Consider the following 57671-nt stretch of genomic DNA (forward strand, 5'->3'; position numbering starts at 1 on the left):
AGTTCTCAAGGAACGGACGCTTCCTTCGTACTCACCCTCGCGGGCTTTCCTCCGGGCGCTTCCCTTCGGTCTTGCGTCTCCGACTCTATCAGATCCTTTTTCCGATCCGATTTCCTCGGCGCTTTCCAGGTTCCCGCTTTTGACTCGCGGTTTCCTTTCCGGCGGTTCCGACTTTATCAGGCTTTTCCCGCCTCTCTGACCACCCTCCTGCAGGCATGCAGAAGATCACCCAGAGATTAGGTTCTGACAAGTTGGATGCTGCTCGGTCGAGCGCGCTCGTTCACGTCGCTCACCCTCAGGCAGGGATACGACAGTACACGGGGGCGCGGAGCGCGTGCAAATCGATTAGGCTAGTGGTCTAGACCACGGATCGGGATCAGGCGTGCGAATCGGCACTTACCGTGACATACCCTGCTGCACAGTGCGCCGTCCCGGTCCCACAGTGACGGTTCCGTATATATCTCCACCTCCGGGAGGCTTCCCATGACCACCGTGACGTCCCCTCTGGCAGGACGCGCCATCGGACTGGCCGCCGTGCCGGATCCGGTTTTCTCCGGGGCCATGGTCGGCCCGGGGACTGCGATCGACCCGGTGCGTGAGCCCTCCGAGGCTGTCTCGCCCGTGGACGGAGTCATCGTCTCCCTCCACCCCCATGCCTTCGTGGTGGTGGACGCCGAGGGACATGGTGTGCTCACCCACCTCGGCATCGACACCGTGCAACTCAACGGCGAGGGCTTCGAGCTCCTTGTGAACAAGGGCGACACCGTCACGCGCGGACAGGGGATCGTGCGCTGGAATCCGGCGGCGGTGGAGGAGGCCGGCAAGTCCGCGGTGTGCCCGATCGTGGCGCTGGAGGCCACGTCCGACGCCCTCGCCGGGCTCCGTGAGGACGGCGACGTGAAGACCGGCGACGTTCTCTTTTCCTGGCACTGACGCCGAAGCCGCCGTATGACGGCACGTAGGACGACCATCGCGGCGGGACCCGCCGCACTATCGGAGACGGGTGAGATGGAGACAACGCTGCGAGGCGTCGGTGTGAGCCACGGTGTGGCGATCGGCGAGGTCCGGCACATGGGAACGGCGGTACTCGAACCGCCCGCCAAGCAGATTCCGGCGGAGGAGGCGGAGCGTGAGCAGGGGCGCGCCCGCAAGGCCGTGGAAGCCGTGGCAGCCGATCTGATGGCGCGCGGCAATCTGGCGGGGGGCGAAGCCCAGGCCGTGCTCGAGGCACAGGCCATGATGGCCCAGGACCCCGAGCTGATGGCGGACGTGGAGCGGCGTATCGCTGTCGGGAGCACGGCCGAGCGTGCCGTGTACGACGCGCTCGCCGCCTACCGTGAGCTTCTGGCGGGGGCCGGCGAGTACCTCGCCGGTCGTGTGGCCGACCTCGACGACGTGCGGAATCGTATCGTCGCCCGTCTGCTCGGCGTTCCGATGCCGGGGGTCCCGGACAGTGACGAGCCGTACGTGCTCGTCGCCCGGGACCTGGCGCCGGCCGACACGGCTCTGCTGGACCCGACGCTGGTGCTCGGGTTCGTCACGGAGGAGGGCGGCCCGACCAGCCACAGCGCGATCCTGGCCCGCGCCCTGGGGGTGCCGGCGGTGGTGGCGCTGCCGGGGGCCGGTGAGCTCGTCGAGGGCACGGTGATCGCCGTCGACGGCAGCACCGGCGAGATCTTCGTGAATCCGAGCGACGACAAGAAGGCGCGGCTCACGGCCGCGGCTGCGGAGCGCAGGGCGGCCCTCGCGTCCTCGACCGGGCCCGGTGCCACGGCCGACGGTCACCAGGTGCCGTTGCTCGCGAACATCGGCGGGCCCGCCGATGTGCCGGCCGCCGTGGAGGCCGGTGCGGAGGGCGTCGGTCTGTTCCGTACCGAGTTCCTGTTCCTCGACGACAGCAAGAACGCGCCGTCCGCCAAGAAGCAGGTCGAGGCCTATCGGCAGGTGCTCGAGGCGTTCCCCGAAGGGCGGGTCGTCGTGCGCGTGCTGGACGCGGGCGCGGACAAACCGCTGGACTTCCTGACCCCGGCGGACGAGCCGAACCCGGCGCTGGGCGTGCGCGGGCTGCGGACGCTGCTGGACCACCCCGAGATCCTGCGCACCCAGCTGGCGGCGCTCGCCGAGGCCGCCGAGGGCCTGCCCGTCCACCTCGAGGTGATGGCCCCGATGGTGGCGGACCGCGCCGACGCCAAGGCTTTCGCGGACGCGTGCCGTGCGGCCGGGTTGCGGGCGAAGTTCGGTGCGATGGTGGAGATCCCGTCGGCCGCGCTGCGGGCCCGTTCGATCCTGCGGGAGGTGGAGTTCCTGTCGCTGGGGACGAACGACCTCGCGCAGTACACCTTCGCCGCCGACCGCCAGGTGGGTGCGGTCTCCCGTCTGCAGGATCCGTGGCAGCCCGCGCTGCTCGACCTGGTGGCGCTGTCCGCCGAGGCGGCCAGGGCCGAGGGCAAGAGCTGTGGTGTCTGCGGGGAGGCCGCGTCCGACCCGCTGCTCGCGTGTGTCCTGACCGGTCTCGGCGTCACCTCCCTGTCCATGGGGTCGGCGTCCATTCCTTATGTGCGGGCGACGCTCGCGAAGTACACGCTGGCGCAGTGCGAGCGGGCCGCCGCGGCCGCGCGCGCGACCGACAGCGCCGAGGAGGCGCGGAACGCGGCGCAGGCCGTGCTGTCCGGCGAGTAGCCGAGCCGGTACGGGCCGAGTCGGCGTTCGGCTGGTGAGGAGGGGCGCTCCGCCTTCGGGGGCGCCCCTCCTCAGGCGTCAGTGGTGGTGGCCCGGCGTCGGGCCCTCCCGCCCCTCCTGGCCGAGGTCGGGCGGTTCGCCGTAGTCGACGCCGGACTCGGGCGGGATGAGGTCCCCCGACTCGACGTCCGTGCAGTACGCGTCGAAGACCTCGCCGGCCGTGAGGGGGGCGAGTCCGTCGCCGCGCAGCCGCCACCCGTAGATCCGGTCCGGGGCGCCCGGGGTGACGGTGCGCATGACCAGGCCGCCGGGGCTCTGGGTGGCGAGGCCGAGGGCGAGGACGGTGGTGAACTCGAGGGCCTCGGCCTCGTCGAGAGGTGTGGTGCCGTTCGGGGCCTGGTCGGCGTGGAGGACGGCGATGAGCGTTTCCGGAGTGCCCGTGACACTGCAGACGAGGTGCCTGTTGCCCAGTGGTGCGGTGTCGAGGATGCGGCTGAGGAGGTCGGAGGCCTCCGCGAACGCCGCGCGGCCGAGGTCTTCGCCGCAGCTCGCGCAGGCGCCGAGCCTGGCCAGCAGGGTCGCCGCGTACTCCCAGGTCGCCTGGCGGACGGCCTCGTCGACCAGGGCGGGGACGAGCTCGGCCAGGGGCTGGCCCTCGTAAGGCAGGGTGGGGCCGGTGGTCGCGAGTTCGGCGGTGAAGCGGGTGCGGTGGGCCGGGGTGTCGGGGTCGAGTCCCCTGGCGGCGCAGAACTCGGCGTACTCCTGGGGGTCGAAAAGGGCGACCGTGGTGTGGATGCCCTGGAGGGCGCGGGTCCTGAGGAGGCCCTCGACCTGCTGGAGGTAGGTGACGTGGTCGTCGAAGGTGAAGCTCCGGTAGCGCCGCATGGCACGGAAGTCGTGTTCGTCGGTGAGCAGGCCGATGGTGCCCGCGATTTCGCGGCGCAGGACGCGGCGCATGGTCTGGTCGTCGATGTGTGCCATGTTTCCCCCTGTGCGGACAGGCGATCAATGCTCACTCACAGTAATCGACGGCACTGACAACCGGGGTGCGGGAGCCGCCCACAGGTCAGGTGCGGCGTGATGGCGCAGGTCAGGGCACCTGTCGTCGTGGTGACCGTCCGTTGGAGTGTGGGTGGCGGCCGCAGCCCCGATCGGCCCCGGGCTCGCGGTCGTGCGCGTCGAGTCCGAGGCCGTCCGCGGGAGGGGGTGAGCGGCTCCGGTGAAGGCGTCAGGCTCGCTTGCGGGCGATGTCCTCGTAGAAGTGCAGCAGGTCGAGGTTGTCGATGGAGCCCGGATTGACCGCTCTCTCCAGGGGGGTGCCCTGGAGGAGTCGCTTCACCGGGACCTCGATGCGTTTCCCGGTGAGGGTGTGCGGGACTCCGGGCACCTCGATGATCTCGTCGGGGACGTGGCGCGGGGAGAGCTGTTCGCGGATGGTCCGCTTGATGCGGTCGAGGAGCGCCTCGTCGAGGACGGCTCCGGGCGCGAGGTGGACGAAGAGGGGCATCCAGTAGCCGCCGTCGGGCTGTTCGATGCCGATGACCAGGGACTCCCTGATCTCGGGGAGTCGCTCCACGGCTTCGTAGATGTCCGCCGAGCCCATGCGGACGCCTTGGCGGTTCAGTGTGGAGTCGGAGCGGCCGTGGATCACGACGGAGCCGCGTGAGGTCACGGTGATCCAGTCGCCGTGGCGCCAGACGCCGGGATAGGTGGCGAAGTAGCTGTCGTGGTAGCGACCGCCGTCGGGGTCGTTCCAGAAGTGGACCGGCATGGACGGCATGGGGTTGGTGACGACGAGTTCGCCCACCTCGTCGACCAGGGGACGGCCTTCCGGGTCCCAGGACTGCAGGTCGGTGCCGAGGCCGGGCGCCTGGAGTTCACCGGTGTACACGGGGAGGGTGGGGACGGCGCCGGCGAAGCAGGAGCAGACGTCCGTGCCGCCGCTGACGGAGGCGATCCACACGTCGTCGCCGACCTCGTCGTGCAGCCAGCGGAACCCGTCGGGCGGGAGCGGCGAGCCCGTGGTCGCGACACACTGCACCGTGGACAGGTCGAAGTCGCGTGCCGGGTGGACGTCGGCCTTGCGGCAGGCCATCACGTACGCGGCGGAAGTGCCGTACAGGGTGGCCTTCGTGCGGTCGGCGACGCGCCACTGGGCGGCCGTGTCGGGGTAGCCGGGGCTGCCGTCGTAGAGGACGACCGTGGTGCCCGTCAGGAGGCCGGAGACGAGGAAGTTCCACATCATCCAGCCGGTGGAGGTGTACCAGAAGAAGCGGTCCCCGGGGCCCAGGTCGCAGTGCAGGCCGAGCTGCTTGAGGTGTTCGACCAGGATGCCGCCCTGGGACTGGACGATGGCCTTGGGCAGGCCGGTCGTGCCGGAGGAGTAGAGCACCCACAGGGGATGGTCGAAGGGGACCTGTTCGAAGACGGGGTCGACGTCCGCGGCCGTCAGGGCCGACCACTCCAGGGCTCCTTCCGGTGCGTCGGTGCCCAGGAGCGGGATGTGGACCACCGCGCGCAGGGTCGGCAGTTCGCGGCGCAGTTCGGCGACGGCGTCCCGGCGGTCGTGCTCCTTGCCGCCGTAGCGGTAGCCGTCCACGGTGAACAGGACGACGGGCTCGACCTGCTGGAAGCGGTCGAGGACGCTGCGGGCGCCGAAGTCGGGCGCGCAGGAGGTCCAGACGCCGCCCACGGCCGCGGTGGCGAGCAGGGCGACCACGGCCTGCGGAATGTTCGGGAGGTAGCCGCTGACCCGGTCCCCGGGCCGTACCCCGAGGTCCCGCAGCTCGGCGGCGAGGGAGCCGACCTGGCGGCGCAGCTCGGACCAGGTCACCGGGCGCGGTTCATGGGTCTCGTCCACGTACAGCAGGGCCGGTTCGTCCGCGCGGGTGGCGCTCGCGCGCAGGGCGTGCTCGGCGTAGTTCAGCGTCGCTCCGGGAAACCACCGGGCGCCGGGCATGGAGCGGTCGCCCAGCACGCGCGTGTACGGCGTGGCGAAGCGGACGTCGAACCACTCCGTGACGGCCTTCCAGAACGTCTCCAGTTCGTCGACGGACCAGCGGTGCAGGGCCGGGTAGCCGCCTTCGGAGGGCGCGCCGTGGTGTTCGGCCGCCCAGGACTGGAATCTGGTGACTTGGGCCTGGGTGATGCGCTGGGGATCGGGCCGCCAGAGCGGCTCGGGGTTCACGGTCGACATGGGGCGGCTCCCGGACTGTGCGCGTCGTGTGCGTCGGCCCGCGCACGTGCTGGGGTGTGCGCGTGACGCGGCTGACACGGACGATGCCATGTGATCGACTTCTGCACCAGGGTGCGCCCCACACAGTCCGTGTCGTGAAGATGTGGTCCTGGCACGGGTGAACGGCAGTTGAACGACCCGCGCGTGTGGGGCGGCGAGTGGCAGGGTGAGCAGCATGGACGGTCGTGACCTGGTGCGTTCGGTGAAGTCGGTCGGCTCCGCGGGGGCCGCCCAGGGGTTGCGCACCGTGCGGGCGGCATGGCGCAGGCGACGTGCCGACGCGGGTGCGCTGCCGGCCCGGGGGGCCGAGCGGGCGAGGGTGCCCGGGCAGGTGCAGGCGGTGGAGCCCGGGCCCGGTGGCGGAAGGATCCGGTTCGGCCGCTCGGAGCTGCGTGTCCACGTCGCCGTCAACGGGGCGGTCTTCTGGGGCTGGGACGGGGCCGGTCCCGAGCCGTCGTACGCGCTGGCGGGGCGCTGCCCGGAGGCGGATCCCCGGGCGGTGCTGGAGCCGGACAAGGACGGTGGCTGGCGGGTCGTGGCCGAGCGGGTGACGGTCGTGATCTCCAAGCACGGTGCGATCGAGGTGTGCACGCCGGGAGGGGTGACGCTGCGGCGCGATCTGCCGCCCCGGTGGTGGGAGCCGCAGGAGGGCGGTCCCGGGCGCTGGATGCAGCGGTCGGAGGTGGCGGCGGACGCGCGTTTCTTCGGGCTCGGCGCCCGGGCGTCCGGGCCGCGTCTGCGCGACGGGACGTACCGGCTGTGGAACACCGGTCCCGGGCGCGCGTTCGGCCGTGGGGACGATCCGCTGTACCTGACGATGCCGGTGCAGTTCGTGGTGGCCGACGCGGCCGCTCATCTGGCCTTCTACGACACCTCGTGGGACGGCCGGGTGATCGTGCGGGAGGGCGAGGAGGGGGCAGGCTCCGGGCACGACCGGGCCGGGACGTCCGAGGTGCGGATGGACGGCGGCCCTGTGCGCTGCTGGGTGATGGTGGGGACCCCCGCGCGCGTGCTGCTCGCCTGGGCTTCGCTCACCGGGGCGCCCGCGCTGCCGCCCGCGTGGGCGCTCGGTCATCATCACGCGTGGCGGGGCGTCGGGGACGAGCAGGAGGTGCGGCGCATGGTCGCGGGTTACCTGGAGCACGGCCTGCCGCTCGACGCGGTCCACCTGGACGTCGACCACCTCGACGACCGTCAGGTGTTCACCGTCGACCAGGAGCGTTACCCCAAGCTGCCGGTGCTCGCCGAGGAGCTGCGGCGTGACGGGATCCGGCTGGTGTCGGTCGTCGATCCGGCGGTGAAGGCCTCCCCGGGTAACGCCGTCCGTGACGGCGGCGTCGCCGAGGACGCGTTCGTGCGGGACGCTTCCGGGCGGCTCGTCGAGGGCGTCATGCGGCCGGGTGAGTCGGTCTACCCGGATTTCACGCACGCGCGCGTGCGGAGATGGTGGGGTGGCCTGTACGCGGAGCGGCTGGCACAGGGGTTCTCCGGGTTCTGGCACGACATGAACGAGCCGGCGTCGTTCACGGCCTTCGGTGAGCAGACCCTCCCCCGGTCGGCCCGGCACGACCTGGAGGGGCGTGGCGGCGATCACCGGGAGGCGCACAACGTCTACGGGCTGTGCATGGCTCAGGCCGGCTACGAGGGGTTGCGCGAGCTGGTCCCCGAGGAGCGCCCGTTCGTCCTGTCGCGCTCCGGGTGGGCCGGCCTGCAGCGCTACGGAGGTGCCTGGTCCGGGAACGCCGCCATGGACTGGCCGGGGCTGCGGGCCTCCCTGTCGCTGGTCATCGGCCTGGGGCTGTGCGGAGTGCCGTACTCGGGGCCGGGCATCGGCGGTGTCGACGGCAGTTCCTCCGCCGAGCTGTATCTGCGCTCGTTCCAGCTGGGCGCCTACCTGCCGCTGTTCCGTACGCGGGCGGGACGCGGGGAGCCGTGGGATTTCGGTGCCGAGGTGCTGGAGCACGCGCGCGTGGCGCTCGTGGAACGCCGGCGGCTGCTGCCGTACTTCCTGACGCTGGCGCACCTGGCCCGGCGTACGGGGGCTCCCTACGTGCGTCCTCTGTGGTGGGCGGCGCCCGAGGACCGGGCGCTGCGGGACTGCGAGGACGCGTTCCTGCTGGGCGACTGTCTTCTGGTGGCCCCGGTCCTCGCCCCGGGCACGGACCGGCGGGCGGTCCGGTTGCCGCGGGGGCGCTGGTACGACACGGCGACGGGAAAGGCGTACGAGGGGCCGGGCCGGGTGCACGTCGACGCTCCCCTGGCGCGCGTCCCGGTGCTCGCGCGCGCGGGTGCCGTCATACCGGTGCGGGCGGAGGACGGCCGGTTGGAGCTGGAGGCGTGGGCGCCGGCCCCGGGGCGCACCGGTGGGGGGCTGGTGGTGCAGGACGCGGGTGACGGGTGGGGCGAGCCGGAGATCGAGCGGTACGTGGCCCGCTGGGCGGGGGACCGCGGGGTCGTCGTCGAACGGGAGGGTGAGGACGGCGTGCGTGAGCCGTCCCACCCCGTGCGCGTGCGCGGGCTCGACGGGGCGCCTCAGACGTAGCGGCCCTCGAAGAACGCCCGCACCGCGAGCGTGTGCAGCGGGAAGGCCAGTTCCTCCGGCCTGCGCAGGAGGTGCCAGCCCTCCGTCTCGTCGGTGGTGGCGGACGTCGGCAGCCGGTCCGCGGGGCGTTCCGGCAGGAGGCCGAAGAGGAGGAGGTGGCCGTCGGGAGAGCTCATGGCGTCGGCGAGGCGTACGTCGTGGCTCGCGGCGTCGATGCCCGTCTCCTCCCCGAGTTCGCGGACGACCGCCTGCCGCCAGTCCTCGCGGTCGTCGATGTATCCGCCGGGCAGGGCGATGCCCCCGCGCGCGGGATCGATGGTCCGTGTGATGACGACCAGGGCGGTGCCCTTCGTGTCGTACACGGGCTGGAGCGCGACAGCGACCGGCAGCGGGTTGCGGTAGGCCACGGTGGCGCAGGCCGGGCAGGTGCGGGGCCAGCCCGTGACGCCCTCCCCGTAGGGCGCTCCGCAGGCCGAACAGTGGGAGCCGCGCGGGGAGTTGGAGGTGGGGTGCTGAGTTTCGAACACGCGGCGGACTGTATCCGATCACGAGAGGGCGTCGTGCACGGGCGGTGCGGACGTCCTGGTGAGCGACTTGGCGGAGACGGGGAAGTCGAAGTAGGTGTCCGGGTACGGCTCGGGCTTGAAGGTGTAGTGCCACCACTCCTCGGCGAGGTTGACGAAGCCGAGTTCCTCGAGGGTGCTCTTCAGGAGCAGCCGGTTGGCGCGCTGCTCGCCCTGGACGCGCGGGTCGAGGGTGTGGCTGAGGGTGTCGAAGCAGTCGAAGCCGGTGCCCATGTCGACGGAGTTGTCCGGGAAGCGCTCGTCCTGTGGCGCGTGGCACGGCACGAGGGGCTTTCCGGGTACGTAGGGCGGGGTCGGTCGGGCCGGGAGCTTCACGAGCGTGAGGTCCACGGTCGAACCGCGGCTGTGGCCTGACTTCTCGGCGATGTAACCGTCCTCGAAGAGGCGGGACTTGTCGACGTTCGGATAGAACTCGGCTTTCATCGCCTCGTCGTCGAGGTCCTGTGCCCAGCGGACGAAGTGGTTCACGGCGCGCTGCGGCCGGTAGCAGTCGTACACCTTGAGTGTGTATCCCTGCCGCAGGAGCTTCGTCTGCGCCCTGTGGAGGGCCTGGGCGGCCGGCCGGGTGAGGATGCACAGCGGCCGGCGGTAGCCGTCGATGCGTGCGCCGACGAAGTTGTGCGGGGTGAAGTAGCGCATCTCCTGGAGGATCGTCGGGTCCACGGACCTGAGGGCGACGAAGCCGGCGGGGGCCGTGGGCCCGGTGTGGGCGCGGGCGGTGGCGGAGGCGACGGTGACGGTCAGCAGGGCGGCGAGCGCGGTGACGACACCGCGTACGGCACTGGAGAGTCGTGTCATGTCTCCTCCATTTACCAGGACAGTGGTCCGCGGGGGAAGTGATCGCATGTGCTCCACCGCGAGCGCGGTACACCCCTCGCCTTTCGTCCGCGTGCGTGTCACCGGACAGCCGACGGCCTTCGCGGTGAGGGCTCCCGCCCGGGGAACGCACGCGCGTGGGGCGCGTTTTCGGCGCGCCCGGCGCCGGCCGGGCCTCCGCCCGCGACACCACCGGTGCGGATGCCGGCGGCCCGTGACCCGGACCCCGGCCTGCCCAACCGTTGCCGTCACCCTCCTTGACGCCCCCTGAGTGCCGGTGAACACTTCCCGGTGTCAGCCGACATCGCCGTACATTCACGGCGTACCAGGCACTGCGCCTGCCGGGCTCCCCCATCCCCGGCCCACTCACCGCGGGCGATGCGGCTACGACGGCACGCTCGTCACGGACGCCGGGCGGGGCGCGGGACCCCCCTGCCTTGGCCGAAGCAGCCACGGGAACCGCACCCTGCACGGAGCACCGGGGCCGATCGCCCCGGGCCGGGCCTAGGAGCAGCCATGAGCAACGGAGACGTATTCGTCGGCGAGGTCATCGGAACGGCCGTCCTCATCCTGTTCGGCGCGGGAGTCTGCGCCGCCGTCACCCTCAGACACTCCAAGGCCCGCGCCTCGGGATGGGTGGTGATCGCCTTCGGCTGGGGGTTCGGTGTGCTGGCCGGGGCGTACACCGCCGCGCCGCTGTCCGGCGGGCACCTCAATCCGGCCGTCACCCTGGGGATCGCCGTCGACACGGGCGAGTGGGGCAAGGTCTGGGTCTACCTCCTGGGGCAGATCATCGGCGCGATGCTCGGCGCCGTTCTCGCCTACCTGGTGTACCTCGCGCAGTTCCAGGCGAACGTGCGGGAGACGGGCACCACGGAGGGCACGACCGAGGAACCGACGCCGACGCTCGGCATCTTCTCCACCATCCCCGAGATCCGGAACCCGGTCGCCAACCTGATCACCGAGATCATCGCGACCGTCGCCCTGGTCCTGCCGGTCCTCGCCTTCGGGCTCACGGAGGGGCTGGGCCAGTCCGGCACGCTCGTGCTGATCGTGTCCCTGCTCGTCGTCGGCATCGGGCTCTCCCTCGGCGGCCCCACCGGCTACGCCATCAACCCCGCACGCGACCTCGGGCCCCGCATCGTCCACGCCTTCCTGCCGATCCCGAACAAGGGCACCTCCGACTGGGGTTACGCCTGGATCCCCGTCGTCGGCCCGCTGATCGGCGGAGCGCTCGCCGGCCTCCTCTACAACGCGGCCTTCTGAGGGGCCCCGAGCAGCGCAGCATCCGAACAGCCTTCCCGAACCCAGCCCAAGGGGCAGCCATGACGGACAACGCCGAGAAGTACGTCGCCGCGATCGACCAGGGCACCACGTCGAGCCGCTGCATCATCTTCGACAGGAACGGCGCGATCGTCGCCGTGGACCAGCGTGAGCACCGCCAGATCTTCCCCAAACCCGGCTGGGTGGAGCACGACGCCACCGAGATCTGGTCCAAGGTGCAGGCGGTGGTCGCCGGGGCGATCGCCAAGGCCGGGCTGCGGGCGGACCAGCTCAGCGCGCTGGGCATCACCAACCAGCGCGAGACGACCGTGCTGTGGGACCGCGCCACGGGCAAGCCCGTCCACAACGCGATCGTGTGGCAGGACACCCGGACCGCCGCGCTCTGCGGCGAACTGGGCGGCAGCGACGGGCAGGACCGTTTCCGCGAGCAGACCGGTCTGCCGCTGGCCAGCTACTTCTCCGGCCCGAAGGCGGCCTGGCTGCTCGACAACGTGCCCGGGCTCAGGGACCGTGCCGAGCGCGGCGAGATCGCCTTCGGCACCATCGACTCCTGGCTCGTCTGGAACCTCACGGGCGGCGTCGACGGCGGCCGGCACATCACCGACGTGACCAACGCCGGGCGCACCCTGCTGATGAACCTGGAGACCCTCCAGTGGGACACGTCCATCCTGTCCGCGATGAACGTGCCCGAGGCCGTCCTGCCCGAGATCAGGTCCTCCGCCGAGGTGTACGGCACCGCCGTCGGCCAGCTCTCCGGAGTGCCGGTCGCCTCGGCGCTGGGCGACCAGCAGGCGGCGGTGTTCGGCCAGGCCTGCTACGACGTGGGGACCGCGAAGAACACGTACGGGACGGGCAGCTTCCTGTTGCTGAACACCGGCAACCGGCCGGTTCCGTCCAAGAACGGGCTGCTGACGACCATGGGCTACAAGATCGGCGACGAGGCACCCGTGTACTGCCTGGAGGGTTCGATCGCCGTGACGGGTGCGCTCGTGCAGTGGTTCCGCGACCAGCTCGGCATCATCCGTACGGCTGACGAGATCGAGACCCTGGCGGCGAGCGTCGACGACAACGGCGGCGCGTACATCGTGCCCGCCTTCTCCGGGCTGTTCGCGCCGTACTGGCGGTCCGACGCGCGCGGTGTCGTCACCGGGCTCACCCGGTACGTCACCAAGGCCCATCTCGCGCGCGCGGTGCTGGAGGCGACGAGCTGGCAGACCCGGGAGGTCGTGGACGCCATGTACCAGGATTCCGGGGTCCGGATCACGACCCTGAAGGTGGACGGCGGCATGACGAAGAACAACCTGCTCATGCAGCACCAGGCGGATGTGCTCGGGGTGCCCGTGATCCGGCCCCGGGTCTCGGAGACGACCTGCCTGGGCGCCGCCTACGCCGCCGGACTGGCCACCGGTGTGTGGAACGGCCTCGACGAACTGAAGGCGCACTGGCAGAGGGACGCCGAGTGGACACCGTCGATGGAGGCGTCGGTGCGCGACCGCGAGTACCGCAACTGGCGCAGGGCCGTGGAGAAGAGCTTCGGGTGGTCGGAGGACGGCGAGGCGTAGGCCGGCGCGGTTCGCGGGCGGTTCTCGCCCCTCCCCGTGGGCGGGCACCGGTCCCTCGCCGCCTCGGACCGCGGCCCGTACCCCCTGTCGGCGGGGGGTACGGGCCGTGCCCGCGGCTTCAGGTGGTGACGGCCCGGCGGCGCTCGGCGCCGTACTCCAAGGCGTGTTCGACGACGCCGACCAGGACGTCCTTGACCGAGCCGCGGTCGCGGGCGTCGCACAGCACCACCGGTACGTCATCGTCGAGGTCGAGTGCCCCGCGCACGTCCTCGGCCGGGTAACGGGCCGCGCCCTCGAAGCAGTTGACGCCGACGACGAAGGGGATGGACCGGCGCTCGAAATAGTCGACGGCGGCGAAACAGTCCTCCAGGCGGCGCGTGTCCGCGAGCACGACGGCGCCGAGCGCGCCCTCGGAGAGCTCGTCCCACATGAACCAGAACCGCTCCTGGCCGGGCGTCCCGAACAGGTACAGCACCAGGTCCTCGCGCAAGGTGATGCGCCCGAAGTCCATGGCGACGGTGGTCGTGTGCTTGCGTTCGACGCCCGTGGTGTCGTCGACCGGCCGGCCCGCCTCGGTGAGGAACTCCTCGGTGCGCAGCGGCCTGATCTCGCTGACGGAGCCGACGAGGGTGGTCTTGCCCACGCCGAAGCCTCCGGCCACCAGGATCTTGAGCGTGACGGGCTCGACCGGGGGCTTGCCGCGCTCAGAACGCCCGAAGATCATCGATCACTTCTCCTGCTTGATGGGGGGTCATGGGGCGGAGGGCCGTAGCCCCCGCCGCCGGGGGTTTCGATGACGAGGACGTCGCCGGGGCCGACGTCCACACAGTCGCTGCCGCCGAGTTCGACGACGGTGCCGTCCGCGCGTTCCACGCGGTTGGCGCCCAGCGCGCCGGGGGCTCCGCCGGCCATGCCGTACGGAGGGACCCGGCGGTGCTGGGACAGGGTGGAGACGGTCATGGACTCCAGGAACCGGATGCGGCGCACGGCGCCGTCCCCGCCGCGCCACCGGCCGGCGCCGCCGCTGCCGTCCCGGACGGCGAACTCGTCGAGCCGTACGGGGAGCCGCCACTCCAGGATCTCGGGGTCGGTCAGACGGGAGTTGGTCATGTGGGTCTGGACGACGCTCGCGCCGGGGAAGCCGTCGCCGGCACCGGATCCGGACCCCACGGTCTCGTAGTACTGGTGGCGTTCGTTGCCGAAGGTGACGTTGTTCATCGTGCCGGACCCCTCGGCCTGGACGCCGAGCGCCGCGTAGAGGGCGCCGGTGATCGCCTGGGACGTCTCGACGTTGCCCGCGACGACGGCCGCGGGGGGTTCGGGGGCCAGCAGCGAACCGCGCGGGACGACGATCGTCAGGGGGCGCAGGCAGCCGTCGTTGAGCGGGATGTCGTCGGCGACCAAGGTGCGGAAGACGTAGAGGACGGCCGCGTTGACGACCGCGTAGGGGGCGTTGAAGTTCGTCGTCAGTTGGGCTGAGGTGCCGGTGAAGTCGACGGTCGCGGAGCGGTTCTCGCGGTCCACGCGCACGCGTACCCGGATGACGGCGCCCGCGTCGGTCTCGTAGGCGTACTCGCCGTCGTCGAGGGCGTCGATGACGCGGCGCACGGCTTCCTCGGCGTTGTCCTGGACGTGCCTCATGTAGGCCTGTACGACGTCGAGGCCGAAGTCCTCGATCATGCGGGCGACCTCGTCGACGCCCTTCTGGTTGGCGGCGATCTGGGCACGCAGGTCGGCGAGGTTGGTCCTGGGGTCGCGGGAGGGGTGGGGCGCGTCCGTGAGCAGCCGGAGGGTCTCCTCCTCGCGGAAGCGGCCGTCCTGGGCGAGGAGCCAGTCGTCGAAGAGGACGCCCTCGTCGTCGATGGTGCGGCTGTTCGCCGGCATGGAGCCGGGGGCGATGCCGCCGATCTCGGCGTGGTGGCCGCGGGAGGCGACGTGGAAGAGGACCGCTCGGTCACCGTCCGTGTCCGACGTGTGCGCGGTGCCGAAGACCGGGGTGATCACGGTGACGTCGGGCAGGTGGGTGCCGCCGTGGTACGGGTCGTTGACCGCGTACGTGTCGCCGGGGCGCATCCCGGGGCCGCGGCGGCGGACGACCTCCTTGACGCTGGTTCCCATCGAACCCAGGTGGACGGGGATGTGAGGGGCGTTGGCCACCAGGTTTCCGTCGGGATCGAAGAGGGCGCAGGAGAAGTCGAGGCGTTCCTTGATGTTGACCGACTGGGCCGTCGACTCCAGGCGGGCGCCCATCTGTTCCGCGATGGAGGTGAAGAGGTTGTTGAAGACCTCGAGAAGAACCGGATCGACCTGTGTGGCGAGATCGGAACTCTGCGTGACCGCCGCGCGTTCCATGAGCAGATGCCCGTCGCGGGTCGTCGCGGCCCGCCAGCCGTCGTCGACGACGGTCGTCGCGCCGGCTTCCGCGATGATCGCGGGGCCGGTGACGGTTTCGCCGGGAGGCAGGTCCTCACGGCGGTGGAGGAGTACGCCGCGCCAGGTGCCGCCGGTGTGGAGGCGGACGGTCCCGGGGGCGGCGGCGCGGCCCTCGTACGGGGCGAGGGCGGAGAGATCGGGGGGTTCGGTGATGCCGGTGGCTTCGACGGAGAGGGCTTCGACGACGATCGGGCGGTCGAGGGTGAAGGAGTACGTGGCGCGATGACGTTCTTCGAAGACGTGTCTCATCGCGGCGGGCTCGGTCAGCTCGACGGTGAGGGTGGTGTCGGTGCCGTCGTAGCGGAGCTGGGCCCGGCGGGTGACCCGGATGTGCTCGTCGGGCACGTCCTCGGCGAGGAGTTCGGCGCGGGCGGCCGCCTCCAGGGCGTCGGCCGTCCTGCGGATCCCGGGCAGGGACGCGGCCTCCAGGGGCGTCTCGACGGACTGCTCGCGCATGGCCGTGGTGTCGGCGAGGCCGATGCCGAGCGCGGACAGGACACCGGCCGCGGGGGGCACGAGGACGGTGCGGACACCGAGCGAGTCGGCGACCATGCACGCGTGCTGACCGCCGGCGCCGCCGAAGGTGGTGAGGACGTAGCGGGTGACGTCGTGGCCCTTCTGCACGGAGATCCGCTTCACCGCGTTGGCGATGTTGGTGACGGCGATCTGGAGGAATCCCTCGGCGACCTGCTCCGGCGTGCGGTCGTCGCCGGTCCTCTCGCGGATCTCGCGCGCGAGGGCGGTGAAGCGGTCGCGGACGAGGGCGTCGTCGAGGGGCCGGTCGCCGTGCGGGCCGAACACGTGCGGGAAGTGCGCGGGCTGGATGCGGCCGAGCATCACGTTGGCGTCGGTGACGGCGAGCGGACCGCCGCCGCGGTAGCAGGCGGGCCCCGGGTCCGCGCCCGCCGAGTCCGGTCCCACGCGGTAGCGGGAGCCGTCGAAGTGGAGGACGGAGCCGCCGCCCGCCGCGACGGTGTGGATGTCCAGCATGGGCGCCCGCAGGCGGACGCCCGCGATCCGGGTGGTGAAGACGCGCTCGTACTCGCCCGCGAAGTGGGAGACGTCGGTGGAGGTGCCGCCCATGTCGAAGCCGATGACGCGGTCGAAGCCGGCGAGCTGGGACATGCGGGCCATGCCGACGATGCCGCCCGCGGGACCGGACAGGACGGCGTCCTTGCCGCGGAACTGGTGGGCCTCGGCGAGTCCGCCGTTGGACTGCATGAACATCAGCCGTACGCCCTGGAGCTCGTCGGCCACGAGCCGGACGTAGCCGCGCAGTACGGGCGACAGGTAGGCGTCGACCACCGTCGTGTCCCCGCGTGGGACGAGTTTCATCAGCGGGCTGACCTCGCTGGACAGCGAGATCTGCGGGAAACCGAGGCGGGCGGCCAGCCGGCCCACCTGCTGCTCGTGGGCGGGGTGGAGATGGCTGTGCATGCAGACGACGGCGACCGCCCGGATGCCGTCCTCGTACGCCGCTCGCAACGGCCCGGCGAGGGCGTCCAGGTCGGGAGCGCGCAGGACGGTGCCGTCGGCGGCGATGCGCTCGTCGACCTCCACGACCCGCTCGTACAGCAGCTCGGGGAGGTCGATGCGGCGTGCGAAGATGTGGGGCCGGTTCTGGTAGGCGATGCGCAGGGCGTCGCGGAAGCCGCGGGTGACGACGAGCAGGGTGCGCTCGCCCTTGCGTTCCAGCAGGGCGTTGGTGGCCACGGTCGTGCCCATGCGGACCGAGTCGACGGGGCCCCCGGCCTCCCCCAGCAAGGCGCGGACGCCGGCGACGGCCGCGTCGGCGTACCGCGCCGGGTTGTCGGACAGCAGCTTGTGGGTCAGCAGCCTGCCGTCGGGGCGGCGCGCGACGATGTCGGTGAAGGTGCCGCCCCGGTCCACCCAGAACTGCCAGCCGGTCACGTCCTCACCCCGATTCCGCGCTGCTCACAGCGCCCGGAGGCCGTTGATCACGTCGCGCAGGATACTCTCGTCCGGCAGTTCGGCCGGGGGTACGGGCCGGTTCACATGGACGAATTCCGCGTGGACGAGATCCCCGACGAGGACCCGGACCACCCCGACCGGCAGATCGAGCTCGGCGGCGAGTTCGGCGACCGACTGCGGGGCGTCCCGGCACAGGTCCACGATGTCCACGTGTTCGGGGGACAGCGAGGGGTCGGTGTCCGGGTCGTCCGCGTGGGGCTCGGTGACGACCACCGCGATCAGGTCGAGGCGGTGCTGGACCGCACTGGAGGTGCGGCCACGCGTCATGGCGTACGGACGGACGACCGGCCCGGCCTCGTCGTCGAACCAGTGGCTTCCTGCCTGACCGTCTGTGCTCATGCCATCCCACTACCCACCGGAGGGGAGATCGGTGCGCGGAGCGGTGGCCAGATGCGGGCCGACCCGCTTCACCAGAAGGGTCATCTCGTACGCCACGAGTCCGACGTCCGAGTCGGCGTCCGCGAGGACGGCGAGGCAGCTGCCGTCGCCGGCGGCGGTGACGAACAGGAAGGCCTCGTCGAGCTCGACGACGGTCTGCCGGACGCTGCCGGCCTCGAAGTGACGTCCGACGCCCTTGGCGAGGCTGTGGAAGCCGGACGCGACGGCCGCCAGGTGCTCGCCGTCCTCCCTGGTCAGGTCCTTGGACACCCCCGTCGGCAGGCCGTCGCCGGAGAGCACGACGGCTTTGCGGATGCTGGCGACGCGACCGACGAGTTCGTCGAGGAGCCAGTTGAGTTCGCCGTTGCCGGTCGTGCGGCCGGTCGCCTTCGGTGCGGTCATCGACCGTCCCCCTTAGTCGTTCCTTGTGGTGCTGTGCCGCTGTGGGCGTCTTCGCCCGCGGCGTTCTCTTCGCGGCCGCGCTGCCAGCCGCGCTGGAGCGAGGACATGCGGCTGCGTACTTCGTCGGCGTCCCGGTCGGCCGGGTCCGTGCGGGCCTCGGTGCGCGGCGCCGGGCCCTGCCGCAGTTGCGGGGCCAGGTTCGCCTGGCGCACGCGCCGGGGCAGCGGGGTGGTGCCGGAGCCGGGGTCATGAGGCGCGGATCCCGGTGTGCGGGTGGTGTCCCCGGGGCTGCCCGGCGCGGCGTCCGAGGGGCGGTGGTGTGCGGTGCCCGGGCCCTCGTTCGGCTGGTCCGGGCCGCTCGACAGCGCTGCGGCCTGCCGGGACCGCCGGGGAAGAGCGGGTGGCTGCGACGGCTCGTCGGCGCCTCGGCCGAGGTGTTCGGCAGCGGTGCTGCGCGGGATGTGGGCCGTGGCGCCGCGGTGCCGCGACGGCAGGGGCGCCGGCGAGTCGTCCTGCGCCCGCCGTGGCCCGGGACGCGACGAGGAGTCCTCGGCCGCCTCCGCGCGGCGGGGTCGCTGGTCGGTCACGGGGCGGCCGTGGGAGCTGACCAGTTTGGGCGTACGGCGGCTCGGCAGCGGCACGGGAGCGGCCTGATCGCCGGGGGTGGCTCGGTCCGGTGCGCCCCGGCGGTCGGGCAGCCGGCGATACGGTTCGACGGCGCCGGCGGCCGGCTCGTCCTGCGCGCGGGTGAGGGAGCGGCGCGGGCGGAACAGACCGCCGCGCTCGCCGTCCTCGTCGTCCAGGACGGCCGGGAAGTCGTCGAGGGCGTCCAGATCGACGGGGGCTTCCAGCTCGACCGGGCCGTCCAGCAGCGCCGCGGGGACTCCGGGAAGGGGCACGGGGGCCTGGGAGTGCGCGGACCTGCGGGTCTCCGGGGGCTCCCCCTCCTTGGGGGGCCGGGGGCGGTCGAGGCGGAAGCCGATGCCGTTGGTGTCGGGCACGTCGTCGGTGAGCAGCGCGTCGGGGATGAAGATGACGGCGGTCGTGCCCCCGTACGGGGAAGGCTGCAAGGAGACGCGGACGTTCTGCCGCTGGGCGAGCCGGCTGACCACGAACAGCCCGAGCCGGTCGGTGTCGGACAGTTCGAACTCCGGGGTCTCGGCGAGCCGGAGGTTGGCCTCGAGGAGCGCTTCGGGCGCCATGCCGAGGCCTCGGTCGTGGATCTCCAGGGTGAACCCGTTGGCGACCCGTTCGCCCAGGACGTGGACGGCGGTGTGCGGCGGGGAGAACACCGTGGCGTTCTCCAGGAGTTCGGCCACGAGGTGGGTGAGGTCGGCGACGGCCGGACCGGTGACGGCGACGCGGGGCAGCCGGCGGACCTCGATGCGTTCGTAGTCCTCCACCTCGGCGACCGCGGCACGCACGATGTCCATGAGCTGGATGGGCTTGCGCCACTGCCGCGAGGGAGCCGCGCCGGAGAGGATCACCAGGCCTTCGGCGTGCCGGCGCATGCGGGTGGTGAGGTGATCGAGCCGGAAGAGGTCGGCGAGCTCCTCCGTGTCGTCGGTGCGGCGCTCCATGGTGTCGAGCAGGGTGAGCTGCTTGTGCAGCAGCACCTGGCTGCGGCGGGCGAGGTTGACGAAGACTTCGGAGACGCCGGCGCGCAGCTCGGCCTGTTTGACGGCGGCTTCGACGGCGGCGCGCTGGAGGGTGTTGAGGGCCTGGCCGACCTCGCCGATCTCGTTCTTGTCGTATGCGAGGTGCGGGACCTCCGTCTCGACGTCGACCTGTTCGCCCGCGGAGAGGCGGCGCATCACGCTGGGCAGCCGGACGTCGGAGGCCTCGTGGGCCTCCAGGCGCAGTTGGCGCAGGTCGCGGATGAGGCGGCGGCCGATGCGCACGGACAGGACGAGGGAGACGAGCAGGGCGATCAGTCCGAAGACCCCGGCGACGACCGCCTTGACGATGACCTCGATCGCCACCGGACGCACGCGGTCCTGGTAGCGGTCGTTCGCCTGCTCGTCGAGGGCGCCGAGTTCGTCGAGGACGTTCGCGGCCGCGGTGTCCCAGGTCCGTGCGGTGACGCCCCGGGGCATCTCGCCGGGGGTGGTGGAGACGACGGCCTGCTCGGCCGTGCGCAGGGGAGCGGTGGTGGCGTTCTTCCAGAAGCTCTCGTAGCGTTCGCGTTCCACGACGGGCAGTTGGGCGAGGCTGATGTCATAGATCACCTGCCGCTGTGCCTCCAGGTCGGAGACCTCGCGTATCTCCTCGCGGCTGAGGCGGCCCACGACCAGGGCGGAGCCGAGCAGGGCGTCCTCCCGGGAGAGCAGTTCGCGGGCGCGGGCGACGCTGACGAGGGCCCGGTACTGCTTGTCCATCTCGACGCTGTCGACGACGTCGAGCTTGGCCAGGAGGGTGTAACAGGGCTCGATCAGCCGGTTGTAGAGGTCCAGGGCCTGCACCCGGGTGACGGTCCCCTCCTCGACGCCGCGGCGCAGCGAGTCGAGGCCGTCGAACGCGTCGAGCACCGCGACCAGGCCCTCGTCGTCGTCCTCGTCGAGCACATCGCGTACGTCGGCGTCCATGGCGTTCGTACGGATCTCCGCGAGGGTCTCGTCCGTGGCGCTCCGGGTGCGGCGCAGCGCGGAGAGCGCGTCCGAGGCACGGGGGTCGGCGAGGTAGACGAGGGTCTGACGGCGTTCCTGCTGGACGACCCGGACGGTGTCCTCGACGGGATAGCCGACCTTCTCCACGAGGTGCGACACGGTGAACAGGCGGTTCGCCTCTCGACCCGTGATGACGGTGGCGAAGCCCCAGATGGCGGTCAGGGACACCAGCGGCACGAGGAGCAGCGCCACGATCTTCCAGCGGATCGACTTCCCGCGAAAGCGCATGGACTCCCCCCGCTCGAACCCCCACCGGACGGGGGCACGCATGTGCGTCAACAAACGTCGCGAGCCTACTACTGACACAAAGACAACTCGAAGAGGCGTCCGGAAGTGCACCGTCCGGATCAGCGTCGATACGCGGGGAGTTGTCCGGCCATTGCGGGAGATTGCCTCCCTCGAACCGCGCTCGCGGACGGTGCCTCACCGCCTCGACTTCGTGGTCGAGTTGGCCAGATTTTTTCGGAAGGAGGGAATCTTCCCGGCGCGTTGTGCGTCCTACTCATCGGGAACGGGGGGCGGAATCGGCCACAGGAGCCGCATGACGCACCGGGGCGGCGTAAAAGAGCGCAAGCCGGGCAGCCAGAGGGAATCCGGTTCTTCGAGCCGGAGACGAGCGGTCGGCCGGCGGTGGGGAGTGACACGTTGATGGGCACGGCGGAGCGGCGCGAAGCGCCCGAGGGCGGTACGACGGCGCGCGGTACGGCACTGCGGGAGCCCGGGGCACACCAGGCACGAGGGATACCCGAAGCGCCGGACCGTGACACTCCGGCGGAGAAGCGCGGGGGGACGAACGGGCGCGGGGTCCCCGAGGCCGCGGGCGTCGCCGTCGGCGCACCCGAGGGCAGCGGGCGAGCCGTCACGCGCCGGCGCGGTGACGCGGACGCCTCCGCGGACGAGGGACGGGCGGCTCCTCGGCCGCTGTGGGTGGAGGAGCCCGCTCGCCGGCGTCGGCTTCCCGACCCGGTCCGTACCGCGGCGGTGCGCGCGGTGCTCATCATCGCGGTGACGCTGCTTCAGGCCATGGTGGCCTTCCTGTGCACACTGGCCGGTTCCTGGCTGGCCTTCCCCATGGTGATCAGCAGCGTGGTCAGCACGGTGGTGGCCACGTGGGGCGCCCTGGACGTCTGGGTGACCCGGCAGGTGTGGAACCAGCGGCACGGCGTCGTGTCCGCTCCGAGCAGCACGGCGCGTGCGCTGCGGCGCGAGCGGCGGCGCGCGCACCGTCAGGCGCGGGCCACCGAGCGGGCCCAGCAGCGGATACGCCGTCAGGGCAGCGGCGCCGGGCAGCTGTCCCACTCCTGAGGCACATCTCCTGAGTGCGGGAGCGCGTCTGCGCTCGCGCGTCGTCAGGCGCCTTCACTCCGGGCGCGCAGGCGCGGCCGTCCGCGGTCGCGCGCCGCGCCGTCGACGGATCGACGCGCCGGTCCGCCGACGCGCCGGTCCGCCGCCTCCTCGCTACGGCGCGCTCGGCGCCGGGCGCTTGAACATCCGTGTGGCCGTGATCTCGCTGTGGGCCGCTTCCCCGGCGGAGGCCTGCGGCAGCCCCGGACGCAGGTGTTCCTCCACGCTGATGTACTTCAGGCCCGCCCGCAGGTCGGCGTCGTTGCGCAGTCGGATGACCAGCGGGAACTCCGCCAGCGCCGTCGTGTCGAACAGGCCGGTGGTGTACAGGAGCTGGACGCCGAGGGCGTCCGAGACCGCCCGCTGGAGTTCCAGCAGATAGGTCGCGTTGGCGCGGCCGATGGGGTTGTCGAGGAACAGCGTGCCCGCGTGACGGTGCTTGTCGCGTCCCCGGTCGTTGCTCCGCAGGGCCGCCATCGTGCAGTACAGGGCGATGGCGGCGGTGAGCAGCTGGCCGCCGGAGAACACGTCGCCCATCTGCCCCACGGGCACCCGCTCCGCGCGCAGGACGGCGTCCGGCTTGAGGATCTCCACGGCGACGCCCTTGGGCTGGAGCGCGGCGGCCACGCCCCGCAGCAGCAGGGACATTCCGTCGCGCCGCAGGTCGGAGTTCTTCTTCACCGCCGCGCGGGTCGCCTCGTCGATGACCTCGCCGAGCCGCTCGATGAGGGTGGCCTGGTCGGGCTCGTCGAAGCGGATCCGCAGGAACTCCTGCCCGGACCACTCGCCGAGCCCCTCGGGCAGGCGGGACAGGCGCTGGGCGGACCGCAGGGTCGCCAGCGCCGACTCCACGAGTCCCCTGAGGCGGTCCACGATCGAGTCGCGGTTGCGTTCGAGCTGCGCCAGCTCGTCGGTGAGGACGCGGAGGCGGGGCGCGAAGGCGTCGGCCCACTTCTGGGCGTGCTCGGGCAGCGCGGCGGCGGGCAGCTCGCGGATCTGCTGCCGGGCGGGGGTGCGGACCTGCTCGTAGCGGGTGGAGTTGGCGTGCCGCACGAGGACGTCGCTCGCCTCGCGGACGGCGGCCTCGGCCGCGGACAGGTCGGCGGCGCAGCCGCGCAGCGACCGGCGGGCCTCGGCGGCGGACTGACGGGCCTCCTCCGGCGTACCGGGGTAGGGATCCGGCTGGTCCTGCTCCTCCTCGGGCGTGTGCTCACGCAGCAGGTCCCGCAGCATGGCGGCGATCTCGTCGAAGCCGCCGGCCGCGTCCTCGGCGGCCCGGTGGGCCTCCAGCAGTTCGGCGTGTGCCTCACGAGCCTGGCTCAGCGCCTCGGTGCGGGAGGCGAGTTCGGCGGTGGCGGTACGCAGCAGCGCCTGCGCGTGCTCGGCGTCACGGGGGACGAGTTCCCCGGGCAGGTCGGTGTGGGCCTCGCCGTCCTCGGGAGCGTGCCGCTCGGCCTCGCCGCGCAGCCGGCCGAGCTGCTCGCTGGCGGTGGACATCCGGGTCTCCAGGAGCTGCACCAGCTCCTCCGCGCGCGCGGCGGCGGCCTGCCGGGACGGTCCGTCGGAGCCGTCGGGCGACTGCAGCAGTTGCTCCGCACGCGTGCGGACCTTGTTGCTGAGCCGGTCCAGTTCGGCGCGTGCCGCGCTCTCGTCGCTCTCCGCCCGTGCCTGCTCGGCCCGCAGATCGGCGCCCACGCCGACCTTCTCGTACACCTGCGAGGCGGCCCGGTAGGCCTCACGCAGGGCGGGCAACGAGGCCTCGGGGGCGCCGGAGTCGTCCTCCGGTACGTCGTCGGGGGCGCCGGCGATCTCGGAGCGCTCGGCGCGCAGCGCACGCGCGGTGCGACGGGCGTCGTCGGCGGCGCGCTGGGCGGCACGGCGGTCCTCGTCGGCGGCGCGGGCCCGCTCGAGGCAGGCCTGGGCCCGGGCCTCGGACTCGGCGGCCTCGTCGGCGAGTTCCCGCAGCTTGACCTGCCAGCCGGCGCGCTCACGCAGCCGGAAGGCGAGCCCGGCGAGGGCGTCGGCGGCACGCCGGGCCTTCTGCGCGGCCTCCTGCCGCTCGTCGCGCACCTGCGCGGCCTCGGCGGCGGCCTCGTCGGCCTCCGCGCGCACGGTCCGCGCCTCGGTCAGCTCGGCCTCGGACTCCTCGGCGAAGGCGCGCGCCTCCCGGGCGGCCTCCGCCAGTTCGAGCAGCCGTCCCGCCGGACAGCCCGTGCGCCAGGAGGCGAGCCGGGCCGCGAGCTCCCGGTCCTTGCCGAGCCGGGCCGCGAGGCGCCGGATCTCCTCGTCGCGCTCCGTGGCCCGCGCGCGCAGCGCCTGCCGCTCCTCGTCGGCGGCGTGCTCGTCGTGCATGGCCGGGTTCGGCGGCACGAGGAACACGTCCTGGTGACGGCCGGCGTCGGGCGCCGGGGTCGGGGCGAGCAGCGCGGCGGCCGTGCCGACCGCCACGGCCGAACGGGGCAGCAGGGCGGCGTCGCCGAGCGCCTCACGCGCGCGGGCGTGCGAGTCCGGGTCGGTGATGATCACGCCGTCGACCAGTTCCGGGCGGGCGGCGAGCACGCGCGCGTGGTCGGCGGGGTCGACGGCCTGCGCGAGGTAGCGCCAGCCGGGCAGCGCGGGGATGCCGTTCTCGCCGAGGAACTCGACGGTGGCGAGCACGTCGGGCCCGGGCGGCAGCAGGCCGCCGTCGCCGAGCGCGCCGAGGATGCGGGAGTCGTCGGCGGCGGCCGTCCGCAGGTCGAACAGCTGGCGTTCGGCGGAGGAGACGGTGCCGTCGAGGAGTTCGCGCAGCTCGTCGGCGTAGCGGTCCAGGTCCTCGGGAGTCATCAGCGGCGCGTCGTGGACGTCGCCGTCCTGGCGCGGCCGCGGGATGGTCCGGGGCCCGGGGCCGCCGGTCAGACCGAGCAGTTCCGCCAGCCGTTCCTCACCGGCCAGCGCCTCGGCGATGCGCCGTTCGGCCTCGTACGACCGTTGCGCGGCCGTCGCCGCGTCGGCGGCGCGGGCCGCGGTCAGCTCGGCGCGGGACTCGGTGGAGGCCGCCTCGCGCGCGTGCTCGGTGGCCGCCCGCGAGGCCTCGCGGGCGGTGTCCCAGGCGGCGACGGCGGTCTTCTCGGCGTCGCTGGCGGCGAGGGCGGCGCGGGCGGGGTCGGCGTCGGGTGCGCTGTCGTCGAGCCAGCCGGCGCGGACGGCCTCGGCGGTCTCCTGCTCGACCTCGGTGAGGCGCTGGCGCAGGTGTCCGGCCTCGCTGCGGGCGCGCTGCGCCTCGGTGGCGGCGGAGGTGGAGTCCCGGTACGCGGACTCGCCGGCCTCCTGGAGGACGGCGGAACGCGCCTCCTCCTCGTTGGCGAGGGTCTCGGCGCTCTCGGCGGCCGCGTGCAGGGCCCGGACGAGGTCGACGGCGGCCTTGGCGCGGGCCGCGAGGGCCGGGGCGGCGTCCCGCTCGGCCTCCTGGATGGCGGCGGACACGCGCGCGACCCGGTCGGCGGCGGCGCGGTGCCGCAGCACGGCTTCGGCGGCCTGCCAGGCGGAGTGCAGGGTGCGCGCGTCGGCGAGCTCCCGCTTCTGCGCGGCGGCGGACTTCTCGGCGGCGGTGAGCGCCAGGGACGCGTGCCGGAAGGCGAGTTCGGCGGCGATCAGCGCACTGCGTTCGCGTGCGCTCTCGCAGTGGGTGACGGCGTAGGCGGCGGCCGTGACGCGCTGGGCGAGGTCCGCGGCGCGCGCCCGTTCCTGGACGCCCCGCGCGGACAGCCGCCGGGCCAGGGTGCGGGTGCGCCGCTCGGCGCCGGCGTGGATGTCCCGCGCGCGGGTCCGTGCGTCCGCGGCCTCCACGATCCGTCCGAGCAGGTCCACCGACCCGGCGGTGAAGTCCCGTTCCGCCATCAGTTCGGCGCGCCGGCCCAGCTTGTTGCCGAAGCCGCTGACGAGGTCGGCGAGCCCGTCGGTGTCCCGCGTGTCGGTCACCGCGCGCAGCAGCAGGTCGGTGAAGTCGGAGTCCTTCTTGACCGCGAAGAGGCCGGCGGCCTCGCCCTCATCGGCGTTCATCTCGCGCTGGTAGCGGAAGAGTTCGGGGTCGAGACCCAGGTCTCCGAGGTGCTCGATCCACCGGTCGTGGATCTCCTCCCAGTGCACCTCCAGGTGCGGATACGCCTTGCCGGCGTCGGTGAGGGCGTCGCGGAACCCCTTCATGGTGCGCCGCCGTCCCTGCGCCCCCGACTGCCCCTCGACGGGCGGGCGTACGGCGGTGGACTCGGCGACGGGGAGGTTGTCGAGGGCCAGTCCGGGCCCGGGCCGGAACGAGTACCAGGCCTCCGCGAACTTCCGGGGGTCGTTGGACACCTGACGTCCGCGCCACTCGCTCACCTTGCCGACGACCACGCACTCGCCGGTCAGGACGTGCTGCCACTCCAGGGCGACGTGGCCGCAGTCGTCGGCCAGCAGGAACTTGCGCAGCACGCCGGAGCTGGCGCCGCCCAACGTGTTGCGGTGGCCCGGCAGCATCACGGAGAAGATCAGCTTGAGCAGGACCGACTTGCCACCGCCGTTCTCCAGGAAGAGGACGCCGGCGGGCGCGGGCCTGCGCGGCGGGCCGACGGGCTCCTCCTCGAAGAACTCCGCCTGCGCGGGGGCGGGGTCGGGCACGACGTCACCCACGCCCCGCAGGTCAAGCACGGTGTCGGCGTAGCGCGCACCGGCGGGCCCGATGGAGTAGAGGCGGACCCGGGACAGCTCGTACATGGCGGACTCTCGTAAGTCTTCGGAAGGTGCGGTGGATCAGGAGCTCGGGGAGCTCGGCAGGCCTCAGGAGTGGAACGGCAGCCCGGCGTCGGCCACGAGCTCGTCCGACTCGTCGGCGGGCAGCAGGGTCGGCGTGCCGTCGGTGACCGGGACGACGCCCAGTTCGAGCAGCTCGGCCAGGGCGGCGCTGCCCGCCATGTCCCGTACCTGCAGCTGGTAGCGGGCCGTGGTCCGGTAGGTCCCGCCGTTGTCGTCGCCGGTGCGCTGGAGGAATCCGGAGTCGGTGAGGAACGCGACGGCCTTGCCGACGATGCCGGTCGTCGAACCGGCCAGTCTGCGCGCGTCCTTGGTGGCGCCGGTGGCGCTGCGTCTGGCCCAGACCCGCCATGCGGCCTCCAGGCCGGGGGCGTCGCTGGCCGGGTCGGTGTTCTCGCCCTGCTCCTGCGCGCGCTCCTCCAGCCGGTGGCAGGCCTGGCGCACGAAGGAGTCGACGCCGTTGACGCTGACCCGGCCGATGTACCCGTCGTCGGCCAGGTCCTCGGGCCGCGGGAAGGCCATCGCGGCGACGGCGAGGTGGGCCAGCCCGTGCAGGAAGCGGTCGCCCGAGTCGGCGGAGGTACGCCGCGCGTAGTCGCCCATGCGCACGGCGAACACCGAGTCCTCGGCGGCGGTCACGGCCATGCCCGCGCGCGGGGACACCTCCAGCACCACCAGGCCGAGGCCGGCCGCGACGGCGTCGGTGAGCCGTGCGAAGGCCGGGTCCTCGCGGTACCGCCGCAGCAGCTCCGCGTACTCCTGGTCGCGCGCGGGCTGCAGTCTGGGCTGCAGCCCGAACGCGACGAGCCGCGCCGCGTCGGCGGCGTCGGCGGGGGTGACGGCGGCGTGCGCCGAGGGGGCGGGGGCCTCCGGTTCACTCCGGTCGACGTGCTCGGTCACGGCTGCAACTCCTCGGTCCTCGGAACGTGGGCGGGCGGCGCCGCCCCGGGGGCGGCGGGCGGTGCGGGGTGCGGCCCCCGCGCGTGGCCGGCGTCGGCCACCACGCGGTCGCGGCCGCGGGACGGCATCACGCGGCCTCCGTCCGGTCCGCGGCCATCCCCGCCGCGTCCAGCAGTGCCGTACCGACGATGAGGTCGGCGCCGCCGAACTCCGGGTCGTCCAGCTCGGTGCCGTCGTCCACGGCGAACAGCAGCTTCTCCTCGCCCTGGCGGTACGCGGTCCCCACCGCGGGACTGGCCGCGTGCACCGCCAGCAGCGCGACGAGGTACGGCAGGTCGGGGTCGGTCCGCCGGGCCTCGGCCAGCAGTCCCGACAGTCTGCGGGGCGCGTCCGCGGGCAGGTCCAGCAGCCGCCTCGCCGCGGCCAGCTGTTCCTCGCTGAACCGGCTGTCGTCCGGCGTGGCGATGAGATCGGGCTCCGGCATCTCCGCCCCGAGGTGCTCCCGCTCCACCGGCGGCGTCAGCAGGAGGTCGACGAGGTCGCCGACCCGCACGGACACCGGCGTGCGCAGGCCGGTTCCGCGGGCGAAGAAGGCGTCGGTGACCCGGACGGCCCGCTCCAGCGGCAACGGCAGCACCGGCGCGAAGAGGTGCCCGTACAGGTCCGTCCCGGAGGTGGTCATGGGGGTCGCGAAGGCCTGCCGGTCCTGCTCGGCCCGGAACAGCGGGCCCGCCTCCAGCAGCCTCGCCTGGAGCTGTGTGTGCCGCCGGATGCAGTCCTTGACTATGTCGACGAGCTCGGCGGCCCGCCGCTTGTTCTCCGGGTCCTCGATCTCGTCGCGCGCCCTGCGGATGTTGGTGAGGATCGCGTTCTCGTGGCGGTAGCGGTCCGCCACGTGGTCGAGGGCCTCGGCGATCATGTCGGGCACGGCGTTGAGCCAGTCCACCGCGCGGACGTTGCGCCGGGTGGCCTCCAGGGCGCGGCGCAGCGTCTCGGAGTACTGCACGGTGCGGTAGCGGGCTTGCTCGGCGGCGAGCTGGGCGTCGGCGAGACGGCCGCGGCGGATGAGGACCTCCAGCTTGACCTCGGCGGCGATCTGCGCACTGGTGACGTCGGTGTCGAGGGCTCCGACCAGGACGTTGACGGCCTCGTCCGTCGTCCGGAGGTAGACCGCGCCGCCGTACCCGGGAACCTCCTCGACCAGCTTGAAGTCGTAGTCGCGGCGCACGTAGGTGCCGTCCGGCGCGAACGTGCCGTACACGGCGCGGAAGCCGCGGTCGACGCTGCCGACGTTGATCAGGTTCTCCAGGACCCAGCGGGCCACGCGTTCGTGTTCCTCGGCGGGCCGCCGGGGGGCCTGCGCGGCGATGCGCGGGACGAGGCGGGCCACGATCTGGTCGTGGTCGGCGCCGGTGTCGAAGTCCATGTTCAGGGTGACGAGGTCGATGGCGGCGAGGGCGATCTCCGCCATGCCGTACACCGAGTACTCACCGGCGAGGTTGGCCTTGCGCGCGTCGAGGTCGTGGAGGGGTGCGGTGCAGGCGAGCGCACGCAGCCGCCGCGCCAGTCCCTCGTCGGCGGCCGGGCCCGGAGCGGGGCGCGGCCCCGCGCTGAGCTGGGGCGGAACACGGTCCGTCGGTGCAGGCGAAGTCACGGTGCACAGACTAGGTCCTCGGTCTGACAACCACCCAAACGACGCCGATCGGCTCCGTCCGGGCGGAACCGGGGGTCCGGGCCCGCCCTGCGGGCTCCGTGCGCGTCCGCGGCCGGTCGCGGCCTCCCGGCCGAGTCGCGGATGTCACCGTCCCGCGCCCTGGCGGGCCCCGGGTCAGCCGACGCCGGCCGCGTCCTCCCCGACCCGCCGCCGGTACACCTCGACCACCCGCTCCAGGGAGTCGTCCAGGTACACGGTGAGCAGTTCCTCCGCTTCCGCCCTGTTCCCCGCCTGGAGCGCCCGGAGGATCTGCCGGTTGCGGACGAGGTAGGGCTCGTGCAGCCGGCGCGGGTCGTCGACGACGTGGAAGGCGAGCCGCAGCTCGGCGAAGACGCTGCGCATGAGCTCGTCGGTGCGCTCGCTGCCCGCGAGGGCGACCAGTTCCCGGTGGAAGTGGATGTTGGCCGTACCCAGCCCTTTCCAGTCATCTTCGCGAGCCGCCCGCCGCCCCTCGTCCACGGCCTCGGCGAGCCGGTCGAGCGGGTACGGCGGTTCTCCGAGCCCGCGCACGACGGCGCACTCGACGAGCGCGCGCGTGCGGTAGATGTCCTCGACGTCCTCGACGGTCAGGACCCGTACGAACACCCCCCGGTTGAGTTCGTGGACGAGCAGACGCTCGTGGGTGAGCAGCCGGAACGCCTCGCGCAGCGTGTTGCGGGAGACGCCGAGCGCCCCGCCGATGCTGTCCTCCGACAGCCGGGTGCCCGGCGGGAAGTACCCCTCGGCGATACGGCTCCTGAGGATGTCCGAGACCCGCTTGGCCGTGCTGGTGCGGCCCAGGAGGGCCCGGTCGTCGGCAAGTCCCGCCAGCTGCTCCGCCATGCCCGGAATTCAACCGCAGGCACGGGGGCGAGACAACAGGGGTATTGAAGGATCGTTCAACGATTCTCTACCTTGCTGCGCACGGCACCGCCCCGTCCCCACCGCGGCGTCACCGCTCGCGCACGACAGGCCCCTCCCCCGGCACGGCTCCGGAACGGCACGACCCGCTCGGCCCGGCACGGCTCTCCTCCGCACGGCACGGCTCACCCCGGCACGACCTCCGCACGGCACGGCTCAGTCCCCGCACCCTCCGTCATCCCTCAGCGAGGTGCCCCATGAGCACGACTCCCCCACCGCGGACCCGGCCCACCGACGTTCGCTCCCCGGCCGCCGGACCCGCCGTCGACGACGGCGCGTTCGGCTGGCTGCGCGCCCTCGGCCCGCGCGGACGGCGCGCGTTCGCCGGCGCGTTCGGCGGCTACGCGCTCGACTCCTACGACTACTTCACCCTGCCGCTGAGCATGGTCGCGCTCACGGCGTACTTCGGCCTGGACAGCGGCCGGACCGGCCTGTTCACGACCGTCACGCTCGTCGCGTCCGCGGTCGGCGGCGCCGTCGCCGGCGTCCTGGCGGACCGGATCGGCCGGGTCCGGGCCCTGATGATCACGGTGATCACGTACGCCGTCTTCACCGTCGCCTGCGGCTTCGCGCCGACCTACGAGACGCTGCTGCTCTTCCGTTCCCTTCAGGGCCTCGGCTTCGGCGGCGAGTGGGCGGTCGGCGCGATCCTGGTCGCCGAGTACGCGAGCGCGCGGCACCGGGGCCGCACCCTCGGCGCGATCCAGAGCTCGTGGGCCGTCGGCTGGGGGCTGGCGGCGGTCGTCTACACGCTGGTCTTCTCCGTCTTCGGCGACGACGTGGCCTGGCGCGTGATGTTCTGGACCGGTGCGCTGCCCGCGCTGCTCGTGGTCTGGATGCGGCGGCGTGTGCAGGACGCGCCGACCGCGGTGGCGGCGCGCGAACAGAGCGCCGGCAAGGGGTCGTTCCGGGCGATCTTCCGGGGCCGTCTGCTGCGCACGACGGTCTTCGCGGGCCTGCTCTCCACCGGCGTCCAGGGCGGCTACTACACGCTGGCCACGTGGGTGCCGACGTACCTCAAGACGGAACGCGGGCTGTCGGTGGTCTCCACGGGCGGCTACCTGACGTTCCTGATCTCCGGCGCCTTCCTCGGCTACCTGACCGGCGGCCACCTCACCGACCGCCTGGGCCGCCGTCGCAACATCTGGCTGTTCGCCCTGCTGTCGGCGGTCTGCATCCTGGCGTACGCGAACATCCCGAGCGGCGCGGACACCCTGCTGCTCGTGCTGGGCTTCCCCCTCGGGTTCTGCATGTCGGCGATCTTCAGCGGCTTCGGTTCCTTCCTGAGCGAGCTGTACCCGACAGCCGTGCGCGGCACGGGCCAGGGCTTCACGTACAACACCGGGCGCGCGGTCGGCGCCGTCTTCCCCACCACGGTCGGCTTCCTCGCCGACAGCTGGGGCGTGGGCGGTGCGCTGGCCTTCGGCGCGGTCGGCTACGGAATCGCGGCCCTGGCACTGCTGGGGCTGCCGGAGACCCGCGGGAAGGAACTCGAGTGACTCGTCCGGCCTTCACGGAAGACCGTCCCCTGACCGTCGTCGACGGGCACGCGCACGCGTGGAGCCCGAGAACCGCCCGCTCCCGCATCCGCGAGGGGCTGACGGGCCCCACCGCCGGGGTCGCCGCGGGCCACACGCAGGCCAACCTGATCTCGGTGCCCGCGGACTGGGCGTACGACATGCTCCTGTTCTGCCAGCGCAACCCGAAGCCGTGTCCGGTCCTCGACGTCACCGACGCCGGGTCCTGGACGACCGTGCTGGCCGAGGGCGCCGACCTGCGGACCGACCTGCCGCGCTACCGGGTGTGGGAGGACGGCGCGCTGGTGGACGAGCCGACGGACGTGCGGGCGTACTGGCGCGAGGACCTGGTGACGTTCCTGCTCGGGTGCAGCTTCACCTTCGAGTGGGCGTTGTCGGAGGCGGGCGTCCCGATCCGCCACGTCGAGCAGGGGCGCAACGTCCCGATGTACGTGACGGACCGTGAGTGCCGTCCCGCCGGGCGCCTGCACGGACCGATGGTGGTGTCCATGCGTCCGGTGCCGCCGGAGCACCTGGCGGCGGCGATCCGGGAGAGCAGTCTGCTGCCGGCGGTGCACGGCGGCCCCGTACACTGCGGCGATCCGTCGGGTCTGGGCATCGACGACCTCGGCCGCCCGGACTTCGGCGATCCGGTGGACGCCGAACCCGACGACATCCCGGTGTTCTGGGCCTGCGGGGTGACCCCGCAGGCAGCGGTGGCGGCCTCGCGCCCGCCGTTCGCCCTCACCCACGCCCCGGGACGGATGTTCCTCACCGACGCCCGCGACGAGCAGTACCGCGTGGCCTGAGAAGGAGACACGAAGGATCCATGACCGCGATCGATCTGAACGCCGACCTCGGCGAGGGCTTCGGCCGCTGGCGGCTGACCGACGACGAGCAGCTCCTGTCCGTCGTCACCAGCGCCAACGTGGCCTGCGGCTTCCACGCGGGGGACGCGGCCACCATGCGGCAGGTGTGCGAGCTGGCGGCCGAGCGGGGCGTGACCATCGGCGCGCAGGTCTCCTACCGCGACCTCGCGGGGTTCGGGCGGCGCGCCATGGACGTGCCGCCCGCCGAACTGGCCGCCGAGGTGGCGTACCAGATCGGCGCGCTGGAGGTCTTCGCGCGGGCGGCGGGCGCACGCGTGGCGTACGTCAAACCGCACGGCGCGCTCTACAACCGGGTCGTGCGCGACGAGGAGCAGGCCGGCGCGGTGGTCGACGGCGTGCTCCTCGCCGACGCCGCGCTGCCGGTGCTCGGGCTGCCCGGCTCGCGCCTGCTGGAGGTGGCCGCGAAGGCGGGCCTGCCGGCCGTCACGGAGGCGTTCGCGGACCGCGCCTACACCGAGCAGGGCACGCTCGTCCCGCGCGCACAGGCCGGCGCCGTCGTCACCGATCCGGACGCCGTCGTCGAACGGTCGGTGGGCCTGGCCCGGTCGGGCACGGTCGTCACCCACTCGGGCGCGCGCATCGAGGTACGCGCGCGTTCCCTCTGTCTGCACGGCGACACGCCCGGCGCGGTCGAGCTGGCCCGGCGGGTCCGCCGGCGCCTGGAGGAGTCGGGCGTGCGGGTGGAGGCCTTCGCATGAGGGCGCTGCCCGTCGGCGAGGACGCCCTGCTCGTCGAGGTGGACTCGGGCGAGCAGGCCCAGGCCCTGCACGCCGAGCTGCTGCGGCGCCGCATGGAGGGCTCGCTGTCCGTCCGCGAGATCGTCCCGGCGGCGCGCACGGTCCTCCTCGACGGCCTGGACGATCCCGTCCGCTGGGCTTCCGCGCTCACCGCCGCCGACATCCCGCCCGTTCCGCCGCACACGCACGAGGTGATCGAGCTGCCGGTGCGCTACGACGGTCCCGACCTCGCGGACGTCGCCGCGCACTGGGGCGTCCGGGAGCGGGAGGTGGCCCGGGTCCACGCGGCCACCGAGTTCCGCGTCGCCTTCTGCGGCTTCGCCCCCGGTTTCGGCTACCTCACGGGGCTGCCGCCGCGCTACGACGTCCCGCGCCGGGCCACTCCGCGCACGGCCGTCCCCGCCGGCGCGGTCGCTCTGGCGGGCCCCTACACGGGGGTGTACCCGCGCTCGTCGCCCGGTGGCTGGCAGCTGATCGGCACCACGGACGCGGTGCTGTGGGACCACGCGCGCGTGCCGGCGGCGCTGCTGACCCCCGGCACGCGCGTGCGCTTCGTCCCGGAGAGCGCCGCATGAGCGACCGCGCACTCGCCGTCGTCCGCGCCGGCGCGCTCACCACCGTGCAGGACGGCGGCCGGCCCGGGCACGCCCACCTCGGCGTGCCGCGCTCCGGCGCCCTGGACGTGCCCGCCGCGGCGCTCGTCAACCGGCTGGTCGGCAACCCGGTCACCGCGGCCGTTCTGGAGACGACGCTCACCGGCTGTGCGGTGCGCCCCCGTTCGGCCGTCGTGGTGGCCGTCGGCGGCGCACCCTGCGCGGTCACGGTCGACGGCCGACCGGCCGCCTGGGGCGGACCCGTGCGGGTGCCCGCGGGCGCGCTGCTGGACATCGGGGCAGCGGTCCGCGGAGTGCGCAGTTACGTCGCCGTGTCCGGAGGCATCGCCGTCGAACCCGTCCTCGGCAGCCGTTCCACGGACCTGCTCTCCGGCCTCGGTCCGGCGCCGCTCGCCGACGGCACGGTGCTGCCCCTGGGGGACGTCCACGGCCCACCCGCGCGCGTGGACGTCGCCGCGCAGCCGGCACCCCCGGCGGAGCTGGTCCTCCGGGTGACCCCGGGCCCGCGCGACGACTGGTTCACGCCGGAGGCGGTCCGCACGTTGACCTCACGCGCGTACCGGGTGTCGCCCGCGAGCAACCGCATCGGCCTGCGGACGGAAGGCCCCGCCCTGGAGCGGGCGCGTCCCGGGGAACTCCCCAGCGAGGGCATGGTGCTGGGAGCGGTCCAGGTGCCCCCGGACGGCAGGCCGGTCGTGTTCCTGGCCGACCACCCGACCACCGGGGGCTATCCGGTGATCGGCGTGGTCCGTCCGGCCGACCTCCCGTCCGCCGCACAGGCGGTACCGGGGACACCGATCCGCTTCACGGCCGTACGCCGCCGCTGAGCCGCGTCCCGGTACGAGGAACCGGGCCGGCCGCCGCGGCGCGCGCGGACGGCGGTGCGACGGCGGGCCGCGGCAGCCGCCCGCCGCCCTGTGCCTCGTCCGCCCGCCGCTCCGGCGCAGACAGCGCGGCCAGCGCGGCCGACACCGCCGCGGCGGCCCGCAGGTCGAGGCGAGCGCTCGTGCCCCGCGCGCGGTGCCGCGCCTCGTCGGCGGCCAGCACGAGCAGTTGCGGCAGCAGGTCGGTGCACCGCCGGGCCACCCAGCCGGTGCCCGCCGTCGCCAGCCACCACAGGCCGGCCGACCTGGTGGGAGCCGGGGACTCGGGCTCGGGCGAGGGCGCGGGCCCGGTCGCGAAGCCGGCCGCGGCCAGCAGCGCGTGGAAGCGCACCGCGAACTGCCGGTGCCCCCGCTCCCCGGGGTGGAGCCGGTCCACGCTCCACATCGCGCGGTCCGTCAGCCACGCGCCCTCGGACGCGTGCAGATGGACCGCCCCGTACCGGTCGGAGAGCGCGTGCACGACGGTGTCGACCGCGCGCTGCCGCCGCGCGAGCGGCCGGGCGAGGGCTGCGGGCAGCCCCAGCGTCCTTCCCGGGTCGGGCAGGCACGCGGTCAGCAGCACCGCGCCCTGTTCGGCGAAGGAGCCGTAGACCGTGTCGAGCCGGGCGGCGACGGCGCGGACGTCGAAGGTGCGGCGCAGCGTGTCGTTGACGCCGATCACGACGGAGACGATGTCGGGCCGCAGCTCCAGCCCGGCCCGCAGCTGTCGTTCCAGGACGTCCCGGGTCTGCGCCCCGCTGACCGCGAGGTTGGTGAACTCGACGGCTTCCCCGGACTCCCCGGAGAGTCCGGCGGCGAGCAGCGCGGCCCAGCCGCGCCACCCGTCGCCCACGGGATCCCCGACGCCCTCGGTGAGCGAGTCCCCGAGGGCCACGAAGCGGACAGGTCTCATCCCAGCCCTCCAGGCACGGGAGGACGGAACGGATCCGTCGCGCCGTGCTCGTCGGGACGGAACGGATCCGTCGCGTCGCCCGCGCCAGGACGGGACGGTCCCGTCCTCCCCTCGCCGCCCGGACGGGACGACACCGTCCCCTCACCACCGCCGGAACGGGACGGCGCCGTCCCCCCGCTCCCGCCGGAACGAGTCGGCACCGTCCCCCGACTCGCACCGGAACGGCACGGCACCGTCGCGTCGTGCGCCATGAGGAACGCCTCCACCGCCGTCCCCCACCCGAAGCACTCCGCACGAGCGCGCGCCCCTTCGCGCCGCTCCCCCTCCGGCCGTTCCAAGAGCGTCTCCACCGCGTCGGCGAAGGCCTCCCCGCTGTCGGCCGCGACGGCCCCCGCGGCCCCGATCACCTCGGGCAGCGCGGACGAGGAGCTCACCACCACCGGCGTCCCGCACGCCATCGCCTCGAGCGCGGCCAGCCCGAACGTCTCCGCGGGCCCTGGTGCCAGACACACGTCCGCGGACGCCTGCAGCGCGCCGAGAACCCCTCGGTCGGAGACGTGCCCCAGGAAGGTGACCGGCAGCCCGCGCCCCCGCGCCCGCTGTTCCAGCCGTCCCCTCAGCGGTCCGTCCCCGGCCACGACCAGCACGGCGCGCGTGCCGCGCCGCACCAGTGCCTCCACCGCGTCCAGCGCCGTACCGGGACGCTTCTCGACGGACAGCCGGGTGCAGGTGACGAGCAGCGCCTCGTCCGCGCGCGCGTACCGGGCCCGCAGCCCGGCGTCCCGCAACGCGGGACGCCGTTCGACCAGGTCGACGCCGAGCGGCGCCCGCACCACGTTCCGCGCGCCGATCCGCACGAACTCCCGCTCGGCGAACCCGGTGGTGCACACCACGCGCGCGTAGGTGTGCGCCGTACGGACGTTGAGCGCGTCGGCGGCCCGGCGCGCCGCTCCTTCCGGCACGCCCCAGGTGCGCAGCACGCCGTCGGCCGTCTCGTGGGAGACCATCACGGCGGGCACCCGGGCCCGTCGCGCCCACTTGCCGGTCCACCGCAGCGTGGTGCGGTCGGAGACCTCGAGGCGGTCGGGCGCGAGGTCCTCCAGCAGGCGGGCGACGCGCCGCTTGTCGGTGAGGACGCGGTAGCCGCCGGTGCCGGGCAGCGACGGCCCGGGCAGGGTGATCACCCGGCCCTGCTCGGTCTCGCGGTCGCTCGCCCGCCCGCCGGGCACGATCAGGACCGCGTCGTGGCCGGCGGCGCGGTACCCCCTGCCCAGCTCGCGCAGTGCCGTGCGCAGCCCGCCCGAGGCGGGGGCGACGAAGTTGGCGAGCCGGACGATCCGCAGCGGTCCGCCGGATCGCGCGCTCATGCCGCCACCAGCGGACGGCGCGCGGCGAGCACGTCCGTGTAGTGGCCGATCAGCTGGTCGCCGACGGCGGCCCAGGTGCGCCCCTCCACCGTGGCCCGGCCGGCGGCCCCGTAGGCGCTGCGCAGCGCGGGGTCGGCGACGAGGGCGCGCACGGCGTCGCGCACGGCGTCGGCGTCGCGCGGCGGGACGAGCAGCCCGGTGCGCCCGTGGGCGACCAGGTCCAGCGGTCCGCCCGCGGCGGGCGCGACGACCGGCACACCGCCGGCCATGGCTTCCTGCACGGTCTGGCAGAACGTCTCGAAGGGGCCGGTGTGCGCGAAGACGTCCAGCGAGGCGACGATGCGGGCGAGGTCGTCGCCGGTGCGCCGCCCCAGGAAGACCGCGCCGGGCAGTGCCGCGGCGAGCCCCGGCCGGCTGGGCCCGTCGCCCACGACCACGACCCGCACGCCCTCCAGGCCGCACACCCCGGCCAGCAGCTCGACCTGCTTCTCGGGAGCGAGCCGCCCGACGTAGCCGACGATCACCTCGCCGTTCGGGGCGAGGGCGCGGCGCAGGGCCTCGTCGTGGCGGTCGGGGCGGAAGCGGACGGTGTCCACGCCGCGCGCCCACAGCCTGACCCGGGGGACGCCGTGCGTCTCCAGGTCGTGCAGGGCCGCGCTGGAGGGGGCGAGGGTGAGGTCGGCGGCGGCGTGCACGGACCGTATCCGCCGCCAGGCCGCGGTCTCGCCGGCGCCCACGTAGGTGCGGGCGTATCCGGCCAGGTCGGTCTGGTAGACGGCGACGGCGGGGATGCCGAGCCGGGCGGCGGCCGCCATGCCGCGGACGCCGAGGACGAAGGGGCCGGCCAGGTGGACCACGTCGGCCCGGTGGGCGGCGAGGGCCGCGGCGACGCGTCGGCTGGGGAGGGCGACGCGGACCTGGGGGTAGCCCGGGAGCGGGAGGGAGGGGACACGGACGACGGGGCACGGCGCCTGGGCGTCCGGCCCACCGCCGGCCGCGGTGGCTGGCGCGACGACGAGCGGGAGGTGACCGCGGTCCACCAGGTGTCGTGCGGTCTGGAGCGCGCAGTGGGCCACGCCGTTCACGTCGGGGGGAAAGGACTCGGTCACGATGACGACACGCATACCGGTGTTGTCGCCGCGCTGGACGTGGCCGCGTCAAAGTGGATCTGTCCGGACGAGGAACGTCCCATGAGCGATGGGCTGCGCACCCCCGCGGGTCGGACGGCGTCCACCTCCGTCCGGCCCGCGGGTCGTCCTGCGTTCACCCGGCGGACGAGCCTGTGCCCGGGTGATCACCTCGTGGCAGCGTCCGAGGCGTCGCCGGCTCCCGCGGTCCCGATGCGGCTGCGCACGGCCGTCTGGACCTCCGCCTCCTCGGCCGGGTCGGCGGCGAGCCGGCGCAGCCGTTCGACGACGCGGGCGTCACCGGTCTCGGCGTGCCGGGCGGCGATCTCGCGGGTGGCCTCCTCGCAGTCCCACAGGCACTCGACGGCGAAGCCGGTGGCGAAGGAGGGGTCGGTGGCGGCGAGTGCGCGGGCGCAGCGTCCGCGCAGGTGGGACGAGGCGGTCTCGCGGTAGATGTGACGCAGGACGGGTGCCGCGCAGACGATGCCGAGGCGTCCGGCGCCGTCGACCAGGGTCCACAGGGTCGGCGCGTCGCAGCCTTCGCCGCGTACGGCTTCGCGCAGGGCGTTGAGCACCAGGTCGCTGTCGCGGGTGCCGCCCCGGCAGGCGAGCATGCGGCCCGCGGCGGCTCCGAGGGCGTCGGGCCGGCGGGCCCAGCCGCGGGCGCGGTCGACGGCGGCGACGCCGCACATGCGCTCGAAGGCGTCGACGGCGGCCTCCACGACGGCCGCGGAGCCGGTGGCCACGGCCTGTTCGACCAGGTCGAAGACGTCGGGGTCGTTGTGGTCGGCGAGGTAGCGCAGGGCCGTGCACCGGGCTCCCTCGGTGCCGTCCTCGGCCGCCCGCACGATCTGCGGCCGGTCCTCGGGCCCGGCCACGGCGGTGAGGCAGCGGGCGGCGGGGACATGGAGCGCGGCGCCTCGTTCGACGCCCTGCTGGGCCCACTCGAAGACGGCCTGCACGCTCCAGCCGGGGCGGGGACCGGTGGGACTCATCTGCCGTTGCCAGCGGTCGAAGCAGCCGGCTTCCTGGGCGGCACGCACGCGGGTGGAGACGTACTCGCGGGGATCCTCGGCCCACAGCCGCCAGGGCCGTGGCTCGAACGCGTCCCGCACGGCGACGGCCAGCTCGGTCTCGCCCTCGGCGTCGGTGGCGAACCGCGCCAGCACGGGCGCGGCCAGGGCGCGCAGGCCGGCGTCGTCGTCCCGCAGGGCGAGCTCGTCGAGGGCCCAGGCCCAGTTGGAGCCCGAGGCCGCGTACCTGCGCAGCAGCTCGAGCGCGTCCCGCCTGCCGTAGGAGGCGAGGTGGCCCAGGACGGCCAGGGCCAGGCCCGTGCGGGACTCGTCGGTGTCGAAGGCGTCCTCGACGTCGAAGAGGTGCGCCTCGATCTCGTCCAGCTCGCCGTGCAGGTCGAGGTAGAGGCGGGCGTAGTAGAGGGAGCGGTTCTCCACCTGCCAGTCGTGGCGGGGGTCGCGCAGCACACAGTGGTTCAGCGCCGCGAGCGCCTCGGGACGGGGGGCGGTGAGCGCGTGCAGTGTGCCGTCGCCACGGCCCCGCTGGAGCAGGCCGAGCAGCGTACCGCTGGGCGCTATGACCGGATCGAACATGGGAAACAGCCTCACATCAAGCGTCGACGCAACCGGGGAACACGCACTACCTGGCCGCGTGACAACACGTCGGGACGCCCGCCGTCTCTTGCTTGTTGTAGACCATCTTCCTCTGCCTCTCGTCGGTGGCCCATGCGGACCGCATCACGGCCCGCGCGGTGCGGCAACACCTGCCCAGCCCTCGCGTCCGTGAATCACGACGTCATGATGACCCGGCTGTTCTGCCTGCCGCGACCGAAATTTCCGGCGGCCCCGTCCCGCCTCCCCCGTGGTCGTCGTCCTGTCTGCCCGGAATCCCCGTCTCAGCTGCTCAGGACCGTCGGCGTCACTGCTCGCCGAACAGTTCCAGCAGCTCCGTCCTGTCGAACATGCGGGCCGTGTCGACGGCCGAGGGGGTGCCGGCGGCCGGGTCGGCGCCGGCCTCCAGGAGGGCCTTGACGACCTCCGTCTCCCCCTTGAAGGCCGCCCCGGCGAGCGGCGTCTGGCCTCGGTCGTTGACGCGGTCGGCGTCGGCGCCGCGGGCCAGCAGGGCCCGGACCGCCTCGGCGTGGCCGTGGTAGGCGGCGAGCATCACCAGGCAGTCGCCGCGGTCGTTGGTGAGGTTGGCCGGAACGCCCGCGTCGACGTACGCCACGAGCGTCTCGGTCTGTCCCCGGCGGGCCAGATCGAAGATCTTGGTCGCCAGCTCCACGACCTCGGGGTCGGGGGCTTCGCTCATCGGCGGGACCGCCTCTCGTTGCAGCCGTTCAGGTGAATCGCCAGGGTACTGGCTCGCCCGGCACATGGCGGGACCCGTCGGCGGCAAAGATCACCACCAGACCCGTTCGACGCGACTCCCCTGCTCAGGCGAGGTCTCATGACTTCCGCCACCCGGGCGAAAACACCCGCATTTCACCCATTTGCACCTTTAATCGTATAGATACATGCTGTGATCCTGGAAGTACTCATGGTGACTGTCCCCCCGAACCAGGAGAACTCACATGATCCTGTCCATGTCAGGCGTGGTCCTGCTCGGCATCATCGTCTTCCTCTTCTTCCGCAAGGACGGGCTGAAGGGGTCGCACGCCTGCATCTGCGCCCTGTTCGGCTTCTACCTGGCCAGTACGGCCATCGCCCCGAGCATCAAGGCCGGGGGCGAGAGCCTGGCGAGCCTCCTCGGCGGCATCAAGTTCTGACGCCGCCCGTCCCGCCGTCCGTCCCACCCGTACGCACCTCCTGGAGGCAGCAGTGGCCCGGCGCCCCCTCCCCCGCATCCTGAGCACAGGCAGCGCGCACCTCGCCCGGAGCCGGGAGCTGGCCCGGACGGCGGCCGACAGCGCCACCGACATCCTCCACCCGCTGATCACGATCGCCCGCGGTCTGCGCCGGCTGGCCTCCGCCGGGCGGCGCAGATGGGCCGGGACCCCCAAGGACAAGCGCGGACCGCTGCTGTTCCTGGCGGCCACGGTGGTCCTGGTCGTGGGCCTCGTGCCGTACGGACCGCTGCTCGCCGTCACCGCCGTGATGGCGGCGGCGGCCTGGCAGGGCCGGGACCGCACCCCACCGGCTCCCGAAGGCCCGGACGAGTCGCAGACCCAGCGGCTCCAGGCGATGTACGAGGCCCTGGTCCCGTACTTCTCGACGGCGGAGGACCCTTCTCCCCTCTACGCCCACGGCGGGGAGTGGGAGAAGGCCTTCCCGTCGCACGACTTCGACGGCTCCGGCCGCATCACGCACCTCGAGATCCGCTACCCCGCGTACTTCCCGGACGGCGAGGCCGACGCACGCGCGCGTGTCGAGCACCTGCTCACGGCCAAGTCCGGCCGCGGCCGCGAGTACTCCTTCGCATGGGACGAGGAGGGCAACACCCTCACCCTGACGGTCCTCGCCCCGCTCCCCACCGACATCGCCGCCCAGCGCTTCGTGACCGCGCCCGGCGAGACGGTCCTGGGGTTCACCGACCCCTCCCGGGTCCCGCGCACGCTCCCCCTCTCCTTCGGCGCGGAACAGCGCGACGTCCCGCCGGTCGTCTGGCGCACCGGCGTCCGCTCCACCGAGCCGCACCTGCTGGCGGTCGGCCAGCCCGGCAGCGGTACCTCGACCCTGCTCCGCTCCCTCGCCCTCCAGGCCCTCCGGTACGGCGACATCCTCGTCGTCGACGGCGGCGCCACCGGCGAGTACGCCTGCCTGACCGGCCGGGACGGCGTCCTGGGCGTCGAGGTCGGGCTGGCCGGAGCGCTGGCCGGACTGGAGTGGGCGGCGCAGGAGACCGAGCGCCGGCTCATCGCCGCGAACCAGGCCCGCCAGGCGGGCGACGCGCCCCCCGACGACACCAGGCGCCCCCTGTGGATCCTGCTCGACCGGCCCACCGCGTTCAGCCACCTCGCCGAGGCGGAGGGCCGCAAGGATCCGCAGGCCTTCCTCCAGGTCCCCCTCCGGCACGGTCGCGCGGCCCACGTCACGGTCGTCGTGGCCGAGCAGTTCGACGGCCTCGACGCCCTGAGCGACGCCGTACGGCAGCACACGCGCGCGCGTGTCGTCCTCGGGCCCGCGTCGGCGCGGCAGCTGGAGACGCTCCTGGGCGCCCGCCCGCACACCGCTCCCGTGGACCACGTCCCGCCGGGGCGCGGCTACGCCCGCCTGGGCACCGGGCCGGTGCACCGGCTCCAGGTGCCGGCGACCCCCGATCCGTACGACGACGCGACCAGCGCCGCGCACCGGCAGGCGGTGCTGGACCTGCTGCCGCCGCGGACGACCCCGGCGGACGGCGAGACGGTGCCGGTGCCGGCCGAGGCCCTGGCCGCGGAGAGCTCGCTCATGACCGACTGACACGGACCGGCGCGGGCGGGTGCCCCCCACACCCGCCCGCGCCCCTACGCGACGAACGTACGGGGACCCTCCGCCCCCATGGTCCCGCCGCTCTCCACGATCCGCGCCGCCGCGGCCAGCCGCACCGCCGCCTCCTCCGCGACCGCGCCGCCCACGGTGAACGGCAGCCGCACGTACCCCTCGAAGGCGCCGTCCACGCCGAACCGCGGCCCGGAGGGGACCCGGACGCCCACCCGCTCCCCCGCCTCGGCGAGCCGCGACCCCGACAGCCCCCCGGCCCGGACCCACAGCGTCAGGCCGCCCTTCGGCACGGCGAACTCCCACTCGGGCAGTTCCCGGCGCACCGCGGCGACCAGCGCGTCCCGGTTCTCCCGGGCCTGACCGCGCCGCAGTTCCACGGCCTGCTCCCAGCCACCCGTGCTGAACAGCCAGTTCACCGCCAGTTGCTCGAGCACGGGGGTGCCCAGGTCGGCGTAGGCCCGCGCGGCGACCAGGCTGCGGATGACGTCCGGAGCCGCCCGGACCCAGCCGATGCGCATCCCGGCCCAGAACGCCTTGCTCGCCGAGCCCACGGTGATCACCGTGGACCCGGCGGGGTCGAAGCCGCACACCGGCCGCGGCATGGCGACGTCCTCGTCGAGCCACAGCGCGCTCATCGTCTCGTCCGCGACGAGCACGGTCCCGGCCGACCGGGCCGCCTCGACCAGCCGGCGCCGCTGGTCCTCGTCGGCGAGCGCGCCGGTCGGGTTGTGGAAGTCGGCGACGACATAGGCGATCCGCGGCGCGGCCTCCCGCAGCACCTGACGCCAGCGGTCCATGTCCCAGCCGGCCAGGCCCTCGGCCATGGCGACGGGCACCAGCCGGGCGCCCGCCTCGCGCATCAGCTGGAGGATGTTGGCGTAGGACGGCGACTCGACGGCGATGCGCTCGCCCCGCCCGCCGAAGAGATGACAGATGGCGTCCATGGCGCCCATCGCGCCCGTCGTCACCATGATCTGCTCGGGCATCGTCGGAATCCCGCGCGCGGTGTACCGCTCGGCGATCATCGCGCGCAGGGCGGGCAGGCCCGCCGGGTAGTCGCCGTGCGTGTGGGCGTACGGCGGCAGTTCCTCCAGCGCGCCCCGCACGGCACGGGTGAGCCAGGGCTCGGGCGCCGGCAGCGCCGCGCACCCGAGGTCGATCATCGAGCCGAGGGCCTCGGGCGGCAGGGGTTCCAGACCACGCGCGGGAAGCGGGTTCCCGGCCGGAACGGCCGTCCAGCTGCCGGCGCCCCGCCGGGACTCGAGGAAGCCCTCCGTGCGCAGCGCCTCGTAGGCGGCGGCGACGGTCGTACGGCTCACGGAGAGGGCCAGCGCCAGTTCCCGCTCGGCGGGCAGCCGGGCGGCCACCGGAACACGCCCCTCCAGAACGAGCAGGCGGATGCCGTCGGCGAGCGCGCGGTAGGCGGGCGGACGGCGCGTCCCGGGGCCCGCGGGACGGTCCTGCTGGGAGGTGAGGAGCCGCGCGAGCTGTGCGGCCCCCACCGCGGAGGTCCACTGCGCCATGATTACCAGTCCACCTTCCCCGAATTGGCCATGGATGACGTTCGCTTCCAAGCCACAGGGTGTCATGCGTCAGGCCACTACCACCACCGGGGGACCTCTTGCCCACCACAGGACATCTCGTACGACGACTCGTCCGGCTCTACTGCGGACTCGCGCTCTACGGCGCCAGCTCGGCCCTGCTCGTCGAGGCGGGCCTCGGCCTGGAGCCGTGGAACGTGCTCCACCAGGGCCTCGCCGAACGCACCGGCCTGACGATCGGCGTCGTGTCGATCGTCGTGGGTGCGGCGGTGCTGCTCCTGTGGATCCCGCTGCGCCAGCGCCCGGGCCTCGGCACGGTCTCCAACGTCTTCGTCGTCGGCATCGCGATGGACGGCGCCCTCGCCCTGGTGCCCGAGGCGCACTCCCTGGCGGTACGCGTTCCCCTGCTGCTGGCCGGCGTCGTCCTGAACGGAGCGGCCACCGGCCTTTACATAGCGGCCGGTTTCGGTCCGGGGCCGCGCGACGGACTGATGACGGGGCTGCACCGGCGCACGGGCCGCTCGATCCGTCTGATGCGCACGGCCGTCGAAGTGGCGGTCGTGGTGACCGGATTCGCCCTCGGCGGCACCATCGGCGTCGGCACGCTGCTGTACGCGGTGTCGATCGGGCCGCTCGCCCAGGTGTTCCTGCGGGTGTTCGCCGTTCCGGCGGCATCCGACGGCAGCACGGTCGTTTCCTCCGGGTCACCCCGGGGGGCGATACTTCGTCCGTGACCACCCTCGTACGCCACCCGTACCTCGACCATCCGGGGCCCATCCCGTTCGCGCACCGCGGCGGGACCGCGGACGGCCTGGAGAACACCGTGGCGCAGTTCCGGCGTGCGGTGGACCTGGGTTACCGCTACCTCGAGACCGACGTGCACGCCACGCGGGACGGCAAGCTCGTCGCCTTCCACGACGCGACGCTGGACCGGGTGTCCGACGGCGCGGGCCGTATCGCCGACCTGCCCTGGGCGGACGTACGGCACGCGCGCGTGGGCGGCAGGGAACCGGTCCCGCTCCTCGAGGAACTGCTGGAGACCTTCCCCGGGGTCCGCTGGAACATCGACGTCAAGGCCGAGCCGGCCCTGCACCCCCTGCTGAACCTGATCGCGCGCACGGGTGCGTGGGACCGCGTCTGCGTCGGTTCCTTCTCCGAGGCCCGCGTCCTGCGCGCCCAGCGGCTGGCCGGCCCGCGGCTGGCGACGTCGTACGGCACCCGCGGTGTGCTCAACCTGCGGCTGCGCTCCTGGGGCGTGCCCGCGGCGCTGCGCCGGTCGGCGGTCGCCGCGCAGGTGCCCGAGGCCCAGTCCGGCATCCAGGTGGTGGACCGCCGTTTCGTCCGCGCCGCCCACGCGCGCGGGTTGCAGGTGCACGTGTGGACGATCAACGAGGCGGATCGGATGCACCGGCTCCTGGACCTGGGGGTCGATGGCATCATGACCGATCACATCGACACGCTGCGCGAGGTCATGGAGGACCGGGGCGTCTGGGTCTGACCCCCGTCGCCACGGCCGCCCCGTTCACCGACGCGCGGCGGCTCCGGCGGGGAAGCGAGGGCACGGGTGGGCACCGACACCGTGCGGACGGAGGCGTCCGACGACGCCGCGGGACGGCGGCGCGAACAGCGCGGCTGGTACTTCTACGACTGGGCGTGCTCCGTCTACTCGACGAGCGTGCTCACCGTGTTCCTCGGGCCGTACCTGACGTCGGTCGCCGAGGAGGCCGCGGACGCCGGCGGGTACGTGCACCCCCTGGGCGTTCCGGTCCGCGCCGGCTCCTTCTTCCCGTACTCGGTGTCCCTGTCGGTGATCGTGGCCGTGCTGGTCATGCCCCTGGTGGGCGCGGCCGCCGACCGCACCGGCCGCAAGAAGCCCCTCCTGGGAGCGGCCGCCTACGTGGGCGCCGCGGCCACCACGGGCATGTTCTTCCTCTCCGGCGACCGCTATCTGCTGGGCGGTGCGCTGCTCGTCGTCGCGAACGCGGCCCAGTCCGTGGCGATGATGCTCTACAACTCCTACCTGCCGCAGATCGCCCCGCCCGAGGAGCGCGACGCGGTCTCCTCGCGCGGGTGGGCCTTCGGATACGCGGCGGGCTCCCTGGTCCTGGTCGTGAACCTGGTCCTGTACCTCGCCCACGACTCCTTCGGCGTCTCGGAGTCGACGGCCGTCCGCATCTGCCTGGCCTCGGCGGGCCTGTGGTGGGGCGGCTTCGCCCTCGTCCCGCTGTTCAGACTGCGCGACCGCCCGTCACCCGTCCGCGAGACGACCGCACCGGGCCTGCGCCGACTCGCGGCGACGGTCCGCGACATGCGCCGCCACCCCCTCACCCTCGGCTTCCTCCTGGCGTACCTCCTGTACAACGACGGCATCCAGACGGTGATCTCCCAGGCCTCGGTCTACGGCTCCGAGGAGCTCGGCCTCGGACAGTCCACCCTCATCGGCGCCGTGCTGCTGGTCCAGGTGCTCGCGGTGGCCGGCGCGCTGACGATGGGACGCCTGGCCCGCAGGTACGGCGCCCAGCGCACGATCCTCGGCTCGCTGGCGGCGTGGACGCTCACCCTGGTCGCCGGGTACTTCCTGCCGGCCGGGGCGCCGGTCGGCTTCTTCCTGCTGGCGGCGGCGATCGGCATGGTGCTGGGCGGCAGCCAGGCGCTGTCCCGCTCCCTCTTCTCCCACCTCGTCCCACCGGGCAAGGAGGCCGAGTACTTCGCCGCGTACGAGGTGAGCGACCGCGGCATGAGCTGGCTCGGGCCGCTGCTGTTCGGCCTCACCTACCAGCTGACCGGAAGTTACCGGGACGCGATCATCTCGCTGGTGGCCTTCTTCGTCGTCGGCTTCGTGCTGCTCGCGCGGGTCCCGGTGCGGCGGGCGATCGGGGACGCGGGGAACCCGGTGCCGGAAAGGATTTAGCGCTCTTGACGAAAGGGCGGTAGTGTACGCGTTTGGCCTGCCAGGCGTACCGTTACTGCGCGTCAAAGATGCCGAAACGCTGGGTGACATCTCCTTGCAGAGGTGACAAACCGGGCGCCGGTGGGTACTGCACTGGTTGACAAGGCTGCGGCTACGACGGCGACACATGACCCGGAACGGGACTCGGAACGGGAATCTTTACCGCCGACCGGACGTTGACCGGATGACGACGACAGCGACACCTGTCCTGTGGGCGACAAGCCCGGGAGGCACGATTCATGAGTGAGCGAGCTCTTCGCGGCACGCGCCTCGTGGTGACCAGCTACGAGACGGACCGCGGCATCGACCTGGCCCCGCGCCAGGCCGTGGAGTACGCATGCGAGAAGGGGCACCGCTTCGAGATGCCCTTCTCGGTCGAGGCGGAGATCCCGCCGGAGTGGGAGTGCAAGGTCTGCGGGGCCCAGGCACTCCTCGTGGACGGCGACGGCCCTGAGGAGAAGAAGGCCAAGCCTGCGCGTACGCACTGGGACATGCTGATGGAGCGGCGGACCCGCGAGGAACTCGAAGAGGTTCTCGAGGAGCGGCTGGCCGTGCTGCGGTCCGGGGCGATGAACCTTGCGGTGCATCCCCGCGACAGCCGCAAGAGCGCGTAGCGGGAGAGACCGCACCACAGCACACGCACCCGACCGCGGGCGCCGTACGTGAGACTCACGTACGGCGCCGCCCGCGGTCGTTGTCCGTGCCGCCCGTGCACGGAGGCGCCCCCGGGGCACCTCCCGTCCTCCGGCGCCGGGCGGTCCGAGCCGTCCCCGCCGGCGCCGGAGAGCAGGGGATCAGCGGGTCAACGGCGGGCGCGGCTCCTGCGCCGCTCCGCTCCCGCGTTCCCCGTCCCTGATCACCTCGCCCTGCACCACCTTGCCGTCGGGGCGGTGCATCCGCGCCCGCTGGAAGGCGTCGCCCAGGGAACCCGGTGTCGCCTCGCGCAGCCTGCGGCCGACCGTGCGCTCGGCACGGCGGCCGACGGCCTTCTGGACCGGCGGGAGCAGCAGGAGCAGGCCCAGCGCGTCGGAGACCAGGCCCGGGATCATCAGCAGCAGGCCGCCGAGCATCATCAGGCCGTTGCCACCGCCCCGGGACGGGGGCGTGCCGCGCTGGAGCGACTCGTTGAGGTTCTGGAAAGCGCGCCGGCCGGCCCGCTTGACGACCACCGAGCCGAGGACGACCCCGGCGAGCAGCAGCAGGAAGACGGCGAACCCACCGGCCGCGCCCGCGACCACGGTCAGCAGCCAGATCTCCAGCACCAGCCACACGGCGAGGCTCAGCGGCAGGTACGTCCGCACGCGGGAGCGCCGGGGCCGGGCGGGGAAGGTGGGGGTCGTAGCGCCTGTCGTCATGCGTCCAGTGTGCCCGGAGCGGGCTCAGAGCGGCATAAGAGGACGATCAGCCGTTGCCCTGCGACTCCCGCGGCGGTTCCGGAGCCGACGGCGGCTCCGACGGCGCGGAACCCGACGACGGCTCCGACGGCGCGCGCTTCGCCGACGCCGGTGCCACGGCTCGCGGTGGTTCCGTCCCGGTCCCCTTGCCCGCGATCTTGCCGACCCGCTCCCCCACGCCCCAGGCCGTGACCCGCCACAGGGCCTCGACGAGGATGTCGCGGCTCATCTTGGAGTCGCCGTGTTCGCGCTCGACGAAGGTGATGGGCACCTCGACGACGTGGAAGCCGGCCTTGACCGCGCGGCGGGCGAGGTCGACCTGGAAGCAGTACCCCTGGGAGGCGACCTCGTCGAGGCCGAGGCCCTCCAGCGTCTCGCGGCGGAAGGCGCGGTAGCCGCCGGTGATGTCCCGCAGGGGCAGGTCGAGGGCGAGACGGGAGTAGAGGCTGCCGCCGCGGGAGATGAACTCGCGGGACCGGGGCCAGTTCACGACGCGGCCGCCCGGCACCCAGCGCGAGCCGAGGACGAGGTCGGCGCCCTTGAGGGCGGTGAGCAGCCGGGGCAGTTCCTCGGGCTGGTGGGAGCCGTCGGCGTCCATCTCGATCAGCACGCCGTAGCCGTTGTCGAGGCCCCAGCGGAAGCCGGCGAGGTAGGCGGCGCCGAGCCCCTCCTTGCCCTTGCGGTGCAGCACCTGGACGTGGTCGTCCTCGGCGGCCAGTTCGTCGGCCAGCTTTCCGGTGCCGTCGGGGCTGTTGTCGTCGGCCACCAGCACGTGGGCCTCCGGGACAGCCGTGCGCACCCGGCCGACGATGGTCTTGATGTTCTCCGCCTCGTTGTAGGTCGGGATGATCACCAAGGCCTTGCCGAGCGGACCGAACTGCCTCCCGCGGTCCTGTGCCGCGCGGGTCGCGTCGCCGTCGTTCACTACTGCCCCTTCATGTCCGTACGCAGGGGACCACCATAGTGGCCGCCGTCTGCACCGACGTGACGGGACGTTCCCATGGTGGGTGTCATTGCCGGGAAAGCGGGGTATGGGTCCACTTTTTCGGCCTGTGCGTCCGAGGCTACTGCGTACGGGTGTGCCGGCGGCTCCGCCCATGGGGGCCCGGCGCCCTTCGGACCGACCTGGGAACCGCTGGCTGCGGATCGACCCAAAGCCGTTGTCTACTGAGCGCCCGGGCCCCACCCGGGTCACACCCCCCGCCGCGGCGCCGGCGCTGAACCTGGCTCCTGGTGGCGGTGCGCCGGCGCGGCGGACCGTCCCTGATCCAGCGGCGCCCCGGCGCATGCGTGGACGTCCCCGGCGGGGAGTCCGGTGGTGGACTCGGCCGAACCTACCGGCCCCCGCCGTGCGCGCCGGGCACCGGACGGCGGGCGGACGGGTGATCCTCCGCCCGCCGCCCGGGCGGGTCACTCGCCCGGCCGTACGTACACCGTCCGTCCGCCGACCACCGTGCGCAGGCATACGGGCAGGTCGGTGCCCGGGGACAGGTCGGGCAGCCCCGGGGTGCCGGAGCGGGGGTCGGTGGACCAGCGGGCGACCCGGTCGTCGGGGGCCTGGACGACCAGTTCGTCCGTGCGCCACACCGCGTAGTCCGCCGGCGCGCCCGGCACGAGGACGCCCGCGTCGTCGCGTCCGGCCGCCCGCCAGCCGCCGCGGGTGTGGGCGGTGAACGCGGCACGGACCGAGACCCGGTGCTCGGGGGTGCGGTGGAAGGCGGCGGCGCGGACCGTGCCCCACGGGTCGAGGGGCGTGACGGGGCTGTCGGAACCGAAGGCGAGCGGGACGCCCGCCCGCAACAGGGCCGCGAAGGGGTTCAGGGTGCGGGCCCGTTCGGCGCCGAGGCGCTGGGCGTACATGCCGTCCTCGCCGCCCCACAGGGCGTCGAAGGCCGGCTGGACGGAGGCGGTCAGGCCGAGCTCGGCGAAGGCGGCGATCGTCTCGGGGGCGAGCATCTCGGCGTGCTCGACGCGGTGGCGTCCGGCGCGGACGCGGGCGAGCCCGATCTTCTCGGCGGCGGCGCGCGCGCCGTCGACCACGGCGGTGACGGCGGCGTCGCCGATGGCGTGGAAGCCCGCCTGGAGGCCGGCCTCGGCGCAGGCCACGACATGGGCGGCGACGTCGTCGGCGCTCAGGTAGGCGGTGCCGGTGTGGTCCGCGTCGGTGTAGGGCGTGTGCAGGCAGGCGGTGTGGGAGCCGAGGGCGCCGTCGACGAAGAGGTCCCCGGCCGCGCCCAGCGCGCCCAGGTCCCGCGCCTTCGCGACGTCCTGCTCGGCCCAGTAGCCGACGACCCGCGGCCCCGTCTCCTCGGCGGCGAGCCGCAGCAGGCTGGTGAAGTCGTCCTCGGAGGAGATCTCCGGGCCGCCGCACTCGTGGACCGAGCCGATGCCGAGGGAGGCGGCGTGCGCCAGGGCGGTGCGCTGGGCCTCCGCGCGCTGCTCGGCCGTCACGGCCGCGAACGCGGCGGCGCGCACGGTGTGGTGGGCGTCGGCGGTGAGCGGGCCGTCCGGGCGGGCGTTTGCCGCGCCGAGCCCGGGCGTGAGGTCGAGCAGGGCCGTGGTGACGACCGCCGAGTGGACGTCGATGCGGGAGAGGTAGAGGGGACGGCCGCCGGTGGCCTCGTCCAGCTCCGCACGCGTCGGGGGGCGGCCGCCGGGCCAGCGGGAGGCGTCCCAGCCGTGGCCGAGCAGCACCTCGTCCCGCGGCCGGGCGGCGGCGAACTCCCGCACCCGGTCGAGGGCCGCCTCCAGGGAGGGCGCGGCGGAGAGGTCGAGACCGGTCAGGGCGAGACCCGTGGAGGTGGTGTGGACGTGCGCGTCGGTGAAGGCGGGGGTGACCAGGGCGCCGTCCAGGTCGACCACCTCGTCGACACCGTCCGCGAAGGCGTCGGCCGCGCCCTCGGAGCCGACCCAGGCGACCTGGCCGCGTTCGACGACCATCGCGGTCGCGAACGGGTCGGCGGGGCTGTGGACCTCTCCTCGGCGGAGCAGGACGGTCTTCGGCTCGGGGGTGCGCTCACTCATGGGAACAGTTTCGCGCCTCACCGGAGCGTTCCGGCACACGGACCCCTCGCGCCGCGTCGGTCCGGCGTCCGCAGGACCCCGCTGCGGGCCCCTCGGCCTCCGGTCCCGCCGGACCGCCGCCTCAGATGCGCGGCGGTCTGGCTTCGTACGGGGTGGACAGGACCACCGTCGTCCGGGTCGAGACTCCGGCGAGCGCCCGCAGCCGCCCGAGCAGTTCCTCCAGTTCGTGCGGGGTGGCCACCCGTACCTTGAGGATGTAGTTCTCGTCACCGGCCACGCTGTGGCAGGCCTCGATCTCGGGCACCCCGGCGAGGCGGTCGGCGATGTCGTCGGGGGCGCTGGGGTCGAACGGCTTCACCGAGATGAAGGCGGTCAGCGGCAGCCCGACGGCCTCGGGGTCGACGACGGCCGCGTATCCACGGATGACGCCCCGTTGTTCCAGCCGGCGCACCCGCTGGTGCACGGCCGAGGTGGACAGGCCCGTGGCCTTGCCCAGGTCGGTGTAACTCATCCGCCCGTCCTTGACGAGCAGCTGCACGATTTGCCGGTCCAGCTCCTCCATGACGCAAGAACTTACAGGGCGCCCGACCTCTTCGTATACGTATGCAGCCGAGGTCATACCGGTTCGTGATGTGGCCGGGGATCGCCCGCGCCCCACCCGGCGGCGCCCTCGGTGAAAGGGGATTCTCGGGCACCTGCGCGCGGCATGTGACGAACGCCACAGGCCATGGCCGGGCTTCGTGATGTCCTCGTGATTACCCCCGAGACCGGAGGGGAAGTGCTTGCTGTGGTCGAGGCCGCAGCGCCTTACACGGCCCAGCCCGAGGGGGAGAATCCCATGCAGAGTCTTAAGCGCCCTGGTCGCACCGCGTCCAAGCGGTTCCAGCCGGTCGTCGTCGAGCCCGAGCCGGAGGGCGTCGAACCCGGCGTCTTCGACGCCGAAGACGCCGACGCCGTCGACGAGTTCGACGCGTACGACACCTTCGAGATGTACCGGGTGATCTGCCCGGACTGCGCGCAGCCCATCGCGCTGCTGGCGGACGAGGAGATCCTGCCGGAGCACGCGCTGTGCGCCTCTCCGTGGAACCCGTTCGGGCTCACGGTCTGCGCCGGTACGGGACGCGCGGCGTCCGAGGCGCGTCCCGCGGACGAGTCCTTCGAACCGCAGGAGCAGGACACGGCCCTGCTGTTGACGCTCCCTCAGGGACTCGACTGGCGCATGCAGCCCTTCTCGCACGTCGGCGGCCCGGGCTCGCGCCCGATGCGCGTGCCGGCGATGCGTCGCCACGCGGCCTGAGCGTCTTCGCCCGGCCGAGGCCGCCCCGCCTCCCGTAGCCGCCCCGCGCCACGGCCCGGACCGCCGTGGTGCGGGTCCGGTGTGCCCGGACCGGCCCGGACCGCCGGCTTCCCGTGGCGGACCCGCGGGCCGCGGGAGTGTTCCCCCACGGCGCGACCGGGTCGACGTCGATCCGGCCGCTCGGACCGTGGCGGCTCCGGTCCGTCCGGGTCGTCCCCGGTCGGTCCCGCGGCCCGAGCGGCACGGGACAGCCGTCGGCCCTCGCCGTTCCCCTCGGCCGGAGCGGAGCCGACGGTGTGCCGGCCGGGGAACCGGCGGCCGGCGGCCCGTCCGCGCGGGACGGGGCGCACCCTCCGAACTCACGCCCGACCCCGGCAGCCGGTGACCTGGACTCGCGCACGCGCGTTGGCCGGGTATGGCTCCCACGTATTCGGCAGCGCCCGGGCGTCACCGCCAGCTCTTCGTCCCGGTGTCGGCGCGCTCGGCCGCGCCCGCCCCTCCGCCCCCGCCGCAGGACCCGCCGATCTACCGCGACATGATGCGCGTCTGGGCCGACCGGGGCCGCACCCTGCCGGGCCGGCACGATCCGGAGTGGGTGCGGCTGGTGGCCCCCCTCGTACGGCCGGGGCAGTTCAGCGAGTCCGCGGACTCCCTGGGCGACGGGAGATGACCGTGCGCCGGACCTGACGACGGACGTCCTCGACGGTCCGCGGTGCCCAGGCCCGGCGCGGAGGCGCCGAGGACCACGAGCTCCTCGGGTCCGGACGTCCGGCGACCGGCGGTACCGCCCGCGCCACGTGCGGGTCCCGTGGCGGGGGACGGCACCCCGGCGGCCGTCGCGACCGGGACGAGGTCCGAGGACCGGCAGGGGCCGGGCGGCACGTTCCGCTGGGAGCCGAGCGGGGAGACGGCGGACGGCGGGCCGATCCGGGAGGCCACGTGACTCCCGGCGCACGGGAGAGCCGGGGCGGAGGACCACGAGCCCGAGCCCCCGGGTCCCGCGGCTCCGCTCCCCGTCCCGCGCCCGCCGCTCAGCCCCTCGGCCCGCCCCGCGGTCCGCCCGGCCCCCCGGTCCTCAGTCCCGGCGGGCCGGCTTCGGGGCCGGGAAGGCGGGGTCCAGTTCCTCGACGGCCCGCATCGCGCCGCCCAGGGTCTTCACCAGGAGGTCGCGCATGGTGTCGCGGCTGAGGTCGGGACGGTCGATCCAGTCGAGGGTGGCGCCCTCCACGCTGCACACCCAGGAGAGCAGGGCCATGCGGGGCAGCGACGGGATGTCGCTGTGGCCGTACGCGCCCTCGGCGATGGTCGCCACGATCGCCTCGCGCACCCCGTCCCGGATGGCGTGCACCTCGGTGTCGAAGCCGACACCGCCGCTGACGATCGTGCGGTAGGCGGACTGGTGGTGCTCGGCGAAGCGCAGATAGCTGTCGATCGTGCGGTGCACCCGGTCCACCTGGGGCAGTTCGAGACCGCTCGCGGCGAAGGAGACCAGGTCCGCGACGGAGTCCTGAATGATCGCCAGGTAGTAGCCGCGCTTGGACCGGAAGTAGTAGTAGATCAGTCCCTTGGCGACGTGCGCCTGCCGGGCGATGTCGTCCATCGAGAGCGCGTCATAGGACGTGTCGGCGAACAACTTCCGCCCGATGGCGATGAGTTCGGCGCGACGCGCCAGTGAGCGCTCGCTGCCGCGCGCCCGGGGACGGGGCACGGCGTCACCCTGGTGACTGATGTTCACTTTCGACCCTGGTCTCAACGGTCGGCGGGACGACGTCAGTATGTCAGGTCGAAGGGTGGGCCCAGCTCACCGCGCGGACGATCGCCGGCGCCGGCGTCACAGCAGTCCGAGCCGGGTCACCAGCATGGCGACGACCGCCACGAGGACCCACCCCATGACGTGCTCCAGGATCTTCGGGCCGTCGTCCTGGGGGCCGCCGGTGCGGGTGAGGACGGCGGCGGCTGCGTGTGCGGTCATGGCGTCTCGCTGAGGTCGGTGTGCGGGTCCGGACTGTCCACCTTGCCACCGCTCAGGGCTTATGCGGCCGAGACCTTGCTCACACGGCGGGAGGCCGGGCCTCCCGCCGCACCCTCAGCGCGTCCTCAGCGCACCCCCACCGCAGCCAGCGCGGTGCGCTGGCGCGCGGTCGGACGCGCCGGGAAGTACAGGTAGCAGACGCCCCCGGTGCCGGAGACGACCTTCCCGCTCGCGTTGTAGCGCTTCGTCCGCAGCCAGACGTTCTCGAACTCCCGCCGCCGGTAGACGCGCCGCACCGCGTCGTCGGTCGCGGAGAACGGGTCGTTGGCGATCACGTCGCCCTCCGCGGTGAACCCGATCACGGCCATCAGATGGCCGGAGGTGCCGTACCCCGCGCCGGTCAGCTCCTCCTTGAGGAAGGACTGGGACGTCACGACCGGGACGCCGGCCGCGATCAGCGTCTCCAGATCGGTGAGGGAGGCAAGGCGGGTCACCACCCCCTGGAGGTCCTCGAAGGTGGCCGCGTAGGCCACGTTGAACGGCCAGTTCCCGCAGCCCGCGTACTGGTGGTCGTAGGTGAACCGGGCCGCGTGGCAGACCTGCGGGTCGGCGTACGCGGGATCGACCCAGGCGAGCTGCGCCGGGCTGAGGCGGCCGCCCCAGTACTCGATGACCATCTGCGAGGAGGTGGGGCTGCACCAGGCCTCGCCGCCGTTGTCGTACTCCGGGTACTGGCCCGTGTGGATCTCCTGCGAGTAGCGCGGGACGCGCAGCTCCCGTGCCGGGCCCGGCACGGAGGCCGGGACGGTGAAGCGGTCCGGCACGTCGGAGCCCGTCACGCCCGCCCGCCACACGGTCGGGGTGAGCTTCGTGCCGGGCCTGCGGTAGAGGGTCAGACGCAGCCGGTACGAGGCGAGGCGCAGGCCGGTGGAGGCGTCGTCGACCGCGAGGGTGTCCGTCCAGACGGTGGACCTGCCGTCGCTCTGGCCGTCGACGGAGGTCCGCCGGATGTCCTGGTCGCCGGCCGCCCATCGCCCCATCACGTACCAGGGCGTGTCGGCGCCGTCCGAGTAGGTGCCCCGCAGCTCGATCTGCAGCCAGGTGCCGGCCGGGGCGTCCGCGTTCCAGGACGCGATCGCCTCGGTCGAGGGGACGGCGAGCCGGTGGACCGGGGAGGTCCAGGTCGCGTACTCCCAGGCGGCGGTGGTGCCGGTGTGCGGGTCGGTGTAGTCGGCGGTGCCCGCCGGGGTGCCGACGGTGAGCCCCGGCCGGGCGCCGGCGACGGCCCGGGCGCCCCGGGCCGTGCCGGTGCGCCAGTCGGCGTAGGTGGTCCAGGAGCGGTGGTCGACGGGCCGGGCGGGGGCCGTCTCGGCGCCCGCGGGGCCGGTCGCGTCGGCGACCGCCGCCCCCGGGCCCCCGACGACCGCGGTGGCGACCGCGGCGGCGAGGACGGTTCTGCGGGAGGGCCGCTCGCCTCCGGCGCGGGGCCGATCGGCTGCGGGGAAGGGCGGTTCTGCTCCGCGGGACGGCTGTTCGGCTCTGCTCATGGGCGAAAGACCCCCAGGGTGTCCGAGTCGGGGCGGGTCCGTGCACGGTGTGCGCCCACTATGGCGGCGGGCGGCCGGACCTGCCAGCACTTCCGCCGTGCCACGCCCGGGAAACACGGGTCCGGCCCCATGACGCGACCGGCGGCCGGCCGGCGTCCGCGCCGCACTAGACTGATCGGCCCCGCACCCGCCGCACACCCCGGGAACCGCCATCCGCCAGCTCGCCGCCCTGCTGCGCCGCCTGCCCCCGTCGTGCGGCCCGGTCCGTCTGATCGGCGTCGACGGGCACGCCGGCTCGGGGAAGTCCACCTTCGCGGGGCGGCTGGCCGAGGAACTGGGCGGACCGCCCGTCCTCCACCTCGACGACATCGCGAGCCACGACGAGCTCTTCGACTGGACCGGACGCCTGCTGACCGAGGTGATCGGTCCCCTCCGGCGCGGCGAGACGGCCCACTACGCCCCCTACGACTGGAGCGCCCGCCGCTTCGGCCCGCCCCGCGCGCTGCCGCCGGCCCCCGTGATCGTCGTCGAGGGAGTCGGTGCGGGCCGCCGCGCCCTGCGGCCCCGCCTCGCGCACCTGCTGTGGATGGAGATGCCTGCCGAGGAGGCGTGGACACGGGGGCGCTCGCGGGACGGGACGGGGCAGCGGGACTTCTGGGACGGGTGGGTCGAGGCGGAGCAACGGCATTTCGCCGAAGACCCCTCGCGGCCGTACGCCGACGTCCTGGTACGGCAGTCGGCCGTGGGGTACGAGGTGCTGGCGGGGCCCATGAGGACACCCGCGGAGGAGCACGATGTCACGCACGGTGAGGAACCACCTGCGATGTGGTGAATCTGTGAAGGGTCTTGCGTTCGAAGTTCGCCAAGTGCTTCAACTCGGCTTGACCGGGGCCCCGTACAGGACTTACGTTCTCAATGTGCGGTAATCGAAGCCGCCTCAGGACGCGAAGCCCCCGGTTGTTCCCCCGTGATCGGGGGCTTCGTTCTGTCCGCGCCCCGTTTCCCGCGCCCCTTCCGACCGCGACACGGGGCGATCCGCTCACCCTGGGTCACCGTGCGGCGGTGCGCCCCCTCTGCTCCCACCTCGTCGAACGGCCCGTGCGGCACCCTTCGGCGGGCGACACCCCGCGGGTACGATGCCCTCGGTGCGACCTACGGACAGCTGCTGTGCGCACCTTGCAACTCCGGTCCGCGGCACAGCGGTTCGACCAAGGCAGCCGGTGGGCGACGGCCCGTCGGCATACCGACGGGGGCACGTTTGTGGGGGACGTGATGGACTTC

The 57671-nt window shown here is 73.6% G+C and carries 45 protein-coding genes and 2 pseudogenes (1 of these 47 running past the window's edge); 21 read left to right on the forward strand and 26 right to left on the reverse strand.

The features are described from left to right. Positions 1–483: 483 nt before the first annotated feature. Both ACH4F6_RS17845 and ptsP read left to right on the forward strand, forming a co-directional pair. Complete coding sequence (locus ACH4F6_RS17845) at positions 484–933, forward strand: PTS glucose transporter subunit IIA (RefSeq protein WP_397961140.1); 450 nt, start codon at positions 484–486, stop codon at positions 931–933. A gap of 75 nt (positions 934–1008) precedes the next feature. Continuing rightward, entirely contained in the window at positions 1009–2679 is a 1671-nt protein-coding gene (gene ptsP, locus ACH4F6_RS17850; RefSeq protein WP_397961141.1) for a phosphoenolpyruvate--protein phosphotransferase, read from the forward strand. Positions 2680–2757: 78 nt separating this feature from the next. On the opposite strand, the gene ACH4F6_RS17855 is transcribed toward ptsP, so the two are convergent. Beyond that, positions 2758–3660 (reverse strand): hypothetical protein, encoded by a 903-nt coding sequence (locus ACH4F6_RS17855; RefSeq protein WP_397961142.1) that lies wholly within the window; start codon positions 3658–3660, stop codon positions 2758–2760. Positions 3661–3907: 247 nt separating this feature from the next. Next, positions 3908–5875: an acetoacetate--CoA ligase gene (locus ACH4F6_RS17860; RefSeq protein ID WP_397961143.1), complete on the reverse strand. Its 1968-nt coding sequence runs from the start codon at positions 5873–5875 to the stop codon at positions 3908–3910. A 214-nt stretch (positions 5876–6089) separates the two neighbouring features. Here ACH4F6_RS17860 and ACH4F6_RS17865 point away from each other — a divergent pair, with 214 nt between their 5' ends. Continuing rightward, positions 6090–8456 carry a TIM-barrel domain-containing protein gene (locus tag ACH4F6_RS17865; RefSeq protein WP_397961144.1) on the forward strand — a complete coding sequence of 789 codons (2367 nt, stop codon included), beginning with the start codon at positions 6090–6092 and terminating at the stop codon, positions 8454–8456. Here ACH4F6_RS17865 and ACH4F6_RS17870 read toward each other — a convergent pair. Together ACH4F6_RS17870 and ACH4F6_RS17875 are read right to left on the reverse strand one after the other, a co-directional pair. Then, positions 8447–8983: an NUDIX domain-containing protein gene (locus tag ACH4F6_RS17870; RefSeq protein ID WP_397961145.1), complete on the reverse strand. Its 537-nt coding sequence runs from the start codon at positions 8981–8983 to the stop codon at positions 8447–8449. The two genes, ACH4F6_RS17865 and ACH4F6_RS17870, sit on opposite strands and share 10 nt — an antisense overlap. 18 nt (positions 8984–9001) lie before the next feature. Next, on the reverse strand, positions 9002–9838 hold the full coding sequence (locus tag ACH4F6_RS17875) for a M15 family metallopeptidase (protein WP_397961146.1): 837 nt from the start codon (positions 9836–9838) through the stop codon (positions 9002–9004). Between the two features lie 534 nt (positions 9839–10372). Between ACH4F6_RS17875 and ACH4F6_RS17880 the strand changes: the two genes are divergently transcribed. Both ACH4F6_RS17880 and glpK read left to right on the forward strand, forming a co-directional pair. Continuing rightward, positions 10373–11122 (forward strand): MIP/aquaporin family protein, encoded by a 750-nt coding sequence (locus tag ACH4F6_RS17880; RefSeq protein ID WP_397961147.1) that lies wholly within the window; start codon positions 10373–10375, stop codon positions 11120–11122. A 59-nt stretch (positions 11123–11181) separates the two neighbouring features. Continuing rightward, the gene (gene glpK, locus ACH4F6_RS17885) at positions 11182–12702 is read left to right on the forward strand and encodes a glycerol kinase GlpK (RefSeq protein ID WP_397961148.1); all 1521 of its coding nucleotides are present in this window, start codon (positions 11182–11184) and stop codon (positions 12700–12702) included. Between the two features lie 118 nt (positions 12703–12820). Here glpK and ACH4F6_RS17890 read toward each other — a convergent pair whose 3' ends face one another. The 5 genes and pseudogenes from ACH4F6_RS17890 to ACH4F6_RS17910 form a co-directional block, all read right to left on the reverse strand. Further along, on the reverse strand, positions 12821–13426 hold the full coding sequence (locus tag ACH4F6_RS17890) for a GTP-binding protein (protein ID WP_397961149.1): 606 nt from the start codon (positions 13424–13426) through the stop codon (positions 12821–12823). Continuing rightward, a pseudogene (locus ACH4F6_RS17895) lies at positions 13407–17046 on the reverse strand (hydantoinase B/oxoprolinase family protein). Before ACH4F6_RS17895 ends, ACH4F6_RS17890 begins: the two are co-directional and overlap by 20 nt. A gap of 24 nt (positions 17047–17070) precedes the next feature. After that, the gene (locus tag ACH4F6_RS17900) at positions 17071–17466 is read right to left on the reverse strand and encodes a DUF742 domain-containing protein (RefSeq protein WP_397961150.1); all 396 of its coding nucleotides are present in this window, start codon (positions 17464–17466) and stop codon (positions 17071–17073) included. Positions 17467–17475: 9 nt separating this feature from the next. Beyond that, positions 17476–17907 (reverse strand): roadblock/LC7 domain-containing protein, encoded by a 432-nt coding sequence (locus ACH4F6_RS17905; protein ID WP_397961152.1) that lies wholly within the window; start codon positions 17905–17907, stop codon positions 17476–17478. Beyond that, entirely contained in the window at positions 17904–20801 is a 2898-nt protein-coding gene (locus ACH4F6_RS17910; protein ID WP_397961153.1) for a nitrate- and nitrite sensing domain-containing protein, read from the reverse strand. Before ACH4F6_RS17910 ends, ACH4F6_RS17905 begins: the two co-directional genes overlap by 4 nt. 420 nt (positions 20802–21221) lie before the next feature. Between ACH4F6_RS17910 and ACH4F6_RS17915 the strand changes: the two genes are divergently transcribed. Beyond that, positions 21222–21878 (forward strand): hypothetical protein, encoded by a 657-nt coding sequence (locus tag ACH4F6_RS17915; RefSeq protein ID WP_397961154.1) that lies wholly within the window; start codon positions 21222–21224, stop codon positions 21876–21878. Positions 21879–22031: 153 nt separating this feature from the next. On the opposite strand, the gene ACH4F6_RS17920 is transcribed toward ACH4F6_RS17915, so the two are convergent. The 4 genes from ACH4F6_RS17920 to ACH4F6_RS17935 all read right to left on the reverse strand — a co-directional run bounded on the left by ACH4F6_RS17920 (position 22032) and on the right by ACH4F6_RS17935 (position 30123). Beyond that, positions 22032–26651: a hypothetical protein gene (locus ACH4F6_RS17920; RefSeq protein ID WP_397961155.1), complete on the reverse strand. Its 4620-nt coding sequence runs from the start codon at positions 26649–26651 to the stop codon at positions 22032–22034. 63 nt (positions 26652–26714) lie between these two features. After that, the gene (locus ACH4F6_RS17925; protein ID WP_397961156.1) at positions 26715–27587 is read right to left on the reverse strand and encodes a hypothetical protein; all 873 of its coding nucleotides are present in this window, start codon (positions 27585–27587) and stop codon (positions 26715–26717) included. Positions 27588–27714: 127 nt separating this feature from the next. After that, positions 27715–29241: a hypothetical protein gene (locus ACH4F6_RS17930; RefSeq protein WP_397961157.1), complete on the reverse strand. Its 1527-nt coding sequence runs from the start codon at positions 29239–29241 to the stop codon at positions 27715–27717. Between the two features lie 174 nt (positions 29242–29415). Next, complete coding sequence (locus ACH4F6_RS17935; protein ID WP_397961158.1) at positions 29416–30123, reverse strand: GntR family transcriptional regulator; 708 nt, start codon at positions 30121–30123, stop codon at positions 29416–29418. 275 nt (positions 30124–30398) lie between these two features. Between ACH4F6_RS17935 and ACH4F6_RS17940 the strand changes: the two genes are divergently transcribed. Genes ACH4F6_RS17940 through ACH4F6_RS17960 form a run of 5 tightly spaced genes read left to right on the forward strand, consistent with a single transcriptional unit; the run spans position 30399 to position 34786 of the window. After that, positions 30399–31700 (forward strand): MFS transporter, encoded by a 1302-nt coding sequence (locus ACH4F6_RS17940; protein WP_397961159.1) that lies wholly within the window; start codon positions 30399–30401, stop codon positions 31698–31700. Then, positions 31697–32527, forward strand: coding sequence for a putative hydro-lyase (locus ACH4F6_RS17945; protein ID WP_397961160.1), 831 nt, complete (start codon positions 31697–31699; stop codon positions 32525–32527). Before ACH4F6_RS17940 ends, ACH4F6_RS17945 begins: the two co-directional genes overlap by 4 nt. 20 nt (positions 32528–32547) lie before the next feature. Beyond that, positions 32548–33306 (forward strand): LamB/YcsF family protein, encoded by a 759-nt coding sequence (locus tag ACH4F6_RS17950; protein WP_397961161.1) that lies wholly within the window; start codon positions 32548–32550, stop codon positions 33304–33306. After that, complete coding sequence (locus tag ACH4F6_RS17955; protein WP_397961162.1) at positions 33303–33920, forward strand: allophanate hydrolase subunit 1; 618 nt, start codon at positions 33303–33305, stop codon at positions 33918–33920. The genes ACH4F6_RS17950 and ACH4F6_RS17955 overlap by 4 nt, the downstream gene beginning before the upstream one ends. Continuing rightward, positions 33917–34786: a biotin-dependent carboxyltransferase family protein gene (locus ACH4F6_RS17960; RefSeq protein WP_397961163.1), complete on the forward strand. Its 870-nt coding sequence runs from the start codon at positions 33917–33919 to the stop codon at positions 34784–34786. Before ACH4F6_RS17955 ends, ACH4F6_RS17960 begins: the two co-directional genes overlap by 4 nt. Here the strand turns inward: ACH4F6_RS17960 and ACH4F6_RS17965 are convergent. From ACH4F6_RS17965 to ACH4F6_RS17985, 5 genes and pseudogenes are all read right to left on the reverse strand, one after another. Beyond that, on the reverse strand, positions 34764–35735 hold the full coding sequence (locus tag ACH4F6_RS17965) for an SGNH/GDSL hydrolase family protein (protein WP_397961164.1): 972 nt from the start codon (positions 35733–35735) through the stop codon (positions 34764–34766). The genes ACH4F6_RS17960 and ACH4F6_RS17965 overlap by 23 nt on opposite strands. A 212-nt stretch (positions 35736–35947) precedes the next feature. Next, positions 35948–37102: pseudogene (locus tag ACH4F6_RS17970) on the reverse strand (glycosyltransferase); the annotation flags it as partial. Then, positions 37099–38226 (reverse strand): glycosyltransferase family 4 protein, encoded by a 1128-nt coding sequence (locus ACH4F6_RS17975; protein ID WP_397961165.1) that lies wholly within the window; start codon positions 38224–38226, stop codon positions 37099–37101. The pseudogene ACH4F6_RS17970 and the gene ACH4F6_RS17975, both read right to left, overlap by 4 nt. Positions 38227–38396: 170 nt before the next feature. Beyond that, entirely contained in the window at positions 38397–39836 is a 1440-nt protein-coding gene (locus ACH4F6_RS17980; protein ID WP_397961166.1) for a HEAT repeat domain-containing protein, read from the reverse strand. A gap of 325 nt (positions 39837–40161) precedes the next feature. After that, positions 40162–40554, reverse strand: coding sequence for an ankyrin repeat domain-containing protein (locus ACH4F6_RS17985; RefSeq protein WP_397961167.1), 393 nt, complete (start codon positions 40552–40554; stop codon positions 40162–40164). A 262-nt stretch (positions 40555–40816) separates the two neighbouring features. On the opposite strand from ACH4F6_RS17985, the gene ACH4F6_RS17990 reads away from it, so the two are divergent. Together ACH4F6_RS17990 and ACH4F6_RS17995 are read left to right on the forward strand one after the other, a co-directional pair. Next, positions 40817–41011, forward strand: a complete 195-nt coding sequence (locus tag ACH4F6_RS17990; RefSeq protein WP_365455240.1) for a hypothetical protein — start codon at positions 40817–40819, stop codon at positions 41009–41011. 52 nt (positions 41012–41063) lie between these two features. Further along, positions 41064–42644 carry a hypothetical protein gene (locus ACH4F6_RS17995; RefSeq protein ID WP_397961168.1) on the forward strand — a complete coding sequence of 527 codons (1581 nt, stop codon included), beginning with the start codon at positions 41064–41066 and terminating at the stop codon, positions 42642–42644. A gap of 44 nt (positions 42645–42688) precedes the next feature. On the opposite strand, the gene ACH4F6_RS18000 is transcribed toward ACH4F6_RS17995, so the two are convergent. Next, positions 42689–44188 (reverse strand): PLP-dependent aminotransferase family protein, encoded by a 1500-nt coding sequence (locus tag ACH4F6_RS18000; protein WP_397961169.1) that lies wholly within the window; start codon positions 44186–44188, stop codon positions 42689–42691. A gap of 98 nt (positions 44189–44286) precedes the next feature. Here ACH4F6_RS18000 and ACH4F6_RS18005 point away from each other — a divergent pair, with 98 nt between their 5' ends. From ACH4F6_RS18005 to ACH4F6_RS18020, 4 genes are all read left to right on the forward strand, one after another. Then, positions 44287–44940 carry a YitT family protein gene (locus tag ACH4F6_RS18005; RefSeq protein WP_397961170.1) on the forward strand — a complete coding sequence of 218 codons (654 nt, stop codon included), beginning with the start codon at positions 44287–44289 and terminating at the stop codon, positions 44938–44940. Further along, a complete protein-coding gene (locus ACH4F6_RS18010) occupies positions 44937–45704 on the forward strand; it encodes a glycerophosphodiester phosphodiesterase (protein WP_397961171.1) in 768 nt (255 codons plus the stop codon). Before ACH4F6_RS18005 ends, ACH4F6_RS18010 begins: the two co-directional genes overlap by 4 nt. A 66-nt stretch (positions 45705–45770) precedes the next feature. Next, positions 45771–47117: an MFS transporter gene (locus ACH4F6_RS18015; protein WP_397961173.1), complete on the forward strand. Its 1347-nt coding sequence runs from the start codon at positions 45771–45773 to the stop codon at positions 47115–47117. Between the two features lie 278 nt (positions 47118–47395). Continuing rightward, a complete protein-coding gene (locus ACH4F6_RS18020) occupies positions 47396–47770 on the forward strand; it encodes an RNA polymerase-binding protein RbpA (RefSeq protein ID WP_010357981.1) in 375 nt (124 codons plus the stop codon). Between the two features lie 180 nt (positions 47771–47950). Here the strand turns inward: ACH4F6_RS18020 and fxsA are convergent, their stop codons facing one another. From fxsA to ACH4F6_RS18040, 4 genes are all read right to left on the reverse strand, one after another. Further along, complete coding sequence (gene fxsA, locus ACH4F6_RS18025; protein ID WP_397961174.1) at positions 47951–48511, reverse strand: FxsA family membrane protein; 561 nt, start codon at positions 48509–48511, stop codon at positions 47951–47953. Positions 48512–48557: 46 nt separating this feature from the next. Then, positions 48558–49475 (reverse strand): polyprenol monophosphomannose synthase, encoded by a 918-nt coding sequence (locus ACH4F6_RS18030; RefSeq protein WP_397961175.1) that lies wholly within the window; start codon positions 49473–49475, stop codon positions 48558–48560. A 485-nt stretch (positions 49476–49960) separates the two neighbouring features. Beyond that, a complete protein-coding gene (locus ACH4F6_RS18035; protein WP_397961176.1) occupies positions 49961–51574 on the reverse strand; it encodes an amidohydrolase in 1614 nt (537 codons plus the stop codon). Positions 51575–51695: 121 nt separating this feature from the next. Further along, entirely contained in the window at positions 51696–52136 is a 441-nt protein-coding gene (locus ACH4F6_RS18040) for an Lrp/AsnC family transcriptional regulator (RefSeq protein ID WP_189936412.1), read from the reverse strand. Between the two features lie 276 nt (positions 52137–52412). On the opposite strand from ACH4F6_RS18040, the gene ACH4F6_RS18045 reads away from it, so the two are divergent. Further along, complete coding sequence (locus ACH4F6_RS18045; RefSeq protein WP_397961177.1) at positions 52413–52871, forward strand: hypothetical protein; 459 nt, start codon at positions 52413–52415, stop codon at positions 52869–52871. Between the two features lie 415 nt (positions 52872–53286). Further along, positions 53287–53541, forward strand: coding sequence for a hypothetical protein (locus tag ACH4F6_RS18050; protein WP_397961178.1), 255 nt, complete (start codon positions 53287–53289; stop codon positions 53539–53541). Positions 53542–53946: 405 nt separating this feature from the next. On the opposite strand, the gene ACH4F6_RS18055 is transcribed toward ACH4F6_RS18050, so the two are convergent. The 3 genes from ACH4F6_RS18055 to ACH4F6_RS18065 all read right to left on the reverse strand — a co-directional run bounded on the left by ACH4F6_RS18055 (position 53947) and on the right by ACH4F6_RS18065 (position 56390). After that, a complete protein-coding gene (locus ACH4F6_RS18055; RefSeq protein WP_397961179.1) occupies positions 53947–54606 on the reverse strand; it encodes a TetR/AcrR family transcriptional regulator in 660 nt (219 codons plus the stop codon). 96 nt (positions 54607–54702) lie between these two features. Further along, the gene (locus ACH4F6_RS18060) at positions 54703–54843 is read right to left on the reverse strand and encodes an SCO1431 family membrane protein (RefSeq protein WP_397961180.1); all 141 of its coding nucleotides are present in this window, start codon (positions 54841–54843) and stop codon (positions 54703–54705) included. A 125-nt stretch (positions 54844–54968) separates the two neighbouring features. Next, positions 54969–56390, reverse strand: a complete 1422-nt coding sequence (locus ACH4F6_RS18065) for a peptidase C39 family protein (protein ID WP_397961181.1) — start codon at positions 56388–56390, stop codon at positions 54969–54971. Positions 56391–56601: 211 nt separating this feature from the next. Between ACH4F6_RS18065 and ACH4F6_RS18070 the strand changes: the two genes are divergently transcribed. Next, complete coding sequence (locus ACH4F6_RS18070; protein WP_397961523.1) at positions 56602–57222, forward strand: uridine kinase; 621 nt, start codon at positions 56602–56604, stop codon at positions 57220–57222. A 440-nt stretch (positions 57223–57662) separates the two neighbouring features. Continuing rightward, positions 57663–57671: the 5' end (the start) of an AAA family ATPase gene (locus ACH4F6_RS18075; protein WP_397961182.1), read on the forward strand. Its footprint extends 1857 nt past the window's final position; only the first 9 of its 1866 coding nucleotides appear in the window; it begins with the start codon at positions 57663–57665; the stop codon falls past the right edge of the window.

Source organism: Streptomyces sp. NPDC017936 (genome assembly GCF_044328485.1).
Classification (GTDB): Bacteria; Actinomycetota; Actinomycetes; order Streptomycetales; family Streptomycetaceae; genus Streptomyces.

Coding starts and splice junctions, on each gene's coding strand:
- ACH4F6_RS17845 (WP_397961140.1), top strand. CDS start 484: ATGACCACCGTGACGTCCCCTCTGGCAGGACGCGCCATCGGACTGGCC.
- ptsP (WP_397961141.1), top strand. CDS start 1,009: ATGGAGACAACGCTGCGAGGCGTCGGTGTGAGCCACGGTGTGGCGATC.
- ACH4F6_RS17855 (WP_397961142.1), bottom strand. CDS start 3,660: ATGGCACACATCGACGACCAGACCATGCGCCGCGTCCTGCGCCGCGAA.
- ACH4F6_RS17860 (WP_397961143.1), bottom strand. CDS start 5,875: ATGTCGACCGTGAACCCCGAGCCGCTCTGGCGGCCCGATCCCCAGCGC.
- ACH4F6_RS17865 (WP_397961144.1), top strand. CDS start 6,090: ATGGACGGTCGTGACCTGGTGCGTTCGGTGAAGTCGGTCGGCTCCGCG.
- ACH4F6_RS17875 (WP_397961146.1), bottom strand. CDS start 9,838: ATGACACGACTCTCCAGTGCCGTACGCGGTGTCGTCACCGCGCTCGCC.
- ACH4F6_RS17880 (WP_397961147.1), top strand. CDS start 10,373: ATGAGCAACGGAGACGTATTCGTCGGCGAGGTCATCGGAACGGCCGTC.
- glpK (WP_397961148.1), top strand. CDS start 11,182: ATGACGGACAACGCCGAGAAGTACGTCGCCGCGATCGACCAGGGCACC.
- ACH4F6_RS17890 (WP_397961149.1), bottom strand. CDS start 13,426: ATGATCTTCGGGCGTTCTGAGCGCGGCAAGCCCCCGGTCGAGCCCGTC.
- ACH4F6_RS17900 (WP_397961150.1), bottom strand. CDS start 17,466: ATGAGCACAGACGGTCAGGCAGGAAGCCACTGGTTCGACGACGAGGCC.
- ACH4F6_RS17905 (WP_397961152.1), bottom strand. CDS start 17,907: ATGACCGCACCGAAGGCGACCGGCCGCACGACCGGCAACGGCGAACTC.
- ACH4F6_RS17910 (WP_397961153.1), bottom strand. CDS start 20,801: ATGCGCTTTCGCGGGAAGTCGATCCGCTGGAAGATCGTGGCGCTGCTC.
- ACH4F6_RS17915 (WP_397961154.1), top strand. CDS start 21,222: ATGGGCACGGCGGAGCGGCGCGAAGCGCCCGAGGGCGGTACGACGGCG.
- ACH4F6_RS17920 (WP_397961155.1), bottom strand. CDS start 26,651: ATGTACGAGCTGTCCCGGGTCCGCCTCTACTCCATCGGGCCCGCCGGT.
- ACH4F6_RS17935 (WP_397961158.1), bottom strand. CDS start 30,123: ATGGCGGAGCAGCTGGCGGGACTTGCCGACGACCGGGCCCTCCTGGGC.
- ACH4F6_RS17940 (WP_397961159.1), top strand. CDS start 30,399: ATGAGCACGACTCCCCCACCGCGGACCCGGCCCACCGACGTTCGCTCC.
- ACH4F6_RS17950 (WP_397961161.1), top strand. CDS start 32,548: ATGACCGCGATCGATCTGAACGCCGACCTCGGCGAGGGCTTCGGCCGC.
- ACH4F6_RS17955 (WP_397961162.1), top strand. CDS start 33,303: ATGAGGGCGCTGCCCGTCGGCGAGGACGCCCTGCTCGTCGAGGTGGAC.
- ACH4F6_RS17960 (WP_397961163.1), top strand. CDS start 33,917: ATGAGCGACCGCGCACTCGCCGTCGTCCGCGCCGGCGCGCTCACCACC.
- ACH4F6_RS17965 (WP_397961164.1), bottom strand. CDS start 35,735: ATGAGACCTGTCCGCTTCGTGGCCCTCGGGGACTCGCTCACCGAGGGC.
- ACH4F6_RS17975 (WP_397961165.1), bottom strand. CDS start 38,226: ATGCGTGTCGTCATCGTGACCGAGTCCTTTCCCCCCGACGTGAACGGC.
- ACH4F6_RS17980 (WP_397961166.1), bottom strand. CDS start 39,836: ATGTTCGATCCGGTCATAGCGCCCAGCGGTACGCTGCTCGGCCTGCTC.
- ACH4F6_RS17985 (WP_397961167.1), bottom strand. CDS start 40,554: ATGAGCGAAGCCCCCGACCCCGAGGTCGTGGAGCTGGCGACCAAGATC.
- ACH4F6_RS17990 (WP_365455240.1), top strand. CDS start 40,817: ATGATCCTGTCCATGTCAGGCGTGGTCCTGCTCGGCATCATCGTCTTC.
- ACH4F6_RS18000 (WP_397961169.1), bottom strand. CDS start 44,188: ATGGCGCAGTGGACCTCCGCGGTGGGGGCCGCACAGCTCGCGCGGCTC.
- ACH4F6_RS18020 (WP_010357981.1), top strand. CDS start 47,396: ATGAGTGAGCGAGCTCTTCGCGGCACGCGCCTCGTGGTGACCAGCTAC.
- fxsA (WP_397961174.1), bottom strand. CDS start 48,511: ATGACGACAGGCGCTACGACCCCCACCTTCCCCGCCCGGCCCCGGCGC.
- ACH4F6_RS18035 (WP_397961176.1), bottom strand. CDS start 51,574: ATGAGTGAGCGCACCCCCGAGCCGAAGACCGTCCTGCTCCGCCGAGGA.
- ACH4F6_RS18040 (WP_189936412.1), bottom strand. CDS start 52,136: ATGGAGGAGCTGGACCGGCAAATCGTGCAGCTGCTCGTCAAGGACGGG.
- ACH4F6_RS18045 (WP_397961177.1), top strand. CDS start 52,413: ATGCAGAGTCTTAAGCGCCCTGGTCGCACCGCGTCCAAGCGGTTCCAG.
- ACH4F6_RS18050 (WP_397961178.1), top strand. CDS start 53,287: ATGGCTCCCACGTATTCGGCAGCGCCCGGGCGTCACCGCCAGCTCTTC.
- ACH4F6_RS18060 (WP_397961180.1), bottom strand. CDS start 54,843: ATGACCGCACACGCAGCCGCCGCCGTCCTCACCCGCACCGGCGGCCCC.
- ACH4F6_RS18065 (WP_397961181.1), bottom strand. CDS start 56,390: ATGAGCAGAGCCGAACAGCCGTCCCGCGGAGCAGAACCGCCCTTCCCC.